The following is a 47,732-nucleotide window of genomic DNA, read 5'->3' on the forward strand; positions in this document are numbered from 1 at the left end:
CACGCTCTACCACCTGTTTAACGGCTTCGATTTTGAATTCTTCAGTGTAACGGGGACGGCTCATGGATCCTCCTAGATACCTTTAGTATAAGGCCTAGAGGTGTCTACGAAACCTGGGGCGATTCAGAATATGCTCATGGTATGGTTTTAATCACTGTCAAACTTAGGCCATTACACCCTGAACTAAACATCCAGAGCCTTAATTTTCCTGACGGCGACCGTAAATAAAAGCCGCAACCATGCCACCAATGTCCATTGCTGTAATAAGAGCAGCAACGGCAGGATGGCCAAGAGACAGTGCTAAGGCCGCTACGCCAAAGCCCGATAAGGCCACTGTGGCTGCTAGCATCTGCCCACGCAGGTCTCGTGTGGTTTCAGCGCGAATGATAGTGGTTTCTGTTGCATGGCGGTGCTCACGTTCGATCGGCCCAGTCGATGATACGGGCGGCTGCCCCAGGAACAATCTCATCGTAAGCTTTAAGGATGTTAGGTGGAGGGAGCGGGCTTTGAAACGCAGCAGTGGTAGTTGTGCTGCGAATTGCGAGCGCTACATCTGGGCCATGGCGTTCTAGTAGTTGGTCAAGCTCTTGTTGTTCCTTGTCTGAGCGCTCATCCTTGCTAAGCAGTGTGCCCAGTAGGGCTAGTTCTTTCTGCTCTTCAGATGGATCAGTTGCCGAACCCGCATCGCTATCTTGAGAGAGTGGTTTGTGACCTTGCTGATCAGACTTCGGCAGCCCCTCGTGGGGCTGTTGATTTGATGAAGGTGTGGTCATATTTTTCAACAGCTCGCTCTAAATCCTTGCCAATGCGATCCCAGTCAGAACTTAGGCGCTCAAGGTCTGTTTTATGGGTATCTATTACAGCGCGATAATCTGTGCTGGGTTGGATATCGATAAGGCTACCTATGGTGCGTAGCAGCCGCTGACGGCGTGAAGATAATATCTTCATGGTCTTGGTCTCCTTTGCAGCCTTTGTATATAAATGAGACACAGATTATTCCATGTCTTTTGATATATTTCACTCTGTTATGGATATCCATAGTCTGACACTTTATGTGCACTGTGCAAGGGATATCGGCCATAAAGGTCATGGGTGGTTTTGAAGTACGGCTCTGCAGCCTGCTTCATCGCAAATTGTAGTGAATGCGACTTTTCATAATCATCACCTCTGCTTGAATTGCTTTATCAGATATTGCAGCACATGGTGAGAACCACATACCCTCTCGCTATCAGCATTGAATAGCGGAAATACCACCTAAATACAGGGGCATTCGCCCCTTTGCAGGTGGCGCAGGCGGTGTATGCTCTAGCTACACTGCCATTTTTCTATATGAGTTGCTGCATGGCCAAGAAACCTTCTGCACCTGTATCTCAAAAACGTAAACCTCGCCTGTTGTGGGCCAATCCTTTCTGTCTGATGGATACCTCCAGTGGTGCCAGCATGACGGTACGCCAGATGCTATTGCAACTGGTGGCTAACGGCTACGAGGTGCAGGTGCTGGGGGCGACGGTGTTTGATAACCCCAAGGGTATGGGGCGGTTAAAGGAGCAGTTTTCGGACCTCAGCAAGCACCTGCACAAGTTGATTGAAGCCGAAGATGGCCCGCTGACTCATCAGTTGGTCGTGAGCTACAGCCATAATCGTAACCATTTTACCACCCATGAAGAGGGCCTTTGGTATAGTCAGTACCTTTACCTGCTGGATAGTTTCAAGCCCGATGTAGTGTGGTTTTACGGTGGCCAAACGCTGGATATGCTGATTGCCGATGAAGCCCGTGATCGCGGTATCCCCGTGGCTTTTTATCTCGCCAATGGCAACTACAAGGCACCCCGTTGGTGCCGCGATGTGGACTTGATCCTCACCGATAGCCAGGCCACCGCGGATATGTACCGTAAGCGCGTTGGTTATGCTTCCAAACCCGTTGGCAAATTCATTGCCCCGGAAACGTTTGTTGCCGAACGTCACCAGCGTGAGCGGTTGTTGTTTGTAAACCCCAGCTGGCAGAAAGGAGCCAGCGTGTTCGTGCAACTGGCGGAAAAGCTGGAGCGTGAACGCCCTGATATCGCGCTGGAAGTAGTAGAGGCGCGCGCTGACTGGTCGGCGGTACTGCGGGAAACCACGCAGCGCATGGGTAAACAGCGCAGTTCGCTGAGCAACATAACCGTAACGCCCAACACCAGTGATATGCGTGGCCCCTATAGCAGGGCACGGGTACTGGCTGCCCCCAGCCTATGGTGGGAAAGCTCTGGCCGTGTACTGGCGGAAGCCATGCTTAATGGCATTCCCGCGCTAATCACCAACCGGGGTGGGATGCCGGAAATGATTGATGACGCTGGTATCGCCTTTGACTTCCCGAAGGTTTGCTACGAAGAACCCTATCAGCACCTGCTGAGCGATGAAGAGCTGCAACCGTTTTTTGATGCTGTTGTGACATTTTATGATGACGAAGCGCTGTATCAGGATTATGTGGCACGGGCTTGGAAGGTGGGGGCGGAGAAACACCATATTGACCGCGCTACTGACCGCCTGCTCGCCGCACTAACGCCACTGGTGCGCCCTCGCGCAGGCAATAATGAGTTTGCTTTTCACCAGAAAAAACGTCATCGCCAGTGTCTGGCATCTCAAGCAACACAGCCCGAGTTCAAGGCTGATAGCTCACTCCAGGCATTGGTGTTAGCCAAGGCCGGGCCACAAGCAGAGCCATTGCATAGCGATGAAGCACAAACCACACGCTTGTGGCTAACCAATGACTTTACCTGGCAGCTAAAGGGTAAAATCGTGGTGCTGGATAACCGCGCCAGCCTGATCAAAAGTGGCCTGGCTGAACAGATGGTAGCCACAGGCGCCTTTGCCATCGTCGCCTTTGATCCCGCCAGTGAGATCAAGGATGCCAAGCAGTACGAAGGCAGCGATGCTATCCAGCTTTTCCAGCACGCCCTGCTGGGGGATGGAGAAACGGCAACGCTTCACGCCTGTGTCGCACCGGAGATGACCAGCACCCTGAAACCCCTGGAGGCTGAAACACTCCCCAAACGCCACCACCTTAACGCTCAATTGTTAACGGAATTACCCATCAGCACGGTGGCTTTGGACAGCATCAACGGCCTGGAAAGCCTAGATTGGTTGATTCTGGATGAGCTAAGTGATGCCATGGCTGTATTGGAGCATGGTAAGCAGTCACTTAAGGAAACTCTGCTAATTCAGGCCCGCGTCGCGTTTCAGCTCACCCATGAACGCCAACCTAGCTTGGCCGAGCTGCAGCACTGGGCCAGCCGTAACGGCTTCCGGTTTTACCGTCTGCATAATATTCGCCACCATAGCCATTTACCTGAACAGCTAAATGCAAAAGTGTCCTGTGCTTCTGAGCAGGAAGGCGCCGATGTACTCTTTCTCCCCAGCCCTGAGCGCATGGCAGCCTTGGGTGAAAAAGAGCGTATGAAGCTGGCCTTTATTCTCAGCGCAGGCTTTGCTGCCCATGATATGGCATTTGAACTGATTGCGGATATTAACCAGGAAAAAGCGATTGAGTTTTTGGAAGAGCAGGGACTTTTGCCAAAACTATCAACGAAGAGCCCTTCGGCTGCTTCGAATATTGAAGAATTACAAAAATTTGTTGCTAAGGCACCGCTCACTATCAGAAAGGCGAATCACACACTACCGGGGCACTTGGTCATCTCGCTTACATCATACAAGCCACGCTTCAATAAGTTGCACCTTACGTTGCGTAGCTTACTGCTCCAGGACGTGATGCCGGACAATATTGTGTTATGGATTGCCGAGAATGAGCAAGGTGATCTTCCTCAGGAAGTGCTTGATCTAGAGCAGTATGGGATACGGATAGGCATTTGTGAGGATATACGTTCCTACAAGAAAATTATTCCGACACTAAAGGAGTACCCTGGAAGCTTTATCGTTACCGCAGATGACGATATTTATTATGATCCGGGCTGGCTAAAAGGGCTAGTGGATAGTTGGGATAATAGCTCTAAAACCGTCGTTGCACATCGTGCACATAAGATGGTCCTTGATAAAAATAATAAGCCACTTCCTTATCGTCAGTGGAAGTGGGAAATAGGTAAAGATGAAATAGTAGATGGTCTGATTGTTCCAACAGGCTGCGCTGGTATTTTATATCCACCACATGCTTTTTATTTGGAAGTCACAAGTGCTAAACGCTTTATGGAGCTTAGCCCGACAACGGACGATATCTGGCTATTCTGGATGACATCTCTGAATGGAGTTAAAGTAAAGCGCTCGAACTATGAGTTTCGCTTGATTGAATGGCCCTCAGAAGATGAGGGAGGAAATAGTCTTTGGAAGAAAAATATATTTGAGGGTGGAAATGATATTGCAGTCAAAAAGTTAATAACACGATATGGATTTCCAGTAAATAACGCCCATCATAATTCTATTAATAGAAAGGCAAATGGTGCAGCCATATTTTACGGTAATGAAGATGTTTACTATGAGTGCTTAACACCATCGATTTCAAAGAAAAAAATAAATCGCATGAGTCTAAGTGCAATATGCAAAAGGTTTTCGGGGCTAAATATTTCGTGTGTTCAAAGTGAGCCACTGAAGCTTGATGCTATCAGCCATGACGCTGAGCTAATTTTTCTTGAAGAAAGTGACAGTCGCCAAGTTTTTAGTACGTTAGCTCAGAAAAAGCACAAGTGCATTGTTATGATTAAGCATTTTATTAATGGATCCGGGAAATATACCCTGCGTGAAATCATTTCTCAAGCAAGTGAGGTTGGCTTTGAAAAATCGTATATTAGCTATATTAAAAGGAAAGAGATCTTAGACCCTATTAGTATAAGGTTGAGGTTTTCTGAACAGGTCGAAGAAGTTTTAATCGCATTTTCAAATAAATCTAATTGAGATATTGTTATATGATTTCTAATCTTCCCTCACAGACGGCTGTGAAAAGCTATTGGCTTAATGAAAACGTTAAAGTGACGTGTGTAGTTATGTGCTATAATCATAAAGACTATATTTTTGAGTGTATAAAGGGGATTATGACACAAAAAACAGACTTTGCCTTTAAGGTATTGATCTATGACGATTTCTCAAATGATGGTACAAGAGAGATTTTAAAAGCACTAGAGGAAAGTTATCCAGATATAGTAGATGTCTACTACGCTGATTTCAATCATTATGGTGTTGCTCTCAAAGATGAACATATTAGTAAGCTAGAGGGGGATTATGTTGCTCTATGTGAGGGCGATGATTACTGGTTAGATAGTTTTAAATTGAAAAAGCAGTACGAAGAGATGCAAAATAGTCAAGTTCATTTCTGCGTGCATCCCGCAATTATATTTTTCCAAGAAAATAATTATGAAGACCTGTTCTGCTACTATGGAAACGCAAAAAAAATACTTCCTCAAAAACTTATTTTTGGGTTGAAGAATCAGTTTTCTCCAACGGCATCCTACTTTTTGCGAGTTGAGATGTATCTTGAGTATATAAGGTTTAAAGGGAATCTTGACGGTGGGCCAGGAGATTTTTTCTTAGAGGCAATTGCGTCAGAGAGTGGGGTGCTGTATCTGCCTGATGTTATGTCAGCTTATCGTAGAGGAGGGCAGGGTTCTTATAGTTCATCACAAGCTACATCTTCAGACTCTGAAATTAAAGATGAATTAAGTAGATGGTCTAAAAATTTAGAGTGCTTGTCGAGTTTTTACCCGCATTTACAAGGGCTTGTTTCAGAAAAGAAAATATTAGTTGAAGTTGATTGTTTGGTAAGGTTGAGAAAAAGGGATGATGTAGTTGGTTCTAATGATAATGAATATATTATAAAGGCTTCAAAGCTATTAAAAGAGCTTGGCCCACTTTTGTTTTAATGAAGAGAAATGGTAGTATATAATATATCAATAAGTTAAGAGTATATGGTAGACAAAGGACAATATTATGATATATTGCCCTTTTATGAAATGTGAAGTATTAGATGGTGTTTGTTTTTATATGCTGGATAAAGATTTTAAGATAAATATCGGTCTATTAAGGAACTCGCCAAGGCTATTGTCACGCGCTATGTTGTGTGGATCTAAGTCGAAATAAGAAATATAGCCATTATTGCTTTGCGCTACTCCAATACTCACAATTTCCCAATGATTCATTATTCCTGATTTGATGAACTCAATCATTTCTTTTTTTGTACCATTGCTAAATAAGGGTTTATTAACGTCTCCATGTAAATTAAACCCCATCTGGAAGACCAAGTGTTCGGCCCAGTGAGCCATATTGTTTATCTGAAAAAGAACATCGCTTTTTATTCCATCTAAGTCATCGTCTGGTCCCGTTTTACCATAATCAGATCCAAGGTGATGCACAACATTAAGTAGATGTACTACATCATACTTCTCATTCGGGTTTTCCTTTAGAGGAAAATAACAATTTTTAATTGTTATATTATCATTGGTGCAGTCTACATAACTAGAAAGAAGCTCATAAGCTGCTTTGCTTCCTTCATAACCTTTAACTTTTTTAGCCCCTTTATCGAGAGCTTCGAAAATAAAAAAACCTGTATTGCAACCAATATCGAGTACGCTTTTATGTTTATAACAGACATGTTTCTCTATATAGTGAAATCTACTTTTTTCAAACATTTTGTCATGTGGTTCTCCATAATATATATTTTTATAATAATGTTTGTCAGTAGGTGCCTCTTCAGGAGTGAAACGCGAAGGTGCACGATGGTACGAATTATGCTTTGCCATTGCTAATTTAACTCCCTTCCTTCAAAAATAGAAAAAAATACCTGTTCGGCTTCTTCTGCGGTATACAGCCCATCCTGTACATGGGGCCAAAAATGCACATGATTAACATGGATGATATTGTTTATTCTGATTGGGATTGACTGGTATTTAAGAGCTGCTAGGACACATGCTCTATGGTAGCCGCTGGTAACCAACCATTTCCAAGACTTCTCATCCTTATCTATTAAGGCCGTTGCCTTAATATCTCCATCTGGGCCATTATTTCTTATATAACCTCTTGTTTCTATGCTGATAACCAAGTCTAATAACCGTTTTGCCTCTACGGCTTTTTTTGTACTGCACATTGGGCCGCACATTGGCCATCCGCTTTCTATCCCTTCTGAAAATCCTTCACGTAAGTTTTCTTTTAATATTGCTTCTGTAATAGCAGTTTGGTAGCTTTCAGAACTCCTTGCCCTCCAGGGGAGTACGCTTCCCCAAGGAGGAGTGACATTTAACTGCGAGCTCTTTAAAGAAACATTAAACCACTCAAGTGAGTTACGTGGTTGAAATTTTTCGTAAAATATCGATAAGGATTTTTTTAATTTTGTTAGTTTTTCCTCATATGTGTCATCGAACGCTAAGAGGGCTACTGCTTCATAAAAAGGAGCGTTATGATTTAAAGTCCATCCAGGAGAAATTCTTCCTAAGTGTGGAGTTGCATTGATCAGAGCAGCATTGAATATCTCACTGTATCTAAATGAAAGCGGATGGTTACATGTTTGAGTAAGGTCAACAATACCTTCCTTATGATTTTGATATATACCTGCGTATTTTTTAGCTAACTTTGACATCTATAAAATCCTCTGCATTGGTCATGATTTGTGACATTTCATCTATGTTACTGAATTTAATTATCATTGAGCCAATAGAGTCCTGAGAGTTTTTGTATTTTTTTACCATATCACCAATTTTTTTGTATTGATTATATTTGATAGTTTTTTTCTTAATTTTTTCAGAAATTTTTATTTCTTCAAGGATACCGTCTTTTTTCGCGTGTAATATATAACTAGCACAGCATATGGTGGGGTTTGAAAATTTTTGAATGGCCGTTTTATTGCTTACAGCTGCGTCAACAGTCATTTTTATTAAGTCAATTCCTGTGGATTCACGTATCACTTCTGGTATCAGGTTTCCACCATTTCTAGGACCGATTTCAATGATCCATATCTTGCCTGTGGAATCAAAAAAGAATTCTACATTAAAAGCACCCGTTTTCATGTTTAGCAACTTGAGTAACCTTTCAATTTCAGAGGCTGCTAAAACCTGATGATTTTTTGAGAGCATTGTTGGAAAGCTAATACCGATTGGAGCATGAGGGTTGCACTCCTTGTCTTGATGCTGGTCCCCCCAGTACCAAAATATAAGCTCTCCATCCAAAAGAAATACGTCGCTATCAATTTGGTATCCTGATTTTTCTATGTATTCCTCAATAATAACTTTTCCCGAAAATGAGTAGCTTAATGCATCATTAAAAAGTGATCTAAGTTCTGCTTTGTTTTTTAAGAGCGATACGCCTTTGCTGCCTGATGAGTCAACAGGTTTCATAATTAAAGGGAATTTAACTTCGCTACACCATTCTATAGCGTCTTCTAGCTTACGGAATACACTATTTTTAGGAGTGTTAAATCCGTTTTCTATTAAAAAACTCCTAAATAAATCTTTCCTTGCTAAAATATTTACTGACTCATATGGATTTCCAGGGAGGTTTAGCTTTTCTGCTACATAGGCTGCAGTTGGGGCAGCTGGATCTGATGCATACGCTACAATGCCGTTAATTTTTTTTCTCTCAGCTAATTTTAATACCCCTTCTTTGTCAGTAGTTGATATATTAAAATACTCATGCGCTATTTCGTGACCTGGATTGTCAGGCAGGTAGTCACAAGTTATAACGTGATAGCCAGAATTGACAGCATATTCTATTGGGGGTAATTGCATATGTGCCCCCCCTAGAAATAATATTTTCTTCACTCTAGCTCTCCTTTTATGAGGTTTAATATTTTTTCCTGGTTGTAAATGTTAAGTTGATCATGAATTGGAAGGCACATTATTTTTTTCGCTATCATTGTTGAGACAGGAAAATTGGAGACACCTGATTTTCTAGAGTTACTCTGTCTATACATAGGCTGATCAGTTACTAGAGGGTAGAAATATCGCCTAGCCATGATTTTATGTTCTTGTAGTTTTTTGAATAGCTCATCTCTTGTTAGCGAGTAGCTATCTTCTACTATAATTGGGAAGTAGGAGCTGTTACCTTTATTTTGACTAGAAAAATCAATTGTGCTTATTCCATTTATATTCTTTAGCTTATCTCGATAAAATTGATCAGCTGTCTTTCGTCTAGCAATTGCTTTTTCTATATACTTTAGTTGCAACAGCCCAAAAGCAGCATTGACTTCTCCCATTTTTCCATTTATGCCTGCTGCAACAACCGTTACTTCATCAACTATTCCAAAGTTTTTTAAACTCTTTATATGCTGTTTCGTTTTTTTATCATGGCAGATAATAGCTCCACCCTCAAATGTATTGAAAACTTTGGTGGCATGAAAGCTCACCGCACTCAAATTACCATGTCTTAAAATACTCCCCCCTTTATCTTCTACACCAAAAGCATGGGCCGCGTCATAAATAACTTTAAGATTATATTTATCAGCTATTTCTTGTATTGCTTCTACATCGCAAGGATTTCCGAAACAATGAACGGGCAATATTGCAGTAGTTCTTGGCGTAATGGCGGCTTCGATTTTACTGGGGTCAATGTTAAATGTGTTGGGGTCAATATCAACAAAAATAGGGGTCAAACCATTCCAGGTTAGTGCATGTGATGTAGCTATGAATGTAAAAGGGGTGGTTATTACTTCTCCAGTAATATGTAGTGCTTTGAGTGCAGTTAGAAGCGCAATAGTGCCATTATTGAAAAGCGCGATTTCAGGCACACCCAAATATTCACACAGTGCGTCTTCCAGCTTTTCATGCATGGGGCCGTTATTAGTAAGTCGTTTACTCTCCCAAATTTCTTCCAGATACGGAATGAACTCTTCTAATGGGGGGAGAAAGGGCTCGGTTACGTAGATTGGCTTATCGCTCATGCTTCTCTCGTTAGCTGTCTGATATAAGCACCGTACCCATTTTTATCAAAGTGCTGGCTATGCTTTATTAACTCTTGTTGACTCATCCATCCTTGGTTAAAAGCAATCTCTTCCAGGCAGGCAATTTTGTAGCCCTGGCGCTTTTCAATGGTTTCGACAAACTGGGCTGCCTCCAACAGGCTTTCATGCGTGCCGGTGTCCAGCCATGCAAAACCACGGCCTAGCAGTTCAACATGTAAATCTCCTCGGGCCAAATAGGCTTGATTGATGCTGGTAATTTCTAGCTCACCCCGATGGGAGGGGATCACCTGTTTGGCGATCTCAATCACATCATTGTCATAAAAGTAGAGCCCTGTTATGGCATAGTTAGAATGAGGGTTTTGTGGCTTTTCTTCAATGCTAACTACACGGCGGTTCGTGTCGAACTCGACAACACCAAACCGTTCGGGGTCTTTGACTTGGTAGCCAAAAACCGTGGCCCCGTTTTTGCGGAGCGATGCCTGGCGTAGCTTAGGTGTGAAACCTTGGCCGTAGAAGATGTTATCGCCCAGCACCAGGCAAACGCTGTCGGCACCGATAAATTTTTCCCCTATCAGGAATGCTTGCGCTAGCCCTTCTGGTTTAGGTTGGGCAGCATAGCTTAGGTTGATGCCGAATTGGCTGCCGTCACCAAGAAGCCGCTGAAAGCTTGCTTGGTCATCTGGCGTGGTGATGATCAGGATGTCCTGAATACCCGCCAGCATCAGCACAGAAAGCGGGTAGTAAATCATGGGTTTGTCGTAGATAGGCAGAAGCTGCTTGGATACGCCCATGGTGATGGGGTACAGCCTTGAACCGCTGCCACCTGCCAAAATAATGCCTTTCATGGCTGCCCTTCGTTATGGGTAATAATGTCTTTATCGGCGCCCATGTTGACTTCTTTACTTAGCGAGTGCTTACGCCTGTTTAGCTCCCATGTAACGGTTTTACGCAGCCCGCTAGTAAAGTTTTCTATTGGTTTCCAGTTTAAATTATTGGTAATTTTACGATTATCTATCGCGTAGCGCTGGTCGTGCCCTGGGCGATCGGGTACGTAGCTGATCTGCTCTGCGTACGAGCCAGAGGGCCGAGGGGCAAGTTCGTCCAGGAGTGTGCATACCTCATTGACCACATCAATGTTGGCATGCTCGTTACTCCCCCCGATGTTATAGGTTTCACCAATACGACCACGGGTAAGGACTCGATAGAGAGCCTGAGCATGGTCATCCACGTAAAGCCAGTCACGGCGTTGCTGACCATTCCCGTAAACAGGCAGGGCTTCACCTGCCAGAGCTTGGTTGATCATTAAAGGGATTAATTTTTCCTGGTGCTGCCATGGCCCGTAGTTGTTTGAACAATTGGTAACCACGATAGGAAGGCCATAGGTGCGGTGCCAGGCCCTTACTAAATGATCAGAGCCCGCTTTGCTGGCCGAGTAGGGCGAGCTGGGTGCGTAAGGAGTCGTTTCAGAAAACGCAGGGGCGGCCGGTGCCAGGTCGCCATAAACCTCATCGGTCGAAACGTGGTGAAAGCGAAATTGCTCCTGTTTACTTCCCTCTAACATCTGCCAGTAGTGGCGGCTGGCTTCCAGCAGGGTGTAGGTGCCTACAATGTTCGTCTGAATAAAGTCAGCGGGGCCGCTGATCGAACGGTCTACGTGGCTTTCTGCCGCTAAATGCATTACCGCATCAGGTTGGTGCTGAGTAAAAAGTGCGGCTAGTGCCGTTTGGTCGCAAATATCCACCTGTGCTAGAAGGTGCCGCTCATTGTTAAGCGCCTCTCCTAGCGCGCTAAGGTTAGCTGCATAGGTCAGCTTGTCGATATTGATGACGCGACAATCAGTATTTTCTATCAAGTAGCGCACAACGGCACTACCAATAAACCCTGCGCCGCCTGTAACAAAAAGAGTAGCCATATAGTGGTGGGCCCAAGTACAAAAACGTTAGGTAGATAAGCATAGTTCTATGCAGCAGTGGTGACTTTGCCACAGCTTTGCTAGCGCTAAATGGAAGAATAGCGTATCTCTGAGAGCGCTTATGTAGGCGTTTTTCTCAGTAGATTACTATTTTTGCTTATTAAGTGGATGTACTGCTTAGGGCTATTTATTAGCTTGCAACACTTTGGTTGTCTGACTTACCTTTCATGGTAAGGGCGGTTACCCATCTGGCTGACAACATGAGCAAAGGGCAATGGACACTCGGACGTTGGTGCTGATAGTGGCGATTGGTGCCATGTGGCTTAGCCTAACCAGCGGTTGTGTTGCAGCGTATCTAATACTGAGTAATAAGATGTGGTCGCCTGGTATAGGCGCTAAGCGGCGACGCAAACCCTCTAGCGGTTTACAATTGAAAGCGCGTGAGCCAGCACCTACCCTGGTGGATGAAAATGGCACCTCTTGGGGGGTGTACGTCCTGTTTGAAAGCCCGTCCTCTGGTTTGAATGAACGGTTAAGGCTGGCGCTTTCATCTGCGGGAGGTGTGTATGAAAGCAGTACTGGCGCCTTTGCCGTAAAGGGCGAGTCATCCCGTAATCCTATCTACATTGAAAACGCCTTTCCTCCTGGGAAGTTACCCTCTTTCACCGATGATAATTACCAGCATCTTATTAAAGGGGTACGTATCAAGGTGGTTGCAGACAGCCTTTCTCTTTCTCCCAACAAGCTCCAACTGGTGCGTTTGGTTTCTCTGGCCAAAGGGTTTGCTCGTTTGGGTGGTAGCGTCGTTGATGCCAAAAAGCAGCCTATCACCAAAGCAGGGTTTAAAGCGGTGATTGCAGGGAAGGCCACTGTGTAAGAAGGGCGAGGAGGAGGGCTAGTGCTGAGTCTCTGCACGCAGCTTGGCAACTTCCTCGATAGGTAGCTCTTCAATCTCTGCAATTAATTGATCGTTCATTTCGGTGAGCGCTATCAACTTGCGGGCGGCATTACGTTTACTTTCCATGGCGCGTTGCTCTGCTTCCTGGCGCCCCTCTTGGCGTCCCTCCTGACGCCCAGCCTGGCGCTCTTGTTTTGCCCAGTTCTCAAGGTTTTCTGCCAACATGTCTTTGTCCTCCATCAAACTCGTGAGTTGGTCTAGGTTGGCCTTGGCCCCCAGCCGCTGAAGATACCGCTTGAGCCAGCGGGTGATGATGTTGTCTATCCGCTCTTTGTCAGGAGAGGCTTGTATGATGGCCACGATCCTGTCGACGGCTTGCTGTAGTCCTTTCCTGTCGGCGGAGGCCTTCTCGATACTGAAGACGCCACTGAGCGGTGTTTGGCGCAGCCCCAACTCTTCATCAGTATAGCGCCCTTCATCCACCAAGTAATACCGTAGGTGTGGCTGGTAGACCTGTAGGAAAGCAGGTGGTTCCGGGTACACCATGTCGTAGATGTCCTGGCGAGCCGTCCAGCGCTCGGAGCCGTTATAGAGCACAATCGGCAGAATGGGAGGCAGCCCTTTACGAGGTGTCGTTGTGCCATTTTTGAGCAGGTGATCGTAAAAGCAGGCCACGTAATGCATCAGTCGAATCGGCATGGTGCGATCCACCGACGACTGAAACTCCAGCAGGATGTAGAGATACACCTCTTGGGTGACGCCCTCCCTGGTGATCTCCACCGACCACACCACGTCTTCGAACTTCTCCTCGAATAATGGGGTGATGTAGTTGCCGCTGTGATTTTTGAGCGTAGAGAAGTTCATTAGTTGGGCGATCTCGGGTGGGGCAAACCCTTCCATCAACTGTTGAACGAACTCGGGATAGCTGAATAGCTCCTTGTAGCCGGTATCGTGCTGTTTATTGGCCATGCCTACTCCTGTCTCAATATGCCTACTTTATCACAGCCGTCTTTTTTTAAGCGTTGGTTAACTCCCCTGTGGCCTGATGTAGAAACCCTGACCTAACGAATTCCTACCGCCTTGTGTATTTCCTGCTAAATTCGCTAAGAACCTGTGCACGATCTGCTGCGCGTCGGCCAGACCGCGTTGCAAAATCGGCGCTAGCTTGTGAGATCGTAAACAGGCTCTAAGGGTTGAGTGTTTTCCAGAGTGGAGGGGTAGGGATGGGCAAGGTGCACTTTATTGGTGGTGAAAAGGGTGGGGTAGGGAAATCGATGACAGCCCGCGTGCTGGCACAGTATTACATCGATCATGACATGCCGTTTCTGGGGTTTGATTGTGATGCATCCCACGGCACGTTCTCACGCTTTTATCAGGATTTTGCCTCTCCCGTGGTGGTTGGGGACGACGACAGCCTGGATGGTATGTTGTCGGCTGTGGAGGAAAACCCCGAGCGGGATCTGATTATTGATTTGGCGGCGCAGTCTGCCTTACCGATTAACCGCTGGATCGAAGAGACCGATGTGTTTGGTTTGTTGAGTGAGCTGGGTTCGCAGGTGGTGTGGTGGCATGTCATGGATGATGGTGCTGATTCGGTGTCTTTGCTTTCCCAGGTGCTGGAGCGTTATCAATCTCAGCCGGTGAGCATCGTCGTGGTACAAAATCTAGGCCGGGGCGAGAGCTTTGAGCGTTTTCAGCGCTCGGATATCTATCAGCAGGCTAAGCAGCAGGGGGCTATCTTTGTTGAGCTTCCCAAACTGCATGCCAGGCTGACCCAGAAGATTGATTTCAATAACAGCAGCTTTTGGGCAGTAGCCAATGACCGCAGCCTCATGAATATTGCGGAGCGCCAGCGTATGAAAGTGTGGCTGCGTAACGCGTATGCGCAGTTTGCGTTTTTGGCAGACTAACCAACTGTGCTTTACCATCTTCGGTTTAAAAGACGTGTTAAAAGGATTGACAAGCGGCTGGCAAGCCCGCTTTACGCGTGATAGACTACGCCATCCTCTCAGACAAGACCCGTGAGCGGGCAGCGCTTAGACTGCTCGTTACACTGTTTGGCAGCGTTAGAAAGGCTGCTAAATCAATTGGTTGTTGTGGAAAGATAATGACGGAAATGTCGTGCTGACACGTAAGTATGGCCGACAAACACATAGTTAATCCGTTGCCGTTTACCGGCAACCTTTATTCTCCAAGGAGATACCAGTGGCGAACAGCAAGCAAGCACGCAAGCGCGCCCGTCAGGCCGAGAGTCGTCGTGTCCTGAAATCCAGCCAACGCAGCATGGTCCGCACCTACATCAAGCGTGTGATCAAAGCGATCAACACCGGTGACCATGGCAAGGCGATGGAAGAGTTCAAAGCAATGCAGCCGGTTGTCGATCGTATTGCGGATAAAGACGTGCTTTCCAAGAAGAAAGCGGCGCGTCTGAAAAGCCGTTTGAACAAGCGCATTAAGGCTCTGGCGGCGTAAGCCGGCAGGCGCCATAAAAAAACCGGCTGCGGCCGGTTTTTTTGTGTCCATATGTTTTTGGTTGATAGCGTCATGCCTGTAGGGTTTGCCAACCCTTATGACTAAACCTCAACGGATCGAGTGATGACCGCGAACACGCCACCACAAGCAAATATGACACCCCAGCGCCGTGGGCTGATGCGTTCTGGGCTGGTGGTTAGCGCGATGACCATGCTCTCCCGCGTCATGGGGTTGGTGCGCGATGTGGTCGTGGCCACGTTTTTGGGGGCAGGGAATGGCGCGGATGCCTTTTTTGTTGCCTTTAAAATTCCGAACTTCATGCGCCGCCTGTTTGCGGAAGGGGCCTTTAACCAGGCATTTGTGCCGGTACTCTCTGAGTATTCCACTCAGCGCAGCAAGCAGGAAATTCGCGAACTGCTCAATGCCGTTGCTGGCAGCCTGACGGCAGTACTGGCGCTGATTACGGCGCTGGCAATGCTCGGCGCTCCCTGGCTGATTTGGCTGTTTGCCCCAGGCTTCGGGCGAGACCCTGAAAAGCTGGCCATGACTGCGGATATGCTGCGGCTTACTTTTCCCTATCTGCTGCTGATCTCATTAACGGCGTTTTCTGGCAGTGTGCTCAATACCTGGAACCGCTTTGCAGTACCTGCCTTTACCCCGGTGCTGTTAAATCTTTCGCTGATTGGTGCCGCCCTGTTTTTAATGCCGCTGATGGAAGAACCGGCCATGTCGCTGGCGTGGGGCGTACTTATCGCGGGTGCGGCACAGCTGGCGTTTCAGGTTCCGTTTCTGCTGCGTTTGGGGTTACTGCCTACCCCGTGGCCAAACTTTGCCCACGATGGCGTAAAGCGTATTTTGAAACTCATGGTGCCTGCGTTGTTTGGCGTCTCGGTCTCGCAGATCAATTTACTGTTGGATACCATTTTAGCGTCGCTGCTAGTCGCTGGTAGTGTGTCATGGCTTTACTACTCCGACAGGTTGGTAGAGTTACCGTTAGGCGTCTTTGGTGTGGCGATTGGCACCGTCATTCTGCCCGCGCTTTCCAAGCGGCATGCGGAGCAGTCGTCGGCACACTTTGCAGCGATGCTCGATTGGGCCATAAGGGTGGTGCTGTTGCTGGGTGTACCCGCTGCACTGGCATTGGCGATATTGGCCGAACCGTTATTGATTACGCTTTTTCACTACGGCGCAATGACCGACCACGATATCCAAATGGCCGCGATGAGTTTGCGAGCTTACGCCTTTGGTTTGGTGGCGTTTATGCTGATCAAAGTCCTTGCACCGGGCTTTTTTGCCCGTCAGGACACCAAAACACCCGTGAAGGTGGGCATTATAGCGATGGTCGCCAACATGGTATTTAACCTGATACTGATATGGCCGTTGGCCCATGCGGGCCTGGCACTGGCGACGGCGCTTTCGGCGTTTTTAAATGCAGGGCTATTAGGTTACTTACTCTATCGCCAGGGCGTTTTGGTGTTTCAGCCAGGGTGGGGGCGCTATACGGTGCAGTTGGTAGGCGGCAGCATGTTGATGGGGGCCGCGCTTTATGGCGTAGCGCCCGATTGGCAGGCGTGGCTGGATTTTGGGCTATGGCAGCGTATTCGCTGGGTAACCGCATTGGTAGTGCTGGGCGGTGGACTCTACTTTGTATGGTTGACGGCGCTGGGGCTGCGTCTACGCCACTTTAAAATGAATAGTTAGGTTTTTTTGAGTTATTGCAGATGCCATCTTCTTCTGCATCTAACAAGTGCGTTCGTTATAATCAGGTGCTTTGACCACCAGCCGGTAGGCGAAGCGGGAAGGCTTTTAACAGCAGAGGTGCCATGCACGTCATTCGAGGTCTGCATAATCTGAAAGCGGCCCACCGCGGTTGCGTTGCCACCATCGGTAATTTTGATGGGGTGCATCGTGGTCATCAGGCGATCTTGCTGCAGTGTCGTGAGCATGCGGCGCGCTTGAAGGTGCCGCTGACCGTGGTGGTGTTCGAACCCCAGCCCCGTGAGTTTTTCGCGGGAGACCAGGCTCCTCCACGTTTAACCCGCCTGCGCGAAAAAGTGCGGCTATTGGGGACTCACGGTGCTGAACAGGTGCTCTGCCTGCCTTTTAATGATGCACTGCGCAGCCTGACGGGCCGTGAGTTCATCGATCAGGTGTTGGTAGCTGGCCTAGGGGTTAAGCATCTGGTGGTTGGGGACGATTTTCGTTTTGGCTGTGACCGGCAGGGGGATTTCAGTCTGCTGGCAGCTGTAGGGCGCAAGCAGGGCTTTGGCGTTGAGCATACCCGCACGTTCACGGTGGATGACGAACGGGTTTCCAGCACGCGGGTGCGCACGTTGCTGGCAAGCGGTAACTTTGCCGCCGCCCAGCGCCAGCTTGGCCGCCCATACTCTTTGCATGGGCGGGTAGTGCGCGACCAACAACTGGGGCGCACCATCGGTGTGCCCACGGCAAACCTGCCGCTATTACCACAGCCGTTAACACTACGCGGCGTTTTCGCGGTCGTTGCCAAGCTTGCCAATGGTGAGCGTTACCCTGCGGTGGCCAATGTTGGTTTTCGGCCTACAGTCGGCTCCAAACGACCAACCCTGGAGGTACACCTGCTTGAGTACTCGGGTGATCTATACGGCCAGCGGTTAACGGTTTACCCCTGTGTACGGCTGCGGGGGGAAGTGAAGTTTGACGACTTTGATGCACTAAAAGCACAAATTGAACGTGATCAGGCCAGAGCGCGTTGCTACTTTGCGGCAGCCGGCGCTGGCACTACCACTCTTCCGCTGGCCTCGGCCCCGCTTGGGCGTGAGGCCGCTTCTTCTGATTTCTCTTCGGCGGGAGATTCCGCCGATGCTAACGACGGCTGACCGGACTATGGACTATAAGCACACGCTAAACTTGCCAGAAACCGACTTTCCAATGCGCGGCATGTTGCCGAAGCAGGAACCAGGGCGTGTTTCAAAATGGCAGGATATGAATCTCTACCAACGCCTGCGCGATGCCCGTGCAGGGGCGCCGCTGTTTGTACTGCACGATGGCCCTCCGTACGCCAACGGTAGTATCCATATCGGCCACGCCGTTAACAAAATCCTCAAGGATATTATTGTTAAGTCGAAAAACCTGGCAGGCTTTGATGCACCTTATGTGCCGGGCTGGGATTGCCATGGTCTGCCTATTGAGCACAAAGTGGAAACCACCCACGGTAAGCATTTAGCGGCAGATAAAGCCCGTGAACTGTGCCGCGAGTACGCGGGTGCCCAAATCGAGACTCAACTGGTTGATTTTGTACGCCTGGGGATTATCGGTGACTGGGACCATCCCTACCGTTCCATGGATTATGCCAATGAGGCAGGGGAAATCCGTGCGTTGGCGAATATGCTGGAAGCGGGTTATGTGTTTAAGGGGTTGAAGCCGGTCAACTGGTGTTTTGACTGTGGTTCGGCCCTGGCCGAAGCGGAAGTCGAATATGCTGATAAAAAGTCAGATGCCATCGATGTGGCTTTCCCCGCGGCGGATACCGGAAAGCTGGCCGCTGCGTTTGGCTTGAGTGAACTGCCCAAGGCAGCCGCCGTGGTTATCTGGACCACCACGCCCTGGACCATCCCTGCTAACCAGGCGCTGAACGTACATCCTGAGTTTACCTACGCACTGGTGGATACCGGTGAGCGTCTGCTACTGCTGGCAGAAGAGCTGGTGGAAAGCTGTTTGGAGCGCTTCGAATTGACCGGTAGCGTTATTGCCACTGCCCAGGGCAAAGCCCTGGATCGGATTAATTTCCGCCACCCCTTCTATGACCGCCTCTCGCCGGTTTATCTGGCCGATTATGTGGAGTCGGAAGTGGGTAGTACGGGGATTGTTCACTCAGCGCCCTCCTATGGTGTTGATGACTTCAATACCTGCCGTACCTACGGCATGGGCTTTGATGACATGCTCAATCCCGTGCAGGGGAACGGCGTGTACGCGGATGACCTGCCGTTCTTTGGCGGCCAGATGATCTGGAAGGCTAATCCCCATATCGTCGAGAAGTTGCGCGATGTAAACGCGCTGATGGCGCATAAAGCCATTACTCACAGCTACATGCACTGCTGGCGCCACAAAACGCCAGTGATTTACCGTGCCACAGCCCAGTGGTTCGTGGGTATGGACCTAAAAGGAAAGGATGGCAAAACCCTGCGTGAACGTGCCCTGGAAGGTATCGAAGCCACGGAGTTTACGCCAGCCTGGGGCCAGGCGCGCCTGCACAGTATGATCGCCAACCGCCCTGACTGGTGTATTTCCCGGCAGCGTAACTGGGGAGTGCCAATCCCGTTTTTCCTGCATAAGCAAACCGGCGAGTTGCATCCGAACACGGTTGAGTTGATGGGCGAAGCCGCCAAGCGCGTAGAGCAGGAGGGGATTGAAGCCTGGTTCAAACTTGACCCTGCCGAGTTGCTAGGTGCAGAAGCGGCTGAGTACGAAAAAGTCACCGATACCCTGGATGTGTGGTTTGACTCAGGCACTACCCATCGCCATGTGCTGCGTGGCTCGCACCCCCATGGGCATGAGAGCGGCCCACGCGCCGACCTGTACCTTGAGGGTTCCGACCAGCACCGCGGCTGGTTCCACTCATCCTTGCTGACAGGATCGGCGATTGATGGGCACCCGCCCTATCGTCAGTTGCTTACTCACGGTTTTACGGTGGATGCCCAGGGGCGCAAGATGTCCAAGTCCATCGGTAATGTGGTAGCCCCGCAAAGTGTGATGGATAAGCTGGGTGCCGATATTTTACGTTTGTGGGTGGCGTCTACCGACTACTCGGGTGAGATGGCGGTATCAGATGAAATCCTGAAGCGTACCGCTGATGTATATCGTCGCATCCGTAATACGGCACGTTTCCTGCTCTCCAACCTCAACGGCTTTAACCCGGCTACAGACCAGGTTGCGTTCAGCGATATGCTGGCGCTGGACCAGTGGGTGGTTGATCGTGCGGCACAGCTGCAAGGTCGCATCGAAAAGGCCTATGAAGAGTACCGTTTCCTGGATGTCTACCAGCAGGTGCACGGTTTCTGTGCCCGTGAGCTGGGCGGCTTCTACCTGGATGTGATTAAAGACCGCCAGTACACCACTCAAACGGATTCTGTGGCTCGCCGTAGTGCGCAAACGGCGCTTTATCATGTGGTAGAGGCATTGAGCCGCTGGGTAGCACCTATCCTCTCTTTCACCGCGGAAGAGATTTACGAGCATATTCCCGGAGAACAACGCGACAGCGTGCTGCTTGAAACCTACTACACCGGGCTTAGCACTCTGGATGACAATGCTGATATGGGCCGTGCGTTCTGGGAGCAGGTGCTGGAAGTGAAGCATTCGGTGAACAAGTGCCTGGAAGATGCCCGTAATGCCAAGGTCATCAAAGGTAGTCTGGCCGCAGAAGTGACGCTGTATGTTAGCGATGAGTTGCAAACAACCCTGGCTAAATTGGGTGATGAGCTGCGCTTTGTGATGCTGACCAGTGAAGTGCATCTGGCGCCGCTAGCTGGGGCAGCCAACAATGCTGAAAGCACGGAGCTTGAAGGCCTGAAAGTGGCCGTTACTGCCAGCGCGCATCAGAAGTGTGAACGCTGTTGGCACCACCGCGCTGATGTGGGCAGTCTGGTCGCTCATCCTGATCTGTGTGGCCGCTGTGTCAGTAACCTGCCGGAAGGTAGTGGTGAGATTCGTTACTATGCCTAATACTGCCCCGCCCCCTCATGCTTCTCAACGGCCGCCTATGCGGCGGCCGCTTCGCTGGCTGTGGCTGGCGGTAGCCGTTATGGTGCTGGACCTGATCACCAAGTATGCCGCCAGCCACTTGTTAAACTATGCCCAGCCCGTTGAGGTGCTGCCGTTTTTTAACCTGACCTTGCTGCATAATACTGGCGCGGCCTTTAGCTTTTTAGCCGACCACCCCGGCTGGCAGCGCTGGTTCTTTGCGATTATCGCCATTGGTGCGAGCATTGGTTTAACCGTCTGGCTGTCCCGGGTGAGAGCCGATGAGAAGCTGCTTGCCATTTCGTTGCCGCTTATTATTGGTGGCGCCTTGGGCAATCTATACGACCGTTTGATCCATGGCTACGTCGTGGACTTTTTATCGTTCCATGCCGCGGGTTGGTATTACCCCGCCTTTAACGTGGCGGATATCGGTATTACCCTGGGAGCGATAGGGCTGATCTGGGAGTCGGTATTAGGTGATCGACGCCGTAAAAAAGCCGCTTTACAGCAACACGATTGAGTAGCAAAAGCAAAGAGCCATCAGCGAGGAACGGCATGGACTATCTAATCGACGACGGCATGGAAATTACCCTGCACTTCACGCTGAAGCTGGAAGATGGCACGGTGGTCGACTCCACAAAAGAGAAGGCCCCTGCTACTTTTCAGTTTGGTGATGGTAATTTACCGCCTGGGTTTGAGCACCCCATTAAGGGCATGGCCGCGGGGCAGAGTGGTACATTCCAGATTACCCCGGAGCATGCATTTGGCCAGCATAATCCGCAAAATATTCAAACGCTGAAGCGGGCCGATTTCGGCGATGACGCACCGGAAATCGGTATGGTGATGTCATTTGCGGATAAAGCAGGAACGGAATTGCCTGGCGTGGTCAAAACCATTGAAGGTGATCGTGTCGAGGTGGATTTCAATCATCCGCTCGCAGGTCGTACGTTAACATTTGAAGTTGATGTGTTGGGTGTTCAGCCCATTACCAAGCATTAATGGATATGTGAAAATTTACACTCACTAAGGAAGTGCTGATTTATGTTATGAACGCAGGCAAGACTAGGCGAAATCAGGCGATAAAGCGCAGTTTATAAGTAATAAATGAGCATTTTGAGCATGGCTTCAATACCGTATTGCCAAGCGTAATAGTAAATCAGTGTTTCCCTAAACGATGCGGTATGCATCTAGGCGCTTTTATGCAGTCATCAGAGACATCTCAGCCATCGCAACCCGTACAGATCAAGCTGGCCAACCCCCGCGGCTTTTGTGCTGGCGTGGATCGCGCCATCGATATTGTTAATCGCGCGCTGGATGTCTTCGGCCCGCCCATTTATGTGCGGCACGAGGTGGTGCATAACCGCTTTGTGGTAGAGACCCTGCGCGAGCGGGGTGCTGTGTTTGTGGAAGAGCTTGATGAAGTACCTGATGACGTTATCGTTATTTTTTCTGCCCATGGCGTATCGCGAGCGGTGCAGAAAGATGCTGAGCGGCGTGGCCTGAAAGTATTCGATGCTACCTGTCCACTGGTTACCAAAGTGCATATGGAAGTCCTGCGCTATGCCAAGCGCGGCCAGGAGTGCATTTTGATTGGTCATGAAGGGCATCCTGAAGTGGAAGGTACCATGGGGCGTTATGATACCTCCCATGGCGGCCATATCTATTTGGTGGAAGATGAGCAGGATGTTGCCAAGCTCGCGGTTAATAACCCATCGGCACTGGCATTCGTGACGCAAACCACGCTGTCCATGGACGACACCGCCAAAGTGATTGACGCACTAAGAGACAAATTCCCTGAGATTCAAGGCCCCCGGAAAAACGATATTTGCTATGCCACGCAGAACCGTCAGGATGCGGTGCGGGAGTTGGCAGCAGATAGTGATTTGGTACTGGTCGTGGGAAGCCCGAATAGTTCCAACTCCAACCGCCTGCGGGAGCTTTCCGAGCGGATGGGTACACCCGCGTATCTCATCGATAACGCAGACCAGATTGAGGCTGCCTGGTTAGAAAATGTCAGCCGAATCGGTGTTACTGCGGGTGCCAGTGCTCCTGAGGTGCTGGTCAAAGGCGTAATCGATAAGCTACAGGCACTAGGTGCGCAAGCGCCTATTGAGCTTCAGGGGCGGGAAGAGAATATCACCTTCTCGATGCCGAAAGAGTTACGTGAGCAAGTGATTGTAAGTGGTTGATGCATCCTGTATCGGTTTGCGACATACTCGAAGTATGATTTAGCCGATACAGGAGCCTCTCGGTGACTCATTTCTTTTATTGCCGCGTGGGTGGCGATAAGCAACGCCAGTGCGGTTTTACACTGATTGAACTGCTTATTGCTGTGGTGATCATTGGTATCATCGCGGGTATTGCTTACCCCAGTTATAACCGTTATGTAGAGCGCTCCTTACGAACCGATGCCAAAGCCGGTTTACTGCAGGCTGCAGCTGAGCTAGAGCGTTGCTATTCCCGTCGTTATACCTACGCAGACTGCACAATAACCACTATCTCCCCCGATGGTAACTACACAATGGCCACCGTTACTGGCAGTAGTGACGATGGTGGTTTTTTGGTCACTGCAACCACTACCCGGCAGGATGGTTGTGCAGAAGATTTATCGCTGAACGCCCGTGGTGAGAGGCTGCCCGAGGCGTGTTGGTAAATGAATCACCAGCATGGTTTTTCTCTGGTTGAGTCGCTGGTCGCCTTAGCGATTCTGGCATTTGGGCTTATCGGTGTGGCTGCCATACAGCTAAAAGCACTACAGAGTGCCCATGCTGGGTATCAGAGTGCACTGGTTAACGTTGCAGCGATTGATGCCCAAGAGAGGCTCTGGGCAGCACTGGCAGATAGTAACAGTTGTCTTGATATATCGCTGGGTGCGGTAGAATCGGCATGGAAAAGCCACTGGTTTTTGAACCCTGATACAGCGGTATTACCCCAGGTAAACTCAGCGCTTAGCGGTATTTCCAATGTGGGATGCCACTTTACCCTGCGCATTTATTGGTCACCTTCAGCAGATGAAGAAGCGGTTGAGCTGGTGTATGAATTTCGTTTACCAACCGGCTCCTAAGGAAGCGTGCTCATGGATGTGCAGCGCGGTTTTACGCTAACCGAATTGCTGGTTGCCCTGGTCATCAGCGTGACTGTCATCCTTGGTGCGGGTCAGCTTTTTTTAAGTGCATTAATCACCTTCAGGCAGGTGGATGCGCTGGGTCGGCAGCAGGAAGCGTTGGTATATACCTCGGCAATGCTGGCTGATGCGTTACGCCGTCGCCATGCTGTGAATGATAGTGGTGAGTCACTCTTCCATCTGCGGTGCATCAGGTTGGAAACGGCTTGTCGCTGTACCGTTCAGGATATGCAGGCAGCACAACCGCTGGTCTCATTTGATAAACCGGGCAGCGCTGTTTGCGAGAGGGACGAGCCATTGGGCCGGGTGGATGGAAGTGGTGGTATTAGTGTGGTGTCATTGCCGCTTGGCCCCCAAGGGCGGGAGGTGAGCTTTTATGTCACTCACCGGGGCAGTGTGCTGGGACACTAGTGCTGGTAAAAAGATAAAGCTGAAAGGATCAATACATGCAGTATCAGCAGCGGGGGGCAGCCCTGGTCATGGTGCTGGTTTTGCTGGCCAGTGCGCTGATGGTGGGCATTATGGGCGGGCAGACGGGGCTGGTCGGGGAGCGTTTGGGAAGCAACTATCGAGTCTTAACCTTAGCCCAGATGCGTGCTGAAGTTGCTGCGTTACGGGCTATTGAACAGTTTGCAGCCCTTGAGTGGCACGATGCACCGCTTATCAGCGATCGGTTGGCTGTGAGGTGGGAAGAGTACTCGGCTCATCCTTTGGCCACACTGGTTGATGAAGGATGTTCGCAAAAAGCATGCTTGTTTATACCAGTGGAGCGTGATGGTCAGCAGTGGGCGATGGCAATTGGTGCAGTGATACAGCCCGAACCGAATGGTGGCACACTGTTAGCCCAGAGTCTGCCGATCTTCGTGCGCTTTGAAAAAATGAATGAAAGCGCTACAGGAACAAAAGCGACGGTTATTTGGCATTAAGTGTACAATGGCGTATCGTTTTTGACCTTTATTCTGCTGGATCCACACTATGAGTCAGACAGCCAAAACCCGCGTGCTGACCGGGATTACCACGACCGGAACTCCCCACCTTGGTAACTATGTCGGTGCTATCAAACCCGCCATTGAGGCAAGCCAGGATCCGAACGTGCAATCGTTCTACTTTCTTGCTGATTTCCACGCGCTGATTAAATGCCAGGAGCCGAAGCGTGTTCAGGAGTCACGTTTGGAAATAGCGGCTACCTGGCTCGCTTTGGGGCTCGATACCGACAATGCCATTTTCTATCGCCAGTCGGATATTGTTGAGATACCGGAGCTGATGTGGTTGCTCTCCTGTGTGTGTGCCAAAGGTTTGATGAACCGTGCCCACGCTTATAAGGCAGCGATGGCTGATAATGAGGAGGCAGGCAATCAGGACCCCGATAAAGGCATAACGATGGGGCTGTTTGGTTACCCTGTACTGATGGCGGCCGATATTCTCATGTTTAATGCCAACAAGGTACCGGTTGGGCGTGACCAGATTCAGCATATTGAAATGGCGCGGGATATCGCAGGACGTTTTAACCACCTATTCAAAGGGCAGTACTTTACTCAGCCGGAAGCGGTGGTGGATGAAAAGGTGGAGGTACTGAAAGGATTGGATGGACGCAAAATGTCCAAGAGCTATAACAACACGATTCCGCTTTTCTCATCCGAGAAAAAACTGCAAAAGCTTGTGCGTAAAATCAAGACCAATTCGCTGGAGCCGGGTGAGCCCAAAGACCCTGATAGCTGCACGTTGTTCCAGATTTACTCGGCATTTGCCAGTAATGAGGAAGCAGCATCACTGCGTGAGCAGTATGCGGCGGGAATCGGATGGGGGGATGCCAAAAACCATGTGTTTGAGTATTTGAATGCGCACTTGAGCGCGCCACGTGAACGCTATAATGCCCTGATGGAAGACCCGGCGCATATTGAAGCGATATTGCAGAAAGGTGCCGAGCGTGCTCGTGAGGAGGCCACCATAACGATGGATCGCCTGCGTTCAGCCGTTGGTTTGGGGCGTTTTGTGTGAACCACTGACAATTTTTAAGCAAAAGGCCCTCCTGATGGAGGGCCTTCTTTGTGCTGCGGCCTGGCTTAGCTTTCGATGGGCGCGCGCCAGTCGTCAGAACCAGAGGTGCCGGCAACCGTGTGTTCCCAATCAATTTTACGGTACGCCAGAGAGACGTCCATCAACTGGGTGAACTCAGACTTGCTGATGTCCTGGGCATGAGGCATACGCAGGTTGATGTCCACAATAGTGGCATCGGTCAGCGTAGTGGTGAAGAAATGCTCTTGTTTACCTTCAATGGAAGTGCGGTACCACTTCAATTCTACGTTAGGCAGCATTTCACCAGAAGCCAGTGCGTTGTACATCAGCGGAACGGCTTTGTTGAGTGCCACAGTGAAGATAAACGGCTTGTGAGCGCGTTGGCCGGAAGGCTGGCCTGATTGTGGGTCAGTAGGAACCGTGACAACGTGTTTAAACTCTTGAACCAACATCTGGTCTTCATGACCTTCAACGTAGATGTTGCCTACGGAATCAGGAGTAAAGGCTCCGGCGGTGATGTTGCCCTGAGTCTGGCCTTCAATGCTGATATAACATGGAGTTGGCATAAGTCTGCTCCTTGACGGAATGAATGAAATTGTCCTGTGGACGGTACGTAGGAAGCAAAACATAGGCCAAATTTATATTTTTATTTTATAACAATGTCTTAATGTATTTAAAAGTGTGTTTTTATTTTTAATTAGGCAATTATTTGCCCGGTTTTAAGCAATGAGTTGCCAGTTGGCAATTCATTGCTTAATGGTTGTGATGAATAAGCATATATTGTGTTGGCTGTGCTTTAAGCGGCTTTCAAATGTAACTTAATAGTTGTTTTTGTGCTTTGTAGAGACAAAACAAACGTATGATTTGATCGTTCTTGACTCTTCTGCAGTCATTTCCTTCACCCCATTTGTAGGTGATTTCAGTCTTTTTCCTTAAGAGATTGCCGATAAAATTTGTAAGAAATATCTTACAAATTTTAATTAGTAGTTTTTTATCGACGCTTTCGTCCTCTAAAATCGCTAAATGTCTTCGAAATGTTGCTAACTGCATTTTTGGTGATCGCTTGCTCTGCTTCTTCTCTGGTTGGGGGCGAGTGGAAGCCTGTTGGAAAGATTTTGCTGAATTGGTTATCTTCCCACGATTAAGAAACATTAACGGTTACATTTGGTCACTTATCCAAGGCAAATATTATGGCTAAGCAAGGAACTGTCGCGCCCAAAGAGCGCATTAACATTAAATATGTGCCAGCTACGGGCGACCAGCAGGGAGATACTGAATTACCACTTAAACTTATGGTGGTTGGCGACTTTAAAGGCGGTGGGGAAGACACTCCTATTGAAGAGCGTCAGGCAGTCTCTATTGATAAAAATAATTTTCAATCGGTGATGCGAGAAGCGGGTTTGTCACTACAGGCGGTAGTACCTAATCGCCTTGAGGAAAGAGATGGGCCTGCTGATATCGCCGTCGACTTGTCCTTCAAGTCACTCGAGGACTTCTCTCCCGATTCGGTGGCAAAGCAAGTTCCTGAACTGCGTAAACTTGTGGAATTGCGAGAGGCCCTGGTGGCTCTGAAAGGGCCGCTGGGCAACGTTCCTGCGTTCCGTGATCGTTTGCAAAAGCTGCTCGAAAATGATGATGCACGCCAGCAGCTTCTCAATGAGTTGGAGTTATTAGATACAGATCGTAAAAGCGATTGACGCCGGTAATGGGTTGCGTATCGATTACACAGCATAACGATTTCGAGGCAGAACGATGAGTAAAACGGCTAAGCAACAGGCAACGGTAGCAGTGTCAGAAGAGGAGGTGTCGCTTCTTGACCAGGTCATGGCACAAACGCGTATGGCGCCTGCCGATGAAGGGTACGATGTTGCCAAACAAGGGGTGGCGGCTTTTATTGTAGAGCTTCTGAACAGCGATAGTGCTACCCCGACTGTCAACAAGGGGCTTGTTGACAGCATGATTTTAGAGCTTGATCGCAAAATCAGTCATCAGGTTGATGAGATACTGCATGAAAGCAACTTTCAGCAGCTAGAGTCGGCTTGGCGCGGCCTGAAGCTTCTGGTTGACCGCACTGACTTCCGTGAAAACATTAAGCTGGATATGCTCCATGCCACCAAGCAGGAGCTATTGGAAGATTTTGAGTTTGCACCCGAAATTAGCCAGAGTGGTTTATATCATCACGTTTACAACGCGGGCTACGGTCAGTTTGGGGGCGAGCCGGTCGCCGGCATTATTGGGCATTATGACTTTTCGCCATCCACACCCGATATGAAGCTGTTGCAATATACGTCTGCTGTTGGTGCCATGGCCCATGCTCCTTTTATGTCATCCGTTGCTCCTTCATTTTTCGGTATCGACAGCTTCGAAGAACTGCCCAACATCAAAGACTTCAAGGCTATCTTCGAGGGTCCCAAATACGCCCGCTGGCGCAGCCTGCGTGAGTCCGAAGATGCCCGTTACCTGGGGTTAACAGCGCCTCGCTTCCTGCTGCGAACACCTTATGATCCGGTTGAAAATCCGATCAAGTCCTTTAACTATCGTGAAAACGTTAGTGAAGACCACGAACATTACCTATGGGGTAATACCGCCTATTTGTTGGCCGACCGCTTAACGGACAGCTTTGCCAAGTATCGGTGGTGCCCCAATATTATTGGCCCCCAAAGCGGAGGGGCGGTCGAAAACCTGCCCGTTCATACCTATGAGGCCTTTGGTCAATTGCAGGCCAAGATCCCTACAGAGGTGCTGATTACAGACCGCCGTGAGTTTGAAATGTCAGAAGAAGGCTTTATTTCGCTGACTATGCGCAAAGGTAGCGATAACGCAGCCTTCTTCTCCGCTAACTCTGTGCAAAAGCCCAAAGTATTTCCGAATACCGCTGAGGGGAAAGCGGCAGAAACCAACTTTAAGTTGGGCACGCAACTTCCCTACATGTTCATCATTAATCGCTTGGCGCATTACGTGAAAGTGCTTCAACGCGAACAAATCGGCTCTTGGAAAGAGCGCCAGGATCTGGAGCGTGAGCTTAACGTCTGGATTCGTCAGTACGTTGCCGATCAGGAGAATCCGCCAGCAGATGTACGCAGCCGCCGCCCGTTGCGCGCAGCCTCCATCCAGGTTTCGGACGTTGAAGGTGATCCAGGCTGGTATCAAGTCTCCATGGCAGTTCGACCCCACTTTAAATATATGGGCGCTAATTTTGAGCTGTCTCTGGTTGGACGACTCGATAAGGAATAAGGGAATGAAAGCGCTATGGCAATGGATAACGGTGGGCGATTAGGGAGCCGATTGTTTGAACGCCTCGCAGCACCTCACCAGTTTGAGGGTTACTCAGAAGAGAGCCTGTTGGGTGAGGTGGTGGTGTCGATCAAACGCCACCTTGTGGATTTGCTGAATAGCCACCCTGGAAATAGTGCCTGCGTGCCGGAACTTGGCCTGCTTGATTTCAATGATGCCACCATCGGTGTGCTCGATTTGGAACGCAATATAAAGCAGGCCATTCGGCACTGTATCGAGTGCTATGAACCGCGTGTGCAGCGTGTGGATGTGGAGTCGCTGCCTAACTCAGGGGATCCGCTCCAACTACGTTTTCAAGTGCATGCTACGGTGGCATTGGGGAAAAACAGCACTCAGACCACGATTGATCTGTTGCTCAATAACAAGCGTTATCAGTGTCTTAACTGATATGCCCGAGGGGCACTAATGCTCAACCGCTATTATCGTGATGAACTTAATTTTCTAAAACGGCAGGGTCGGGAGTTTGCTGAGGCAAACCCAGGCCTTAGCCGCTTTTTGTCTGAGCGTAGCACTGACCCGGATGTAGAGCGCCTGTTAGAAGGCTTTGCTTTCCTTACTGGGCGCATGCGTGAAAAAGTTGAGGATGAGTTTCCTGAACTTACTCACTCATTAATCAGCATGCTTTGGCCGAACTATCTCCGTCCAGTGCCAAGTATGACCGTTGTTCAATTTACCCCCACCTGGCACGCCTTAAGCCAACAGCAGCAAGTGAAAAGAGGTACTGAGCTTGCCAGCGTGCCGGTAGAAAACACACCCTGCTTGTTCCGTACCTGTCATGACGTGTCGCTTTATCCAATGGCTCATGCGGGTGTTAATGCACGTCATACCAGGGAAGCATCCATTGTTGAGCTGGCAATGGAAGTTCACAGTGATCAGCCAATGAATACGCTTGGGGTTGACACCCTACGGATACACCTGGGAGGAGATGGATATACCGCACGCACACTCTACCTATGGATGAGCCACTATCTGGCGAAACTGGAGCTTGAAATCGATGGAGAGCGGCGAACGCTGCCGGTGAATTCCCTGCGCGCGGTGGGGTTTGAGAGTGATCAGGCGCTGTTGCCCTACCCACGCAATGTGCACCAGGGGTATCGCATACTGCAGGAGTATCTCTGTTTTCCAGAGGCATTCCACTTTTTTGACGTCCAAGAGCTTGGCCCGGCGCTTCCCGCCGCCACAGCCAGCAGCGTGACATTACGCTTTGTGTTTTCTCGTCCACTGCCCACGGATGCGCGCGTACAGGATGAGCACTTAGCACTCTACTGCACGCCCGCCATCAATCTCTTTGCGCATGATGCTGAGCCGGTTGACCTGACGGGGGAGCGCAGTGAATACCGTATTCGGCCCAGCAGCAAAGCCCCGTCTCACTATGAAATATTCAGTGTGGATAAGGTGGTTGGTCGACTGGATGGGGAGCAGAGCAGCTCACAGGCTTCCACTCGGCGTTATGTGCCTTTTGAAAGCTTTCAGCACCAAATTGAGCGAGATAGAGGGCGTGCAGCACTGCACTATCGCGTGCGGGTCTGCAATAGCGTGAGAGGTGATGGTTTCGATCATGATATCGCTTTTATACGTGGCGATGAGCCATTGTGCATTGGGCGCCGTGAAACCATTTCCCTGGGAGTGACCTGTAGCAACCGGGAACTACCTGAGCAACTGACGATTGGTGATGTATGTGTAGATACAGCAGAAAGCCCTACATTCGCTAAATTCCGCAATATCACTCGGCCTACGCCTGTGCTGCGTCCGGCCATCGACGACGGTTTGCTGTGGGTCCTGATTTCCAATTTGTCGCTTAATTATCTTTCGCTGCTGAATCGTGACGCGCTGTGCTCCGTTCTCAGCGCTTACGACTTTCGTGCGTTGGTGGATCGTCAGGCTGAGCGTGTTGCACACAAACGGTTAACGGGGATTGTTGATATCGAGACCCAGCCCGTTGACCGACTATGCAAAGGGCTGCCTGTGCGTGGCTTGCGCTCGGTAATGACACTTGACCAAGACGCTTTTGGAGACGAGGGCAGCCTGTATCTTTTTGGCAGTGTATTAGCACGCTTTTTATCCCTGTACGCCAGTATCAACTCATTTCATGAGTTGCAGGTCATCAATCGTCATAACCAAGAGCGCTATGTATGGAGCTTACAAGTGGGGCAGCAGCCTCTGATGTAGCGCTGGCGCCTTTGTTTAATGGGGCGCGTCGCTACGAGTTTTTTCAATTGGTTGAGCTGTTGCACCGCCATCATGGTGATGATCTGGAACAACGGCGTGGCGGTAGCGTGCCTGTATTTCAGCGAGTGCGTTACAAAGCATCAGCATCGCTTGGGTTTCCCGGTAGCGATGTACTGACCTTGGGTATTAATGAAAGTGGTCAGTATGAAATGGAAGTTAGCTTTTTAGGATTACAGGGTGCCCAGTCTCCGTTGCCCAGCTACTACCTGGAAGCACTGGCGCATGAGTCTGCGCACCAGGAGGGGGCCGCTGGCGATTTTCTGGATTTTTTTAACCACCGCTTGCTGACGTTAATGCACCGCAGTTGGCGGAAATATCGCCACTACGTGCGCTACCAGGATGACGCGCAGGATAGCTTCTCAGCAGCAGTCTTTTCCCTGGTTGGCCTTGCGGACAACAATCTGCGCGGTGAAACGCCGATTAACTGGAGCAAGATGCTGGCCTATGCCGGGTTATTGGCAGGGCGTACCCGTTCACCCGATGTTGTCAGTGGCATTGTGAGCCACTGTTTTGATTTGGCCAAGGTAGAGATTGATCAGTGGATTCACCGTTGGGTGGACATTCCGCCGGACCAGCGCAGCCGCAATGGCCTTTCTGGCATGACGCTAGGAGAGGATATGGTCGCAGGCGAGCGGGTGGCGGATGTTAAGGGCAAGTTTGTGCTATGCCTCAGAGGATTAAGCCTTGCCCGCTTTCGAGACTTCTTACCTGATGGAGAAGAGCATCAACCACTAAAAACATTAGTGAGTTTTGTTCTGCGGGAACCGTTGGCTTATGACCTGGAGCTTGAGCTGCTTGAGAGTGAGGTAAAGCCCATGCGCTTAGGTGATATGGGTTCCTGTCAGTTGGGTTGGACAACCTTTGTTGATCCTGATGGTGACGACATGTCTGCACGTCGCCGCGTACATATACAAATGATGAGTTAATCATGCATGCCGATCCATTAGATGCCATTACGCTGGTCGTTTTGAATAGTGAGCAACTTGAGGGGCGTTCATCCAGCAGTCACGTCTTCCATGCAGAGGGAGGGACACTGGGTTGCAGCGATGTAGATAACTGGTTGCTGCAAGACCATGTTGGAAGAATTCAGCCTCAGCATGCCGAAATTCTCAAAATTGATGGCAAGTTTTGCTTGGCGGACCGTAGTGGGCACACCTTTATTAATCGCGCAACGCTGCCGGTTGGGCGCAACCGAAAAGTCGCGCTGCGTGATGGTGACGAGTTAACCGTGGGTGAGTATCGGTTGAAGGTGCATTTAGGGGACCGCCAAGCATGGCAGCCAGGTATTCATTCTCTCACCACGCTGATCAATGAAGAGCAGGAAGATGTGACTGCGGATGGAGCATGGCCCAAAGGCAGTGGAGATGTTTTGCATCATCAAACCAAACAGGAAGATCCCATAGAGGCATTAGGCGGCGTAATCCCTGGCTCGCTACAACATGACCCTATGGTGGCACTGGACCGGGGGACGCCACAGCTGCCGGCTATTGAGCCCTTGGAAGCCATGCCGGTTTCTCATCGTGGCCACCGAGGAGAGTGGCAGCAGCAGGAGCGGCGTGGTGAAGCGGTGCGTCTTCCCGATATTAAACCCTTAAACGGCACAGCAGTGCAGAGGAGCAGTGACATGGATGAGCGGCAACTGGACGACCTGGAGCGCTCTGTTGGTGAGCAATTGGAGGATCGCTGGCAGAAACCGATAACACAGGCGCTTGGCCATGTAGGTGCTGACCCATTACTAAGGGGATTAGGCCTAGACCTGCCTTTTCGGGATAGCGAAGAGCAGCAGGCTTTCCTTGAAGAAGCAGGACAAACACTACGTGCCACCATCGATGGACTGCGTTTATTACAACAGTCCCAAAACGATAGTAAATACCCACTTCGTGATCGTCGGCTACAGCCGATCGAAGATAATCCTCTGCGCCTTGGGCTGAGCTTTGATGAAACCGCTGAAACCATGTTTTCTGCGCAACGCAGCCCTGTTCACCTATCTGCCCCCGAAGCCGTTTCCGAAAGCTTACGCCATCAGGGACAACACCAGGCTGCTGTTGAAGAAGCTATTGAGCAGGCTCTTGGCGCCATTCTGGGAGCATTCTCACCGGAGGCGCTGCTTAAGCGTTTCCATGCTTACCGGGGGGCGGGTAACCGCATTGAGAATGAAGGTGGCTGGGCGTGGGAGATGTACCAGCACTACTATCGAGAGCTGAACTCTGGTCGCCAGCAGGGCTTTCAAAAACTGTTTTGGGAAGTATTTGAACAGGCTTACGACCAGTCAGTTCGTCGACAGCAGCGGGAGGAAGCATGAGCACGCCCGGCGTAATGCGGATTGCTGGGCTGTTTTGTCTTCTCCTGTTGCTAACGGGCTGCGCTTCAACCTGGGAGGCGACAGGTAAGACATGGCAGGTGATCCGCGATCCATCAATTCCTGTGGGTTATCCGGAAGACAGGCCCACACGCGTCGATTTGAGCATGGTAGCAGAGCCTAATGTGAATCCCAACGTCGATGGGGAAGGAACACCGCTGCGCTTTCAGGTACTGCAGCTGAAAGACGATTCTATGTTGATGGCTGCCGATCTAAGTCAGTTACAACGGGATTTAGAGGAAGCACTGGGCACCAACTACTTGACCCATGACGATTTCACCCTGTTGCCAGGACAGTGGAAATTCTATGAACCCTTCGAAATTGATGAAGAGACGCGCTATATCGGCATCATCGCGTTTTATGCAACGCCGAACGAGGCAGAGTGGAAAAAGGTGGTACGCGTATCAAGCCGGGGCGAGCACTACCACCTGCTGGTTCACCTCCGCGATAGCGAAGTAGAACTAAGGAAGGAGGGGTAATGGTCAGCCGAAACCGTGTGGTGTGGAGTGAAGGCCTGTTTATCAAGCCCCAGCACTTTCAACAGCAGCAGCGTAGTCTGGAAGGGTTGATAGATACGCGGTTAAAGGGGGTAAGCCACTATTTATATGGCTTTCTCTCCCTTGAACTCAATAACGAATTTCTCAGTTTTGGGCGGATAGCCATTAGCCGGGCAAGTGGTGTGATGCCGGATGGTGTGGCATTTCACCTGCCTGCCGACGATGTTGAGCCAGCACCGCTTGAAATCAGTGATGCGAGCATCACCAATCAAGTGGTCTATTTAGGCTTGCCGTTAGCAACGGATGGAGTGGGCGAAGTGCGATGGCCTGACGACGATCTGCCTGCCCGCTATCGTCTGTTAACCCGCAGCGTGCGCGATCTTCATTCTCGTGATGGCGCAACGGCGGAGTTGGATGTTGCGCGGGTGTCACCGCGTCTGCTGCTGGAGAAGGATGACCGCAGTGGTTATGCATGTCTTGCCGTGGCACGCATTGTTGAGCGTCGCCCTGATGGCAGTCTGGTACTGGATGAGCAGTTCCTGCCAACGCTGCTGAACGTGCAGGCGGCACCAGGACTGCAGCGGTTTGTGGGGGAAATGGCGGGCCTGATGCGTGAGCGGGCCCGTAATATTGCTCAGCGTCTTTCCACACCACATCAGGCTGGGGTCGCGGATGTAGCCGATTTTATGCTGCTGCAACTACTGAACCGTGCACAACCGCGGTTTCAGCATCTGGCGCGCCTGGGGCAACTGCATCCAGAGCGGCTCTACGACACGATGCATGAAGTTGCCTGTGAGCTGGTCACATTCACCGATGAGTCTCGGTTGCCGCCCGAGTGCCCGGCTTACAACCATGACCACCCCGAGCAAGCATTTCGCCCATTAATGAAAATGTTGCGGCAGGCACTGTCCACCGTGCTTGAGCCGCGTGCGGTCGCCATTCAGCTCCAGGCGCGCCGGTTTGGTTTGTTGGTCGCGCCGCTATCGGATCTCAGCTTAATCGAATCCGCAGAGTTTATCCTCGCTGTTCGGGCAGATATGCCAAACGAACGACTGCGCAAGTTGTTCCTACAGCAAACCAAGGTGGCCAGTGTCGAGCGCATTCGTGACCTCATCAGTCTACAGCTCCCTGGTGTACCTCTCGAACCACTGCCGGTAGCACCTCGCGAGCTGCCCTATCACGCCGGTTATACCTACTTCCAGTTGGATCGCCAAAGCGAAGCCTGGGGAATGCTTAACGGCGCCAGCGGATTTGCGTTTCACGTTGCCGGGGAATTCCCAGGTTTGGAAATGCAGTTCTGGGCTATCAGGAGTTAAACCATGCAGCACCTTGTCACTGATGAGCAACACGCGAGCCAGCATCTCGCCTCCCAGCAGAAGGTTCGCCATGAGGACCTAATCAATGAGCGTGGCCTTGATCACCTGATTCACAGCCATGCTGAACAACTGGATGCAGACGAAGATTATTGGTTCCGGTTGCGTGGACATAACCTCAATCCCCTGGTGGATGCTGCCAGCAGCCTGTTAGGGATGGTGGTAAGGGTACGCCAGTTGGAAAGCGCAGGCGATGTGGAGCGCCTCTATCGCCAGGTGGTAGATGAAATTGCTGCCATTGAGATTGAACTGACGGAGCAGGGGTACGACCGGGCCACACTGCTTGCCTATCGCTATGTGCTCTGTTCCTTCATTGACGAGGCAGTCATGGGGATGCCATGGGGGCGCCAGAGCAAATGGGCAGAACACTCTCTGTTAACCCGGTTTCATAATGAAACCTGGGGTGGTGAAAAGGTGTTCTCCATTTTGGCGCGTTTACAGCAGGAGCCCCAGCGCTACCGGGATATGCTGGCATTCATTTATCTATGCCTGTGCCTTGGGTTCGAAGGCCGCTACCGAGTTATGTCCCATGGTCGTGAAGAGTATGAACAAATTGTTCGGGCGCTCGGCGACCAGCTTGCCTCGCTGGAACAACCTGCTGAAGAAACCCTGACACAACCACTTAAAAATGTGGTGCAAGGGCGTCAACGGCTTTCCTTAAATTTCCCGACCTGGGGTATTTTTGCGCTGTTTGGTGTTGCCATGGTGGCGGCTTATTTGGGCTTTTCCTGGTCCCTCGACCAGCAGGCCGAACAAATCACTTCTCTTCTTAACCAACTTTATCGCTAGGAGTTACCATGCTCAGGGTAGAGCTACCGGCACTTATTGGCCGTCTCAATACCATTGCTCGCCAAGGGCTGGAGCAGGCCGCCGTGCTTTGTGCACAACAGCAGGCGCCTGAGGTCACCGTTGGGCATTTGCTACAGTCAATGCTCGACCAGCCCCTATGCGATGTGCGCAGCATTTGCGAAAGCGTTGATATCGATATTGCCGCGTTGCGTTCCCAACTGGCTGAAGAAACGCGTCCACCACATAATGTGGAAGTCATTACGCCCAGCTTCTCTCCGCTACTGATTGAATTGTTACAGGATGCCTGGCTGCTTGCCTCTACGGAGTATCAACACCGTACGCTGCGTAGCGGAGCCATCTTCACCGCACTATTGCATAACCCGGAGCGCTACCTGGGTGCAGGCTCCGTGCGTTTGCTATCCGACATCAACCGGGAAAATTTGCGCCGCCACCTGGATCGTATTACCAGCGACTCAGCAGAAGCTCCCCAGGAAGAGACCACAAACCCAGCGCGTCAGGCTGTGCCAGGGCAGGGGGATGACAGCGCGCTGGCACGCTTTGCGACCTCGCTAACCGAGCAGGCCCGCAAAGGGGAATTGGACCCTGTCTTGGGGCGCGATCCTGAAATTGACCAGATGCTCGATATTTTAGGACGCCGCCGTAAAAACAATCCCATTGTGATTGGCGATGCAGGGGTCGGTAAAAGTGCAGTGGTGGAAGGGTTGGCGGCGCGTATTGTTGCCGGTCAGGTGCCTGTTGCATTGGCGGGTGTCGAGCTACTCACCCTTGATTTGGGGGCACTTCAGGCCGGTGCCGCTGTTAAAGGTGAGTTTGAAAAACGCCTAAAAGCCGTTATTGATGAAGTTAAAAATGCGCCACGTCCGACACTGCTCTTTATTGATGAAGCACACACGTTGATTGGTGCGGGCAATCAGGAAGGCGGGGGTGATGCCGCCAATTTGCTGAAGCCTGCACTGGCACGTGGTGAGCTGCGCACTATCGCTGCCACAACGTGGCGAGAGTACAAAAAGTATTTTGAGAAAGATCCTGCCCTGTCGCGCCGCTTCCAGCCTGTTGCGCTTTCCGAGCCAAGTGTCGAGCAGGCACTTGTTATTTTGCGTGGTCTCCGGGATGTGTACGAGCGTGCCCATGGTGTACTGATCGGCGATAGTGGGCTACGAGCTGCCGCCGGGCTTTCTGCCCGCTATCTGGCAGGGCGGCAGTTGCCGGATAAAGCCATTGATGTGCTGGATACCGCCTGCACACGGCTGGCACAGGCTCTGGATACCCCACCCCGTAAGCTTAGCCACCTGCAAAGCGAGCATACCGCCGTACTGCGTGAGCGTGACCAGCTGGCCCGTGAGCAACTACTGGGCCGGGAACCCGATGCATCCCATCGCCAGGCACTCAGTGAGCGACTGGAAAAGCTGGAAACCGAGCTCACCGAACTGCAAGCCGCCTGGCAGGAGCAGCGCGAATGTGTAGATGCCATTGTGGCCCTGCATCGCCAGTTACTGGAGGTGGATATTCAGCGTGGCGATAGCGCGTCTGACGACCACCAGGATGGCGAACACTCCCGAGCACAATTGCAGGCGGAACTGGTCGAACGCGAACAGCAGTTAGCACGTCTTCAGCACGCCTTTGCACTGGTCAATCCCAGTGTCGAAGAGGCCCAGATTGCCCAGGTGGTTGGTGATTGGACCGGTGTGCCCGTTGAGCGGATGACCAGTGACGAGTTAACACGCCTCACCGAGCTTCCCACCTATCTTGGTGAGCAAATCCAGGGCCAGGACACCGCTATTGAGCGGATTCATCGCCACCTGTTGACAGCTCGAGCGGACCTGCGTCGGCCAGGGCGACCATTAGGTGCTTTCCTGCTGGTTGGCCCCAGTGGTGTGGGTAAAACAGAAACCGTGGTGCAAATTGCCGACCAGTTATATGGAGGCCGACAATTTCTTACCACCATCAATATGTCCGAATATCAGGAAAAGCATACGGTTTCCCGATTGATCGGCTCACCGCCAGGTTACGTTGGGTTTGGCGAGGGAGGGCTGTTAACCGAAGCGATACGCCAGCGTCCCTATTCGGTCGTACTGCTGGATGAGGTCGAGAAAGCACACCCCGATGTGCTCAACCTTTTCTATCAGGCCTTCGATAAGGGCGAACTGGCGGATGGTGAAGGGCGGCTGATTGATTGCAAAAACGTACTCTTCTTCCTGACCTCTAATCTTGGCTTCGAAGCCATTGTTACCCATGGCGATGATGCCTGTGCTCTTGATGCCGCGCTTTACCCTGTGCTGGCAGAGTTCTTCAAGCCAGCACTGCTGGCACGTATGGAAGTGGTTCCCTACTTGCCGCTTGATGGCGATACTCTGCGGGAGATCGTGAAAGCCAAGCTTAATACGCTGGCTACGCGGATTCGTGAGCGCCACCGTCAGGCTGAAGTGGTGCTGGAGGATGCGCTGGCGGAAGCCATCTGCATTCGGGCTACCCGAAGCGAAAATGGGGCTCGCATGCTGGAGTCAGTCATTGATGGAGAGTTACTGCCGCCGCTTTCGCGGGCACTGCTTGAGCGTATGGCACGCCGTGAAACAGTTGCAAGTGTGGTGTTAGGTGTTGACTCAGAGCACGGCACCTTTACCGCGGAGGTAGCTTAACGCCATGACGCTGCCTGCTGCCAACGCTTCAGCTATTTCGGAAACTTTGCTACCCGCCGAGCTGGCGGCAATGCCGTTAGCTCTGACGCTGGTAGAAAGCAGCTCCGCCACCGTGCTGCGCCAGCAAGCGGCGCAACTGCTGCAACAACATCTGGGACTGGCTTTGGCGGAGTGCCTCTATATAGAAGGTAGTGGCCGCTGGTTGGGCCGCGATGGAGATGATGAGCAGTATGATTGTGGGGATTTTAATCACCCTTATGCCCATGTCATTCGTAGTGGCAAGGCATTGGTGCTCAGTGTGTCGGATGCGCGTATTCGCTTGGACCACCCTGGCTTCCAGGCACAGGTGGCACCGTTAGGGGCTGCCATGCACTTACGGATTCTGCCGTTGCGTGCTGTGGATGGCAGCCGTGAATGGCTAGGCGTAATGCTGCTGGCAGGTGAGCAGGCACAGTTGGCTGCGCTGAAAGAAGACCCCGGTATGGCTGCTTTTGAAGCTCTGCTATGTCGCTTATGGTCGCGTCTTGCCCGTGAACAGGGCGAACGGCAGCGCTCACGTGTGCTGCAAGACTCCCTGGCCAAGTTAAACGATGGTGCTCGCCGCCAGGCGTTGGCGGACCAGCTGGCAGACGACCTGCTTGGTCAGTCAGAAGCGATGCAGGCGCTACGCAGGCACGTGATCCGGGCGGCAGAGACAAATTTAGCCGTGTTGCTGCAAGGGGAAACCGGTACCGGAAAGGATCGTGTAGCAAGGGCAATTCACCAGTTTTCCAGCCGTGCCACAGGGCCTTTTATGGCGATTAACTGTGCCGCCATTCCAGAGGCCCTGCTGGAGTCGGAGCTATTTGGCCATGCCAAGGGGGCATTTTCAGGTGCTGACCATGCCCGTGAAGGCCTTATTAGCCAAGCCGACGGCGGCACACTGTTCCTGGATGAAATTGGCGATATGCCACTTGCCTTACAGGCAAAACTGCTGCGTGTACTGGAAAGTGGCCGCTACCGACCGCTAGGGGCGAGTGAGGAGCGGTGTGCCGACTTACGCCTGGTGGCTGCTACCCACCAACCGCTGCGTGAGCAAATTCGCGAGCAGCGTTTCCGTGCCGATCTTTACTACCGACTGGGGCAGTTCCCTATCACCCTGCCAGCACTTGCTGAACGCAAAGACGATATTGCTCAACTGGCACAGTCATTTATTACCGATTTCTGTGCACGGGAAGGGCGCGATGAAATGGGGGTTACGCCCGCAGCTCTGCGCTTGTTGCACAGAAGAGAGTATCCGGGAAACGTCCGCGAACTTAAAAACGTCATTGATTACGCCTGTGCCATGACCCCTGAAGGTGTCGATATCGATGCCTATGTATTACCGGGTGATCAACAAAATAGCACCCAGGAAGCCGTGGGCACGCTAGAGCAGTCGGCGCTCGCACTACCCGACGACATTGATGACCTTCGCCAAGCACTGCGTGACGTGGAGTCTGCCATTATCCGCCAGCGGTTACGGCGGTTTGGTGGCAATCGGGCTCAAGCGGCGGAGAGTCTCGGCTTACCGAAGCGAACACTGGCCCATAAATGCCAGCTACTGGAACTGGATACCAAATGAACGCGATGTTGCTAAAACGCCAGTGGCCCATCGGTGGCTTGCTGATGCTTAGTGCGCTAATCAGCTCGCCACTACAGGCTGAAGAGTATGGCGCTCTTTTGGAGCGTGCCCAGGTGTGTGCAGAAGCGTCTTCGCGCCTGGAGCGGCTGAACTGTTACGACGCTATTTTTCAGGAGGTACCCCTCACCGACGAAGATGCTGAGTTGCCTGATCTATGGCACGCCATTGAACGCCAGGAGGGGGAACGCAGAGACGATAACGTCGGGTTGATCGTTCAGCAGGCAGGCGATGATGTGCTGATCAGCGTACCTGCACTGGGTACCACGCCGCCCCGGCCTATTTTGGTAATGGCGTGTGAAAAGCTGATTACTCGCTTTCAGCTACATGTCCCGGTACCCATTAATGATGCCAGGGTCGATGTGCAGCTGACGGGTAATGGCAGCGTTGTTCAGCAGCAGTGGCGGGTGCGGGACGGCGGCCGTGTGGTAAGCGGTGGGCGAGGCTTACCTGCCATTGATACGCTTCGTCAGTTGCTTGATGCCAGCGAAGTTACGCTGCGCAGTGAGGTCGCTGCGCTGGATGGACTGCGTTTTGATGTGACGGGCCTGCGCCAGGAAATTCAGCCGCTACGTGAAGCGTGTCGTTGGTAAGGGAGTTGGATATGCGTATTACAGCAGAGCCTCATCTAGCCCCGCTACTGGCACCGTTGCCTGCAAACGCAGATGGGTACCCCGTGGGGGAACCGCTTGAGGATAGCAACGACTACCTCCTGTTAGACGAAGAAATGATGAAGATCGGCTCGCTTCAGCACGCCAACGTTGAGTGGGAAACTGCCGAAGGGTTAGCGATCCGAATGTTGAGTGAACGTGGTAAGGACCTGAAGGTGCTTGGGCACCTGATGCACTGCATGCAGCACGGTGGGAATGGCGTGCGTTTTGCGCTTTCGCTACGGCTTCTTGCACGCAGTATTGATCAACCGTGGTGGGAGCACGCCTACCCGTTTGCGGGTAAACGTGGAGCCAAGTTACGTCCCCGTTTATTCCAGCAGTTCATCCAGCGCAGCGTCAAACTCGTCGCGGGACTCGATTTTCACAATGCTGAGGATGAGTTCGAAGCGTGCCAGGCATCACTTGACGAGCTGCAACAGCAAGTTGTCGAAAAAGCGCTGCCTGATCAAGCGGTAGAAGAGCTAAGCCGGCAATTAAAGTTACTTCGCCAGACGCAGCAGGCTCCTTCTGCTCCGGCGAAAACAGCGTCTGAACAGGCAAGTGCCCAGCCTGCCACCAACCAGGGCGGGGGAATCTCGACAACTGCCTCATCCAAAGCGCCAGAGCTACGCCTGGAGGCGGGTAATGAACGCTCGAATCGTCAGGCGTTACTCAAAATGGCCGAGTTTCTTTGCGAGCAATCGCCGGGGGAGCCGTTAGCGTATCGGCTACGCCGTTATGCGGTATGGAGCACCATTCAGGCGCTCCCAGCGGCCAAAGAGAATGGCAAAACCGAGCTGGCGCCGGTCTCTGCTGACCGTATTGCCGATTATCGCGAAGCTCTGGCCCGGGGCGGGGATAACGAGCTATGGCAACGCATTGAAAATAGTCTGGCGCTTAGCCCCTATTGGCTGGAAGGGCACAGGCTAAGTGCCGGACTGGCAAAGCAACTGGGCCACCCCCGCTGCGCTGAAGCGATTCGTGATGAAACGCTGCGTTTTGTGGAGCGGTTGCCGGGGATTGGCTCCCTGACCTTTAACAGCGGCGTTGCCTTTGTTGATGACGAAACAACCCGCTGGCTACACAGCTCGGGTAGCGGCACAGGGGCAGCTCATGGTGGGAACGACGCATGGCAAGCAGGCCTGGAGGAAGCGCGTGAGGCGATGGAAAGTGGTGATCTGTCCTCTGCGCTCAAAGTATTGGATCAAGGACTTAGTAGCGCCCGTTCACCCCGGGATAGCGCCTACTGGCGCTTGGCCAGTGCCGAATTGTTACATGAAGCAGGGTTAGAGAGTTTGGCGCAACAGCACTACCGAACGTTGTACCAAACGGTAACGGACCTGGTGCTAGAACAGTGGGAACCAGCGTTGGTATCACGCCTGAAAGCAGCAATCCAAGAGTCGCACTGACAATGGTCATCATCAAAAGGGACGAGGGATAAAGGCTAATGTGGTCAACATTAACATCAAAACTTAGCCGTTGGGTGCCAGGCATGTCGCGGGCACAAACAGCGCACAACCGGGCCAAGGCTCGCGGTAATAAAGCGAAAGGGCTATTGAGGCTCTCAACGCTGCTATGGGTGGTACTGCTGGTCGTGTTAGTGGCGGCTATCTGGTGGCTTGGGCCAAACTGGGAAGTGAGGGGAGTGATGCCACTTGCTCCCTTGACCAACCGCTTGTTGGCAACCCTGTTTGTTGTCACCTTGGTGGCCGTGATATGGGGTATACGATTGGCTCGCCGACTGCGCGCCCTGGATGATGAGCGCCAGATGGAAGAGGCGCGGCAGAAAGATCCGGTTATGGCTCAGGTCGAGCAGCAGGAAGAGTCCCTTAATAACGTGCTGAGCGAAATTACCGACAGCTTGGGGGGCGGCAGTGGGAGCCGCTATCGCTTGCCCTGGTATTTGGTGATGGGGATAGAGAACGCCGGTAAAACCAGCCTAATCAATCGTTCAGGCCAGAATTTCGCGCTTACCCATGTTATGAAAGCCTCTGGGCAAAACAGTAAGCAGGGTGAGTTAGGCTTTGATTGGTGGATTGGTGATAAAGCCATCCTGATTGATCCCGATGGCGAACTGTTGACCCAGGGCGCCATGAAAGACGGGGAGCCAAAAGCGCTGGAAAGCCGGTTGTGGGACCACTTTGTTGAATGGCTTGAGCGCAATCGTGCCCAACGCCCGTTGGATGGTGTTGTATTGGTGCTGGATCTGGCCCGTTTAAGCCATGCCCAGGTTGCCGTTCGTAAAGCCTATGCGGCACTGCTGCGCAGCCGTTTGCGCGAGCTGATGGAGCGCCACGGCACCCGGCTGCCGGTATATGTAACGTTCAGCAAGATGGACTTGCTGCACGGCTTTGATGATTTCTTCCGTCACTACTCCCGAGCCGCACGCAAGGCTCCCTTGGGTTTCACCTTTACGCCTGCCTCTATGGATGTGCCCGGAAAGTGGGAAGCTGAATTTGAAGCCGATTACGATGCCATGCTGGCGCGTCTGAATCAGCTGTTGCCCACCATGCTGTCTGAGTGCCGCGACCGCGAAGAGCGTGAATCGGTATTCCGCTTTGTCCGCCAGTTGGCGGGTTTGCGGGATGTGCTTTTTGGGTTCTTAACCGAAGCGCTGTCCAGCGACCGTTTCTCAACCGCGGCGATTGTACGCGGCACCTATTTTACCTCGGTATATCAGCAGGGCGTTCCAGAGGATCCCTTTGTGGTTGCCGCCGCCCGTCGCTATGGCATGGAGGATAGTGTTCAGCCTGCTCACCGTGCTACCCGTAGTGCGCTTTACTTTACCGAAGAGCTGTTTGATAACGTCATCTACCCTGAAGCAGGGTTAGCAGGTGATAACGCCCGGGTTACTCAGCAACGCAAGCGTGCCAGAACGATGAGTCTTGTGGTCTGTTTGATCATGGGTATGGGGCTGGTGGGAGGATGGGCACACTTCTATCAAAAAAACAGCGTGTCACTGGCCGCAGTTGAAGAGCGGGCGGAGACATTCCTGGCTACCCGGCCCGAGGCGTTTCAAAGTGATGATCCTACCGGTTATGAGCTTTTAGAGCCGCTCGACAGGCTGCGCTATACCCTGCAAACCTTTGATGGCTATCGTACCCATACACCTTATCTGGCGGATATGGGGCTATATCAGGGGCATGTCATTGGTGCCCAGGTAGAGCGCGCCTATCTCGCCATGCTCGAACACCAGTTCCTGCCTGCCTTGATGATCGGCATCATGGACGATATGAACCGCGCCGAAGAAGGCAGTAATGCAAAGCTGGCGCTACTGCGTGTACTACGCATGATGTCCGATGCCAGTGGCCGCCAGCCCGAGCGGGTGGAGCGTTTTATGGCACAGCGCTGGCAGGGGTATTTCCCTCAGCGGGGTGATGTACAGGAACGGCTGCTGACACACCTTGACTACGCCATGCGGCACAGTGATCTGGAAGGCCGTATTGCCGAGGGAAGCCAGCGTGCCGAGCAGGCCATGGCACCTCTGCAGGGCAGTATCGCGGCGGCCCAGGAAGAACTGGCGCGCCAGCCCATTGATGAGCGCGTATACACAGCGCTAAAAGCGGCGGGCAGTCGTCAAGGTGAACCGCTGGATCTACGGCGCAGTGTAGGCATGCTGTTTGATACTGTCTTTATGGCCCGCAATGATGACCCAGAGCATGTGCGCTTGCCGCATCTGGTGACGCGCGATGGCTTCGAAAACTACTTTCTGCAAGAGCTTGATCGTGCCTCTGAGCTGGCGTTAATCGATGCATGGGTACTGGGCCAGCGTGACAACATCAATTTCAGTGATGCCGATAAACAGCAACTGCAAACAGCACTGCGTGAGCACTATGTAGGCGACTATCACGCCAGCTGGCGTGATGCTTTGCGTAACACCCAGTTAGTGCCCTTGCCAGATATTCGCCAGGCTATCGTAGTGGCGGATGCCCTGGTCGGTTCACAACGCCCTCTTGACAGACTCCTGGCGGCTGTTGAACGTAATACCAGCCTCTACCCTGAACTCCCCAGCGATGATGAGCAGGCCCGTGAAGCGCTCAGGCAGTCCCAGCGCTATCAGCTTGCGTTTGCCATTGAGCAACCGTTTACCCCCATCAATCAACTGAGTCAGGCCCGTAACGACAATCCTTCTTCGCTTGACGAGATTAAAGCAGCCGTGACGGCGTTGCGTGATTACCTGCTGGATATTGAAGAGTCGAGTGATACAGGGCGCGCGGCCTTCGTTACCGTGCGCGATCGGTTATCGCTGCGAGGTAATGACCCCATCTATAACCTACAGCGCATCGCTGATAACACACCAGAGCCGGTTGGCCGCATGCTGCACGATCTGGCAGACCAAAGCTGGCAACTAATGATGGTGAGCGCCACCCGTCACCTGGAAAACCAGTGGCTGGATGACGTGGTCGCGCCGTATCAGCAACGTCTGGCTGGCCGCTACCCGCTGTCACCCACTGCCAGCCAGGAAGTGGCACTCAGCGATTTTGAAGACTTCTTTGCCCCGGGGGGTACGCTGGATGCGTTCTACCAAGATAGCCTAAAACCCTTTATTGAAGGTGCCCCTGAGTATCTGGTAGATGCCGAGGGTAATTCGCTATTGCGGGAAAGTCTTTATACGGCTGTCCAGCAGGCGGAGCAGATTCGGCGTGCTTTCTTTAGCCGTGATGGTGCGCTGGATGTGGAGTTCGCCCTGGAGCCTATCAGCTTAAGCCCAGACAAGCGGCGCAGTGTGATCAGCGTGGATGGGCAGTTGATTGAGTATGCTCATAGCGCCAGCCAGCGGGTGTCGATGATTTGGCCCAACGCCCTGCGCGGTGGCACGGAAAGCCGTATCACCATGGTGCCCAGTGAGGTTAATCGCTCACCACGCAGCGTCGCACAAGATGGCGCCTGGGCATGGTTTCGTCTTCTGGAGCAGGCGGATATCACCAGTGTAAGCGAACGCGAGCTGGAACTACGTTTCAATGTGGATGGCGGCACAATGCGCTATCGCCTATTTGCTAATGGGGCGCCTAACCCCTTCACCCGCCCGCTGGCGGCGGGCTTCCAGCTCCCATCCGCCCTGTATGCAGAGCGAGGTAACAATGCTGACCAAACTTAAACAGCTGTTTACCTCATCAGGCTCCCATCAACCTGCCACTCGGCATAAACGGCAGGGCGGTAAACAGTCTCGTCCTCTGGTAGATGCCCGAAACGAGGATATCGATAGTTTTATCGAAGCCGTCTATCAAGCCGATGCAAAGGGACGCTCCCCCTGGGTGCTTCGTGACAGCAGCGTGTTGGAAACGTTGCGTCGTGCGCTTGAATTCACCGTGCATCGCGGCCTGTGGCTACAGCGGGAGGAGGGGCAGGTGGCCCATTGGCAGGGCCGCCTGCTGGCACTTCGCCATGGAGAAGGGCCGCCCCTCGGTATGGTGCTGGCCTGTCGGCCTGATGATGAGGCCGCCTGGCAACTGCGCTTTTTTTATATCAGCCAGGAGTGGAAAGGCAGTGGGCACGGTACGCGGCTGCTGATGGCCGTTCGACGCAGCTTAAGTGGTGTGCCGCTGCAAACGCGTTTGCCGATGGTGTGCCACTCGGCTATCGATAGCCTGGAAGCGGCGGGTTTTACCCGTCAGTACGTCGACGCCTTTGATGTTGCCTGCTACGAGGCCCCCGCTAAATGGGATGAGTGAGTCGATTCGTAAGGTGATCAAACAACGAGCAGGACGAATAAGCAGAGCCGAAAGGAGTAGCAGTAATGGGCCAGAAATTTGTATTAGTGGGTGATATGGGCACCGACCACGATGGTTTTCCTCCCACCCCCGTTCTCTCCGGCAGTAGCACGGTTTTTATGGACGGTAAGCCGGTTGCTCGGGTAGGTGACCCCCTGGAGCCTCATGACAAACCCAAACACCCGATGCACCCAAGGACGATCGCAGCAGGCTCTGGCTCCATTCTCATCGACGGTAAGCCAGCTGCGCTATCGGGCCATGCGGTTGACTGTGGTGGCGTAGTGATTGGCTCTGGCTCAGGGGAAGGGAGTTAAGATGACGAGCACGGGACTGCACTTCACCATCACACTGCCCGGCGTGGATGAGATCGCGGTGATCGATTTTACCCACCGGGAAGCCCTCTCCCAGCCCTTTGAACTCACCGTTAATCTGGCAAGCCGGGACAGCAACCTGGATGCCGCCGAGCTGCTGGACCGTGAGGCCTGCTTAACCATCTGGCAGGATGGCC

General features: G+C 51.6%; 43 protein-coding genes. 33 read left to right on the forward strand and 10 right to left on the reverse strand.

Translation table 11 applies throughout. The features are described 5' to 3' along the window. Positions 1-413: 413 nt before the first annotated feature. Together HP566_RS11930 and HP566_RS11935 are read right to left on the reverse strand one after the other, a co-directional pair. Positions 414-773, reverse strand: coding sequence for a DUF2335 domain-containing protein (locus tag HP566_RS11930; protein ID WP_249977486.1), 360 nt, complete (start codon positions 771-773; stop codon positions 414-416). Next, positions 721-948 (reverse strand): hypothetical protein, encoded by a 228-nt coding sequence (locus tag HP566_RS11935; RefSeq protein ID WP_249977487.1) that lies wholly within the window; start codon positions 946-948, stop codon positions 721-723. Before HP566_RS11935 ends, HP566_RS11930 begins: the two co-directional genes overlap by 53 nt. Positions 949-1,341: 393 nt before the next feature. Here HP566_RS11935 and HP566_RS11940 point away from each other — a divergent pair, with 393 nt between their 5' ends. Together HP566_RS11940 and HP566_RS11945 are read left to right on the forward strand one after the other, a co-directional pair. After that, positions 1,342-4,881 (forward strand): glycosyltransferase, encoded by a 3,540-nt coding sequence (locus HP566_RS11940; RefSeq protein WP_249977488.1) that lies wholly within the window; start codon positions 1,342-1,344, stop codon positions 4,879-4,881. Positions 4,882-4,892: 11 nt separating this feature from the next. Continuing rightward, the gene (locus HP566_RS11945) at positions 4,893-5,843 is read left to right on the forward strand and encodes a glycosyltransferase family 2 protein (protein WP_249977489.1); all 951 of its coding nucleotides are present in this window, start codon (positions 4,893-4,895) and stop codon (positions 5,841-5,843) included. Positions 5,844-5,960: 117 nt separating this feature from the next. Here the strand turns inward: HP566_RS11945 and HP566_RS11950 are convergent, their stop codons facing one another. The 6 genes from HP566_RS11950 to rfbB are packed head-to-tail and all read right to left on the reverse strand — an operon-like array spanning position 5,961 to position 11,780. Next, entirely contained in the window at positions 5,961-6,719 is a 759-nt protein-coding gene (locus HP566_RS11950) for a class I SAM-dependent methyltransferase (RefSeq protein ID WP_249977490.1), read from the reverse strand. Positions 6,720-6,721: 2 nt separating this feature from the next. Beyond that, positions 6,722-7,552: a hypothetical protein gene (locus HP566_RS11955; RefSeq protein ID WP_249977491.1), complete on the reverse strand. Its 831-nt coding sequence runs from the start codon at positions 7,550-7,552 to the stop codon at positions 6,722-6,724. Next, positions 7,536-8,729: an ATP-grasp domain-containing protein gene (locus tag HP566_RS11960; RefSeq protein ID WP_249977492.1), complete on the reverse strand. Its 1,194-nt coding sequence runs from the start codon at positions 8,727-8,729 to the stop codon at positions 7,536-7,538. Before HP566_RS11960 ends, HP566_RS11955 begins: the two co-directional genes overlap by 17 nt. After that, on the reverse strand, positions 8,726-9,847 hold the full coding sequence (locus tag HP566_RS11965; protein WP_249977493.1) for a DegT/DnrJ/EryC1/StrS family aminotransferase: 1,122 nt from the start codon (positions 9,845-9,847) through the stop codon (positions 8,726-8,728). Before HP566_RS11965 ends, HP566_RS11960 begins: the two co-directional genes overlap by 4 nt. Beyond that, on the reverse strand, positions 9,844-10,713 hold the full coding sequence (gene rfbA / locus HP566_RS11970) for a glucose-1-phosphate thymidylyltransferase RfbA (RefSeq protein ID WP_249977494.1): 870 nt from the start codon (positions 10,711-10,713) through the stop codon (positions 9,844-9,846). The genes HP566_RS11965 and rfbA overlap by 4 nt, the downstream gene beginning before the upstream one ends. Beyond that, positions 10,710-11,780 (reverse strand): dTDP-glucose 4,6-dehydratase, encoded by a 1,071-nt coding sequence (gene rfbB, locus HP566_RS11975; RefSeq protein ID WP_249977495.1) that lies wholly within the window; start codon positions 11,778-11,780, stop codon positions 10,710-10,712. Before rfbB ends, rfbA begins: the two co-directional genes overlap by 4 nt. 274 nt (positions 11,781-12,054) lie before the next feature. Here rfbB and HP566_RS11980 point away from each other — a divergent pair, with 274 nt between their 5' ends. Beyond that, positions 12,055-12,657, forward strand: coding sequence for a hypothetical protein (locus tag HP566_RS11980; protein ID WP_249977496.1), 603 nt, complete (start codon positions 12,055-12,057; stop codon positions 12,655-12,657). Between the two features lie 18 nt (positions 12,658-12,675). Here HP566_RS11980 and HP566_RS11985 read toward each other — a convergent pair whose 3' ends face one another. Next, positions 12,676-13,647, reverse strand: a complete 972-nt coding sequence (locus HP566_RS11985; RefSeq protein WP_249977497.1) for an Rpn family recombination-promoting nuclease/putative transposase — start codon at positions 13,645-13,647, stop codon at positions 12,676-12,678. Between the two features lie 254 nt (positions 13,648-13,901). Here HP566_RS11985 and HP566_RS11990 point away from each other — a divergent pair, with 254 nt between their 5' ends. The 13 genes from HP566_RS11990 to HP566_RS12050 all read left to right on the forward strand — a co-directional run bounded on the left by HP566_RS11990 (position 13,902) and on the right by HP566_RS12050 (position 25,990). Continuing rightward, positions 13,902-14,588, forward strand: a complete 687-nt coding sequence (locus tag HP566_RS11990; protein WP_249977498.1) for a mobilization protein — start codon at positions 13,902-13,904, stop codon at positions 14,586-14,588. A gap of 295 nt (positions 14,589-14,883) precedes the next feature. Beyond that, a complete protein-coding gene (gene rpsT / locus HP566_RS11995) occupies positions 14,884-15,150 on the forward strand; it encodes a 30S ribosomal protein S20 (protein WP_249977499.1) in 267 nt (88 codons plus the stop codon). A 123-nt stretch (positions 15,151-15,273) separates the two neighbouring features. Beyond that, positions 15,274-16,851, forward strand: a complete 1,578-nt coding sequence (gene murJ, locus HP566_RS12000; protein ID WP_249977500.1) for a murein biosynthesis integral membrane protein MurJ — start codon at positions 15,274-15,276, stop codon at positions 16,849-16,851. A gap of 122 nt (positions 16,852-16,973) precedes the next feature. After that, positions 16,974-18,008 (forward strand): bifunctional riboflavin kinase/FAD synthetase, encoded by a 1,035-nt coding sequence (gene ribF, locus HP566_RS12005; RefSeq protein WP_249977501.1) that lies wholly within the window; start codon positions 16,974-16,976, stop codon positions 18,006-18,008. Then, positions 17,992-20,850, forward strand: a complete 2,859-nt coding sequence (gene ileS, locus HP566_RS12010) for an isoleucine--tRNA ligase (RefSeq protein ID WP_249977502.1) — start codon at positions 17,992-17,994, stop codon at positions 20,848-20,850. Before ribF ends, ileS begins: the two co-directional genes overlap by 17 nt. Next, positions 20,843-21,388, forward strand: coding sequence for a signal peptidase II (gene lspA / locus HP566_RS12015; protein WP_249977503.1), 546 nt, complete (start codon positions 20,843-20,845; stop codon positions 21,386-21,388). The genes ileS and lspA overlap by 8 nt, the downstream gene beginning before the upstream one ends. 35 nt (positions 21,389-21,423) lie before the next feature. Continuing rightward, positions 21,424-21,867 carry an FKBP-type peptidyl-prolyl cis-trans isomerase gene (fkpB, locus tag HP566_RS12020; protein ID WP_249977504.1) on the forward strand — a complete coding sequence of 148 codons (444 nt, stop codon included), beginning with the start codon at positions 21,424-21,426 and terminating at the stop codon, positions 21,865-21,867. A gap of 200 nt (positions 21,868-22,067) precedes the next feature. Continuing rightward, positions 22,068-23,057: a 4-hydroxy-3-methylbut-2-enyl diphosphate reductase gene (gene ispH / locus HP566_RS12025; protein ID WP_249977505.1), complete on the forward strand. Its 990-nt coding sequence runs from the start codon at positions 22,068-22,070 to the stop codon at positions 23,055-23,057. 62 nt (positions 23,058-23,119) lie between these two features. Then, the gene (locus HP566_RS12030; protein ID WP_249977506.1) at positions 23,120-23,521 is read left to right on the forward strand and encodes a type IV pilin protein; all 402 of its coding nucleotides are present in this window, start codon (positions 23,120-23,122) and stop codon (positions 23,519-23,521) included. Then, the gene (locus HP566_RS12035; protein ID WP_249977507.1) at positions 23,522-23,932 is read left to right on the forward strand and encodes a type IV pilus modification PilV family protein; all 411 of its coding nucleotides are present in this window, start codon (positions 23,522-23,524) and stop codon (positions 23,930-23,932) included. It begins immediately after the preceding gene. 12 nt (positions 23,933-23,944) lie between these two features. Continuing rightward, positions 23,945-24,403 (forward strand): PilW family protein, encoded by a 459-nt coding sequence (locus HP566_RS12040; protein ID WP_249977508.1) that lies wholly within the window; start codon positions 23,945-23,947, stop codon positions 24,401-24,403. A gap of 35 nt (positions 24,404-24,438) precedes the next feature. Next, positions 24,439-24,918 carry a pilus assembly PilX family protein gene (locus HP566_RS12045; RefSeq protein ID WP_249977509.1) on the forward strand — a complete coding sequence of 160 codons (480 nt, stop codon included), beginning with the start codon at positions 24,439-24,441 and terminating at the stop codon, positions 24,916-24,918. A 49-nt stretch (positions 24,919-24,967) separates the two neighbouring features. Beyond that, on the forward strand, positions 24,968-25,990 hold the full coding sequence (locus tag HP566_RS12050; protein WP_249977510.1) for a tryptophan--tRNA ligase: 1,023 nt from the start codon (positions 24,968-24,970) through the stop codon (positions 25,988-25,990). A 65-nt stretch (positions 25,991-26,055) separates the two neighbouring features. On the opposite strand, the gene HP566_RS12055 is transcribed toward HP566_RS12050, so the two are convergent. Then, positions 26,056-26,574 (reverse strand): Hcp family type VI secretion system effector, encoded by a 519-nt coding sequence (locus HP566_RS12055; RefSeq protein ID WP_249977511.1) that lies wholly within the window; start codon positions 26,572-26,574, stop codon positions 26,056-26,058. Positions 26,575-27,198: 624 nt separating this feature from the next. Here HP566_RS12055 and tssB point away from each other — a divergent pair. The 17 genes from tssB to HP566_RS12140 form a co-directional block, all read left to right on the forward strand. Continuing rightward, on the forward strand, positions 27,199-27,705 hold the full coding sequence (gene tssB / locus HP566_RS12060) for a type VI secretion system contractile sheath small subunit (protein ID WP_249977512.1): 507 nt from the start codon (positions 27,199-27,201) through the stop codon (positions 27,703-27,705). Positions 27,706-27,760: 55 nt separating this feature from the next. Further along, the gene (tssC, locus tag HP566_RS12065) at positions 27,761-29,242 is read left to right on the forward strand and encodes a type VI secretion system contractile sheath large subunit (RefSeq protein WP_249977513.1); all 1,482 of its coding nucleotides are present in this window, start codon (positions 27,761-27,763) and stop codon (positions 29,240-29,242) included. Positions 29,243-29,257: 15 nt separating this feature from the next. Next, positions 29,258-29,689 (forward strand): type VI secretion system baseplate subunit TssE, encoded by a 432-nt coding sequence (tssE, locus tag HP566_RS12070; protein ID WP_249977514.1) that lies wholly within the window; start codon positions 29,258-29,260, stop codon positions 29,687-29,689. Positions 29,690-29,707: 18 nt separating this feature from the next. Further along, on the forward strand, positions 29,708-31,471 hold the full coding sequence (gene tssF, locus HP566_RS12075; RefSeq protein ID WP_249977515.1) for a type VI secretion system baseplate subunit TssF: 1,764 nt from the start codon (positions 29,708-29,710) through the stop codon (positions 31,469-31,471). Then, the gene (tssG, locus tag HP566_RS12080) at positions 31,435-32,457 is read left to right on the forward strand and encodes a type VI secretion system baseplate subunit TssG (protein WP_249977516.1); all 1,023 of its coding nucleotides are present in this window, start codon (positions 31,435-31,437) and stop codon (positions 32,455-32,457) included. Before tssF ends, tssG begins: the two co-directional genes overlap by 37 nt. Positions 32,458-32,459: 2 nt before the next feature. After that, a complete protein-coding gene (gene tagH / locus HP566_RS12085) occupies positions 32,460-33,833 on the forward strand; it encodes a type VI secretion system-associated FHA domain protein TagH (protein WP_249977517.1) in 1,374 nt (457 codons plus the stop codon). Beyond that, positions 33,830-34,369: a type VI secretion system lipoprotein TssJ gene (gene tssJ, locus HP566_RS12090; RefSeq protein WP_249977518.1), complete on the forward strand. Its 540-nt coding sequence runs from the start codon at positions 33,830-33,832 to the stop codon at positions 34,367-34,369. Before tagH ends, tssJ begins: the two co-directional genes overlap by 4 nt. Next, the gene (tssK, locus tag HP566_RS12095) at positions 34,369-35,703 is read left to right on the forward strand and encodes a type VI secretion system baseplate subunit TssK (RefSeq protein WP_249977519.1); all 1,335 of its coding nucleotides are present in this window, start codon (positions 34,369-34,371) and stop codon (positions 35,701-35,703) included. Before tssJ ends, tssK begins: the two co-directional genes overlap by 1 nt. A gap of 3 nt (positions 35,704-35,706) precedes the next feature. Continuing rightward, complete coding sequence (gene icmH, locus HP566_RS12100; RefSeq protein WP_249977520.1) at positions 35,707-36,549, forward strand: type IVB secretion system protein IcmH/DotU; 843 nt, start codon at positions 35,707-35,709, stop codon at positions 36,547-36,549. Positions 36,550-36,557: 8 nt separating this feature from the next. Continuing rightward, positions 36,558-39,206, forward strand: a complete 2,649-nt coding sequence (tssH, locus tag HP566_RS12105) for a type VI secretion system ATPase TssH (RefSeq protein WP_249977521.1) — start codon at positions 36,558-36,560, stop codon at positions 39,204-39,206. Between the two features lie 4 nt (positions 39,207-39,210). After that, the gene (locus HP566_RS12110; RefSeq protein ID WP_249977522.1) at positions 39,211-40,806 is read left to right on the forward strand and encodes a sigma-54 interaction domain-containing protein; all 1,596 of its coding nucleotides are present in this window, start codon (positions 39,211-39,213) and stop codon (positions 40,804-40,806) included. Further along, entirely contained in the window at positions 40,803-41,456 is a 654-nt protein-coding gene (vasI, locus tag HP566_RS12115; protein ID WP_249977523.1) for a type VI secretion system-associated protein VasI, read from the forward strand. The genes HP566_RS12110 and vasI overlap by 4 nt, the downstream gene beginning before the upstream one ends. An 11-nt stretch (positions 41,457-41,467) precedes the next feature. Then, on the forward strand, positions 41,468-42,922 hold the full coding sequence (tssA, locus tag HP566_RS12120; protein WP_249977524.1) for a type VI secretion system protein TssA: 1,455 nt from the start codon (positions 41,468-41,470) through the stop codon (positions 42,920-42,922). A gap of 38 nt (positions 42,923-42,960) precedes the next feature. Continuing rightward, positions 42,961-46,611, forward strand: coding sequence for a type VI secretion system membrane subunit TssM (tssM, locus tag HP566_RS12125; protein WP_249977525.1), 3,651 nt, complete (start codon positions 42,961-42,963; stop codon positions 46,609-46,611). Beyond that, a complete protein-coding gene (locus HP566_RS12130; protein ID WP_249977526.1) occupies positions 46,595-47,185 on the forward strand; it encodes a GNAT family N-acetyltransferase in 591 nt (196 codons plus the stop codon). Before tssM ends, HP566_RS12130 begins: the two co-directional genes overlap by 17 nt. Before the next feature lie 65 nt (positions 47,186-47,250). Continuing rightward, positions 47,251-47,538 (forward strand): type VI secretion system PAAR protein, encoded by a 288-nt coding sequence (locus tag HP566_RS12135; protein WP_249977527.1) that lies wholly within the window; start codon positions 47,251-47,253, stop codon positions 47,536-47,538. 1 nt (position 47,539) lies between these two features. Continuing rightward, positions 47,540-47,732: hypothetical protein (locus HP566_RS12140; RefSeq protein WP_249977528.1), on the forward strand; the 193-nt coding region annotated here is incomplete at its 3' end.

Source organism: Vreelandella olivaria (assembly GCF_023507745.1).
Lineage (GTDB): Bacteria > Pseudomonadota > Gammaproteobacteria > Pseudomonadales > Halomonadaceae > Vreelandella > Vreelandella olivaria_A.

Excerpts from the sequence above, each read along its gene's own strand:
- HP566_RS11930 (WP_249977486.1), bottom strand. The coding sequence starts at position 773 with ATGACCACACCTTCATCAAATCAACAGCCCCACGAGGGGCTGCCGAAG.
- HP566_RS11935 (WP_249977487.1), bottom strand. The coding sequence starts at position 948 with ATGAAGATATTATCTTCACGCCGTCAGCGGCTGCTACGCACCATAGGT.
- HP566_RS11940 (WP_249977488.1), top strand. The coding sequence starts at position 1,342 with ATGGCCAAGAAACCTTCTGCACCTGTATCTCAAAAACGTAAACCTCGC.
- HP566_RS11945 (WP_249977489.1), top strand. The coding sequence starts at position 4,893 with ATGATTTCTAATCTTCCCTCACAGACGGCTGTGAAAAGCTATTGGCTT.
- HP566_RS11950 (WP_249977490.1), bottom strand. The coding sequence starts at position 6,719 with ATGGCAAAGCATAATTCGTACCATCGTGCACCTTCGCGTTTCACTCCT.
- HP566_RS11955 (WP_249977491.1), bottom strand. The coding sequence starts at position 7,552 with ATGTCAAAGTTAGCTAAAAAATACGCAGGTATATATCAAAATCATAAG.
- HP566_RS11965 (WP_249977493.1), bottom strand. The coding sequence starts at position 9,847 with ATGAGCGATAAGCCAATCTACGTAACCGAGCCCTTTCTCCCCCCATTA.
- rfbA (WP_249977494.1), bottom strand. The coding sequence starts at position 10,713 with ATGAAAGGCATTATTTTGGCAGGTGGCAGCGGTTCAAGGCTGTACCCC.
- rfbB (WP_249977495.1), bottom strand. The coding sequence starts at position 11,780 with ATGGCTACTCTTTTTGTTACAGGCGGCGCAGGGTTTATTGGTAGTGCC.
- HP566_RS11980 (WP_249977496.1), top strand. The coding sequence starts at position 12,055 with ATGGACACTCGGACGTTGGTGCTGATAGTGGCGATTGGTGCCATGTGG.
- HP566_RS11985 (WP_249977497.1), bottom strand. The coding sequence starts at position 13,647 with ATGGCCAATAAACAGCACGATACCGGCTACAAGGAGCTATTCAGCTAT.
- HP566_RS11990 (WP_249977498.1), top strand. The coding sequence starts at position 13,902 with ATGGGCAAGGTGCACTTTATTGGTGGTGAAAAGGGTGGGGTAGGGAAA.
- murJ (WP_249977500.1), top strand. The coding sequence starts at position 15,274 with ATGACCGCGAACACGCCACCACAAGCAAATATGACACCCCAGCGCCGT.
- ribF (WP_249977501.1), top strand. The coding sequence starts at position 16,974 with ATGCACGTCATTCGAGGTCTGCATAATCTGAAAGCGGCCCACCGCGGT.
- ileS (WP_249977502.1), top strand. The coding sequence starts at position 17,992 with ATGCTAACGACGGCTGACCGGACTATGGACTATAAGCACACGCTAAAC.
- lspA (WP_249977503.1), top strand. The coding sequence starts at position 20,843 with ATGCCTAATACTGCCCCGCCCCCTCATGCTTCTCAACGGCCGCCTATG.
- fkpB (WP_249977504.1), top strand. The coding sequence starts at position 21,424 with ATGGACTATCTAATCGACGACGGCATGGAAATTACCCTGCACTTCACG.
- ispH (WP_249977505.1), top strand. The coding sequence starts at position 22,068 with ATGCAGTCATCAGAGACATCTCAGCCATCGCAACCCGTACAGATCAAG.
- HP566_RS12035 (WP_249977507.1), top strand. The coding sequence starts at position 23,522 with ATGAATCACCAGCATGGTTTTTCTCTGGTTGAGTCGCTGGTCGCCTTA.
- HP566_RS12040 (WP_249977508.1), top strand. The coding sequence starts at position 23,945 with ATGGATGTGCAGCGCGGTTTTACGCTAACCGAATTGCTGGTTGCCCTG.
- HP566_RS12045 (WP_249977509.1), top strand. The coding sequence starts at position 24,439 with ATGCAGTATCAGCAGCGGGGGGCAGCCCTGGTCATGGTGCTGGTTTTG.
- HP566_RS12050 (WP_249977510.1), top strand. The coding sequence starts at position 24,968 with ATGAGTCAGACAGCCAAAACCCGCGTGCTGACCGGGATTACCACGACC.
- HP566_RS12055 (WP_249977511.1), bottom strand. The coding sequence starts at position 26,574 with ATGCCAACTCCATGTTATATCAGCATTGAAGGCCAGACTCAGGGCAAC.
- tssB (WP_249977512.1), top strand. The coding sequence starts at position 27,199 with ATGGCTAAGCAAGGAACTGTCGCGCCCAAAGAGCGCATTAACATTAAA.
- tssC (WP_249977513.1), top strand. The coding sequence starts at position 27,761 with ATGAGTAAAACGGCTAAGCAACAGGCAACGGTAGCAGTGTCAGAAGAG.
- tssE (WP_249977514.1), top strand. The coding sequence starts at position 29,258 with ATGGCAATGGATAACGGTGGGCGATTAGGGAGCCGATTGTTTGAACGC.
- tssF (WP_249977515.1), top strand. The coding sequence starts at position 29,708 with ATGCTCAACCGCTATTATCGTGATGAACTTAATTTTCTAAAACGGCAG.
- tssG (WP_249977516.1), top strand. The coding sequence starts at position 31,435 with ATGGAGCTTACAAGTGGGGCAGCAGCCTCTGATGTAGCGCTGGCGCCT.
- tagH (WP_249977517.1), top strand. The coding sequence starts at position 32,460 with ATGCATGCCGATCCATTAGATGCCATTACGCTGGTCGTTTTGAATAGT.
- tssJ (WP_249977518.1), top strand. The coding sequence starts at position 33,830 with ATGAGCACGCCCGGCGTAATGCGGATTGCTGGGCTGTTTTGTCTTCTC.
- tssK (WP_249977519.1), top strand. The coding sequence starts at position 34,369 with ATGGTCAGCCGAAACCGTGTGGTGTGGAGTGAAGGCCTGTTTATCAAG.
- icmH (WP_249977520.1), top strand. The coding sequence starts at position 35,707 with ATGCAGCACCTTGTCACTGATGAGCAACACGCGAGCCAGCATCTCGCC.
- tssH (WP_249977521.1), top strand. The coding sequence starts at position 36,558 with ATGCTCAGGGTAGAGCTACCGGCACTTATTGGCCGTCTCAATACCATT.
- HP566_RS12110 (WP_249977522.1), top strand. The coding sequence starts at position 39,211 with ATGACGCTGCCTGCTGCCAACGCTTCAGCTATTTCGGAAACTTTGCTA.
- vasI (WP_249977523.1), top strand. The coding sequence starts at position 40,803 with ATGAACGCGATGTTGCTAAAACGCCAGTGGCCCATCGGTGGCTTGCTG.
- tssA (WP_249977524.1), top strand. The coding sequence starts at position 41,468 with ATGCGTATTACAGCAGAGCCTCATCTAGCCCCGCTACTGGCACCGTTG.
- tssM (WP_249977525.1), top strand. The coding sequence starts at position 42,961 with ATGTGGTCAACATTAACATCAAAACTTAGCCGTTGGGTGCCAGGCATG.
- HP566_RS12130 (WP_249977526.1), top strand. The coding sequence starts at position 46,595 with ATGCTGACCAAACTTAAACAGCTGTTTACCTCATCAGGCTCCCATCAA.
- HP566_RS12135 (WP_249977527.1), top strand. The coding sequence starts at position 47,251 with ATGGGCCAGAAATTTGTATTAGTGGGTGATATGGGCACCGACCACGAT.